The organism is Providencia sp. PROV252, assembly GCF_033676005.1.
GTDB lineage: Bacteria > Pseudomonadota > Gammaproteobacteria > Enterobacterales > Enterobacteriaceae > Providencia > Providencia vermicola.
The window spans coordinates 2,648,393-2,706,063 of the sequence record NZ_CP096294.1; the positions used below are offsets into that span (position 1 = coordinate 2,648,393).

Genomic DNA, 57,671 nt, shown 5'->3' on the forward strand with positions numbered 1-57,671 from the left:
TGATACACTTTCATCCAATACAAACGACCACGGCTTGAGAAACACAAAATGGTATCGTGAGTATTCGCGACTAATAAGCGCTCAATAAAATCTTCATCTTTCGTTCTTGCAGCTGATTTACCTTTACCACCACGACGCTGTGCTTCGTAATCAGACAATGGCTGATATTTCACATAACCTTGGTGAGACAAAGTAACAACGACATCTTCTTGATTGATAAGATCTTCGATGTTGATGTCAGCGGTGTTTTCGGTAATTTCAGTGCGGCGCGGATCATTGTAAGTATCGCGAATAATTTCTAATTCTTCGCGGATCACTTCCATTAAACGCTCAGGGCTTCTTAAGATAAACAGTAGTGCCTCAATTTGCACTAACAGCTCACGGTACTCTTCCAGTAATTTCTCGTGCTCAAGACCCGTTAATTTTTGCAGACGTAAATCAAGAATCGCTTGTGCTTGTTGTTCAGTCAGGAAGTATTGACCATCATGAACACCAAATTGCTCTTCAAGCCACTCTGGACGCGCTGCATCATCACCTGCACGTTCAAGCATAGCGGCCACATTGCCTAAATCCCAAGAGCGTGCAATCAGCCCCGCTTTTGCTTCAGCTGGCGTTGGTGCTTTACGGATTAACTCAATAATTGGGTCAATGTTAGCTAATGCAATAGCCAATGCTTCAAGGATATGTGCGCGATCACGCGCTTTGCGCAATTCGAAGATCGTACGGCGTGTCACCACTTCACGGCGGTGGCGAACGAAGGCAGCGATGATATCTTTCAGGTTTAGAATTTTTGGTTGGCCTTGGTGTAAAGCCACCATATTAATACCGAAAGACACTTGTAATTGAGTCAATGAATACAAGTTGTTCAGAACAACTTCACCCACTGCATCGCGTTTTATTTCAATCACAATACGCATACCGTCTTTGTCCGACTCGTCACGTAATGCGCTGATACCTTCAACACGTTTTTCTTTGACTAATTCAGCGATTTTTTCAATCAGGCGTGCTTTATTCACCTGATAAGGAATTTCGCTAACAATAATGGTTTCGCGGCCATTTTTTTCGTCAACCTCAACTTCGGCACTGGCACGGATATACACCTTACCACGACCCGTTTTATAAGCGTCGATAATACCGCGACGACCATTAATAATGGCCGCAGTTGGGAAGTCTGGCCCTGGAATATGTTCCATTAAGCCTTCAATACTAATATCTTCGTCTTCTATATAGGCAAGACAACCATTAATTACTTCGCCTAAGTTGTGAGGCGGAATATTGGTTGCCATTCCGACAGCAATACCTGACGACCCATTAACCAGTAGGTTAGGGATTCTCGTTGGCATGACTTCAGGAATTTGCTCTGTACCATCATAGTTTGGAACGAAATCTACGGTTTCTTTTTCAAGATCCGCCAGTAACTCATGGGCAATTTTCGCCATACGGATTTCCGTATAACGCATTGCGGCTGCGGAGTCCCCGTCAACCGAACCAAAGTTCCCCTGACCATCTACCAGCATGTAACGCATAGAGAAAGGCTGAGCAAGACGAACAATTGTCTCGTAAACAGCGATATCACCATGTGGATGGTATTTACCGATAACGTCCCCGACTATACGGGCAGATTTTTTATAGGGTTTATTCCAATCATTTCCCAATACATTCATCGCAAAGAGGACTCTACGGTGTACTGGCTTCAGTCCATCTCGAACATCTGGAAGTGCACGGCCGACAATAACGGACATTGCATAATCCAAATACGAGCTTTTCAGCTCTTCTTCGATATTGACTGGGGTGATTTCTCTGGCAATCTCGCTCATGGAACCACTGTCCCTCATAACTTCGGATTCAAAGAGTAGAACTATACCACAATTCGCCAATTTAATAAAAATAAGAGACGGGTATTTGTCTTTCAAGCTATGTATAATAGCGGAAAATTAAGTTTGTGTGTCCGAAACTTGTGGGATTATTCATTAATAACTGCCTTAAGTGCATTATTGTCTAGATTATGACCATCAATGATTGACGGACACCTATCACTGCGCCTAATTCGTCTCATCATAAAAGGCAATATGCAGTCATAGGGTTAAAATAGGAGTTTTATCAATGAGCGATACCCAAGCACCGACATACTTAAATGTCGATAAACAAGAAATCGAAAAATTTGAGTCTATTGCATCCCGTTGGTGGGATTTAGAAGGGGAATTTGCCCCGTTACACCGTATTAACCCATTGCGTCTTGGTTATATTATGCAACGTGTAGATGGCATTTTCGGTAAAAAAATTCTTGATGTCGGTTGTGGCGGCGGTATTTTATCTGAAAGTATGGCGCGTGAAGGTGCGGATGTTACAGGACTTGATATGGGCGCAGATCCGTTAATGGTCGCTCGCTTACATTCTCTCGAATCGGGTATTCCCGTTGAATATGTTCAAGAAACCGTTGAACAGCATGCCGATAAACATCCACAAGCTTATGACATTGTCACTTGCATGGAAATGTTAGAACATGTTCCTGACCCACAATCTGTCGTGAGAGCTTGCGCTAAATTGGTTAAACCTGGTGGTCATGTTATTTTTTCAACCATCAACCGCAACAAAAAAGCGTGGCTGATGGCAGTCGTTGCCGCCGAATACGTTATGAAGATGGTTCCAAAAGGCACCCATGATGTGAATAAGTTTATTCGCCCTTCTGAACTCATCGGTTGGATTGACGGAACACAGTTAAAAGATAAGCATATCACGGGGTTACACTACAACCCTATCACTGACAAGTTCTGGCTGGGGCCAAATGTAGATGTGAATTATATGCTTCATACAATTAGTGAGTAGCTAACTAATCACGAAAAGAATAAATCGCAATCAGTACGTTTAAGAAATCAGCAAACGGTCTACGTTTACAAAATTTATTTTAGTCATCATGTCGGAAGCCTTTTTTTTATTAGTCCCTTTTACCATGCAGCTTACCGACATGATCATTTTTCTTATCCAACCAGTTATCCACAAGATCCCTCGAATTTGTTCACTTGATAAAATCGCATATTAACATTATCTTGTTATTGTCTACTCAACAAACTACTACATATAGTAGTGAAGCTAAACTAAACAGCACTAGACTCATGGTATTCAACCATGAGCTTTTTTATGTTTGTGGCACACTATTTGTAGTTCAACCAAGGTGTACTTACTCATGAACCAGAGTCTGTTAGTCACAAAACGTGACGGACATAAAGAACGCATTGATCTCGATAAAATCCACAAGGTAATCACCTGGGCTGCGGAAGGCCTAAGTAACGTATCTGTTTCACAGGTGGAGTTACGTTCTCAGATTCAGTTTTATGATGGGATCAGAACATCTGATATTCACGAAACGATGATCAAAGCAGCTGCCGATTTGATTACTGGTGAAACACCAGACTATCAATACCTTGCTGCACGTCTAGCTATCTTTAACTTGCGTAAAAAAGCCTATGGCCAGTTTGAGCCGCCTGCACTCTATACGCACGTAAAACGCCTTGTTGAAATGGGCAAGTATGATAAGCATTTGCTGGAAGACTACACGCAAGCAGAGTTCGAGCAAATGGACGGTTTTATTGACCATTGGCGTGATATGAATTTCTCCTATGCAGCCGTTAAACAGCTCGAAGGAAAATATTTAGTTCAAAACCGTGTAACGGGTGAAATCTACGAAAGCGCACAGTTTTTATATATTTTAGTGGCGGCGTGTTTATTCTCCCATTACCCAAAAGAAACGCGTTTAGACTACATTCGTCGTTTCTATGATGCGGTTTCAACATTTAAAATTTCTTTGCCAACGCCAATCATGGCGGGGGTACGCACACCAACTCGTCAGTTCAGCTCTTGTGTCCTGATTGAGTGCGGTGACAGCCTTGATTCCATCAATGCGACATCAAGTGCAATTGTTAAATACGTTTCTCAACGCGCTGGAATTGGCGTAAATGCGGGCCGAATTCGCGCATTAGGTAGCCCAATACGCGGCGGTGAAGCATTCCACACAGGTTGTATCCCATTCTACAAACACTTCCAGACAGCGGTTAAATCATGCTCTCAAGGCGGTGTGCGTGGTGGTGCAGCAACATTATTCTACCCAATTTGGCATCTTGAAGTTGAAAGCCTGTTAGTCCTGAAAAATAACCGTGGTGTTGAAGGTAACCGTGTTCGTCATATGGATTACGGTGTGCAATTGAATAAATTAATGTACGAACGTTTAATTAAAAACCAAGACATTACCTTATTCAGCCCTTCTGATGTACCAGGTCTGTACGATGCATTCTTTGCTGACCAAGATGAATTCGAACGTTTGTATGTTCAATATGAACAAGATGAAACTATTCGTAAGTCCAGCGTAAAAGCCGTCGAATTGTTCTCATTAATGATGCAGGAACGTGCATCAACAGGCCGTATCTATATTCAAAACGTTGACCACTGTAATACACATAGTCCGTTTGACCCACAGGTTGCTCCCGTTCGTCAATCTAACCTATGTTTAGAAATTGCACTGCCAACTAAGCCGTTGAATAACATCAACGATGAAGAAGGCGAAATTGCATTATGTACGCTGTCTGCATTTAACTTAGGTGCAATTGATAGCCTTGATGAATTAGAAGAGTTAGCCATCTTAGCGGTGCGTGCTTTAGATGCCCTACTCGACTACCAAGACTACCCAATTATTGCGGCAAAACAAGGCTCTATGGGTCGCCGTACATTAGGTATTGGTGTGATTAACTATGCCTATTACTTAGCGAAACACGGTGTACGTTACTCCGACGGTAGCGCAAATAATTTAACGCACAAAACTTTTGAAGCTATTCAATATTATCTGTTAAAAGCATCAAACGATTTGGCGAAAGAACAAGGTGCATGCCCGTGGTTCAATGAAACGACCTATTCGCAAGGTGTATTACCTATCGACACCTATAAAAAAGAGCTCGATAAGTTAACCAATGAACCACTGCATTATGATTGGGAAGCACTGCGTAAAGATATTCAGACTTATGGCCTGCGTAACTCAACGCTGTCTGCTTTGATGCCTTCAGAGACATCTTCGCAAATTTCTAATGCAACCAATGGTATTGAGCCACCACGTGGCTACATCAGTATTAAAGCGTCGAAAGACGGTATCTTGCGCCAAGTGGTGCCAGATTATGAAAACTTGAAAGGGGCTTATGAACTGTTGTGGCAAATGCCATCTATCAGCGGCTACCTACAACTCGTTGGTATTATGCAGAAGTTTATCGACCAGTCGATTTCTGCTAACACAAACTATGACCCTACTCGTTTCGAGAGTGGTAAAGTACCAATGAATCAATTACTAAAAGATTTATTGCTCGCCTATAAGTTTGGTGTAAAAACACTTTACTACCATAACACCCGCGATGGTGCGGAAGATGTTCAGGGCGATCTGGAAGAAGTTGTTGAGTCAGCGGATTCCGATTGCGAAGGCGGCGCGTGTAAAATTTAATAGGAATTGTTATGTCACATACATATACAACGTTTTCACAGAAGAAAAATGACCAAATGCAGGAGCCGATGTTTTTCGGCCAACCTGTTAATGTGGCACGCTATGATCAGCAAAAATACCCGATTTTCGAAAAGCTGATTGAAAAACAGTTATCGTTTTTCTGGCGTCCTGAAGAAGTGGATGTATCACGCGACCGTATTGACTACAATGCGCTGCCAGATCACGAAAAACACATTTTTATCAGTAATTTGAAATACCAAACGCTGCTTGACTCTATTCAGGGTCGCAGCCCTAATGTGGCATTACTGCCGCTGATTTCAATTCCTGAGTTGGAAACATGGGTAGAAACGTGGGCGTTCTCTGAAACTATTCACTCACGTTCATACACGCATATTATTCGTAATATTGTGAATGACCCAGCGATTATTTTTGACGATATCGTTGAAAATGAAGAAATTTTAAAACGTGCGAAAGATATTTCGGGTTTTTACGATGACCTCATCGAAATGACCAACTACTATCACATGTTTGGTGAAGGCACGCATACTTGTAATGGCAAACAAATAACCGTTTCATTACGTCAGCTTAAGAAGCAGCTGTACCTGTGCTTAATGAGTGTTAACGCACTGGAAGCTATCCGCTTTTATGTGAGCTTTGCCTGTTCATTTGCGTTCGCAGAACGTGAACTCATGGAAGGCAACGCAAAAATCATCAAACTGATTGCACGTGATGAAGCGCTGCACTTAACAGGTACCCAACATATGTTGAACTTGTTACGTTCAGGCCAAGATGACCCTGAAATGGCAGAAATTGCAGCAGAGTGCGAACAAGAATGTTATGACTTGTTTGTGCAGGCAGCAGAGCAAGAAAAAGAGTGGGCCGATTACCTGTTCAGTGAAGGTTCAATGATTGGTCTGAATAAAGATATTCTGTGCCAATATGTTGAGTACATCACCAATATCCGTATGCAAGCTGTTGGTCTGAAGCTGCCTTTTGAGGCACGTTCTAACCCAATTCCATGGATCAATGCATGGCTGGTGTCAGATAACGTTCAAGTGGCACCACAAGAAGTTGAAGTGAGTTCTTACTTAGTTGGTCAAATTGACTCTGAAGTCAATACTGACGACCTGAGTGACTTCGAACTGTAATTATGGCTAGCCACAAAATCACCCTGCGACTCACGCAGGGTGTTCAAGTCCCCTACCATACAGAAGTTCATTCTTGCTTATTGGAAGCGCTAGAAGATAGCCGAGTACCTGTCGAGTATCAATGCCGTGAAGGTTACTGTGGCTCATGCCGTGTAACATTGTTGCGAGGAAAAGTAGGCTATAAGCGTAAGCCTCTAGCCTTTGTACAAGAAGGTGAAATTTTACCTTGTTGTTGCCATCCGCTTTCTGATATCGAGATTGGTTAGCATTATCAGCGATTGCACAGCTCTTCTATGCAATCGCTTTTAATCTATTTGTTCTTTATTAATTCGCCCTCGCTATTATAAATAGCCATAAAGCGCTGCAAATACCCAACCAAACACACAGGATACACCAACCCCTATTAACCCAGGTAAGATAAAGCTATGGTTGATGACGAATTTACCGATACGCGTCGTTCCTGAACGGTCGAATTGAATCGCCGCAAGGTCGCTTGGGTAAGTTGGTAAAATATAGTAACCATAACACGCGGGTGCTGATGCAATAATATACGCGGGGTCAACACCAATACCTAACGCGATAGGCACAACCGCGGCCAATGCCGCTGCTTGAGAATTAACAAACTTAGATACCAGTAGTAAGATGACCGCATACGCCCATGGGAAGTCTTTCACTAAAGACCCCAGTGTACTTTTAATTTCATCCATATGGGCGCCGAACATGGTTTCTGCCATCCACGCAATACCATACACCGCCACAATCGCAATCATCCCCGAGCGGAATACTTCATTTTTCGAAATTTGCCCTGGATTGGTTTTACAGATAATGATGATGAGCGCACCCGCCAGCAACATAAACATCTGAATAACTAAAACCATCGATAACGGCTTGCCATTGACTAACGGCCTTAACTCAGAAAATGCGCCGAGTAATGCCACAACCACAATTGATGCTAAGAAAATCCACATCGCGACCCAGTTGATTTTCGGTAATTTTTTATCCAGCAATGTCACACTGCCACCATACACGTAATCATGGTTTTCAGGGACCGAAATAAATTCTTGGAATACAGGGTCTTTATCGAGATCTTTCCCTCTGAACCAACTAAAAATACCGATGGCTAAGATACCAATTAAGGTTGAAGGAATAGTAATTGCCAGTAAATCAAGGAATTCAAGAGACTTGCCATTAATAGTCACACCGTTAAGCATGGCAACTAGGGACACAACTGCAACAGAAACAGGGCTGGCGATGATCCCCATTTGTGCGCCAATACTACTTGCTGCCATTGGTCTTTCAGGACGGATATTATTTTTAATCGCCGCATCGTAGATGATAGGTAAAATAGTGTACACCACATGCCCTGTACCACACAAAATGGTTAAGATACAAGTCACAAAAGGTGCCACAATAGAGATGTACTTTGGATTTTTCCGTAGTAATCGTTCTGCAATTTGTAGCATAACATCCAAACCACCTGATGCTTGTAACGTAGCTGATGCGGCAACAACAGCAATAATTACAAGCATAACATCAACAGGTGGTTTTCCTGGTGGTAATCCAAAACCAAATACTAAGATAACAAGACCTACCCCACCAAGAAGCCCTAATGCCATTCCCCCCTTTTTTGCCCCATAAAACAAGCAAACAAGGATAATGGCGAGTTGAATCATAAAGTCCATAGTTCCATCCTTTTATATGTATTTGCCTCCTATTATTGAGATGATTTTCAAGCATTAATTTGATTTATGATAATTTTAAAACCAATATAGTTTTATTTTTGTTGTGTTTATTTTGACCGCATCACACTATTTATCTTAAGTAACTGCGATACTAGCCAGTTCAAACAATAATTATGTAAAATCAATAAATTACATAACATTTCTTAACAAATAAGCCAAAATTAATTTACCTTTAGGTATCTTTATTCATCATTTTTCCTTTAGCTAACTAACCTTGATATTGGTCGGTTATTTATTATTATTTTGCCTCCAATTAGTGTACAAATAAATTTACACCAACTGTAATTTACATTTGACACAATTCGCACAATCGCATAATCTGCATCACTTATTAATTATTCAGATTCAATTAGAGGAACTTGTGAAGAATCGTACTCTTGGCAGTGTGTTAATCGTTGCAGGAACAACAATAGGTGCAGGGATGTTGGCAATGCCACTTGCCGCTGCAGGCGTCGGTTTTACAGGCATCGTCTGTTTGCTTGTTGGGTTATGGATGTTAATGAGCTATACCTCATTATTATTAGTCGAGGTCTACCAACATAACCCTGCAAATATGGGGTTAGGTACCGTAGCAAAAAAATACCTTGGTCCAGCAGGACAAATCGTCACGGGTTTAAGCATGTTGCTACTGATGTATGCGCTAACAACCGCTTATATTGGTGGGGCTGGCGTATTGATTTCTGACAGTCTTTCATCTTGGTGGGGGATTACCATCAGTACCGAAGCGGCCATTATCGCCTTCACAATTATTGGTGGAGCTGTTGTATGTATTGGTACCCATTCGGTTGATTTTATTAACCGAATTTTATTTACCGCCAAAACAATTTTCTTAATCATCATGTTAGTTGTTATGATGCCACATGCTGAAGCGGTGAACTTAAGCACTATGCCTATTGAAAAAGGTTTAATTCTCGCCGCTGTTCCCGTTATATTCACCTCATTTGGCTTCCACGGTAGTGTTCCTAGCTTAGTTAACTATATGAATGGTGATGTGCGTAAACTGCGTATGATTTTCATTACAGGTAGCGCAATTCCATTGGTTGCATATATCCTTTGGCAGGTAGCAACACTTGGCTCAATCCCCTCAACAACATTTTTAGGTATTTTAGCACAAGAGTCTGGCTTAAATGGCTTGCTAACTGCCATTCGTGATGTGGTAGCAACACCACGGGTCAATATTGCTGTTAGCCTATTTATGGACTTAGCACTTGCGACTTCTTTCTTAGGTGTTGCTTTAGGATTATTTGACTACCTTGCTGACTTATTTAAACGCAGTAATAGCTTATTTGGTCGTATTCAAACGGGCTTATTAACCTTCGCTCCGCCATTACTTGCGGCACTGTTCTTTAGTAGCTTCGTGCAAGCCTTAACATACGCAGCTGTGGCATTATCTGTCCTTGCTTTAATTATCCCCGCCCTGCTCACTATGCGTGTTCGCAAGGTAGAAGATAAAGGTGAATACCAAGTTAAAGGTGGCATGTCTGTTTTAGCGATAGTATTACTCTGTGGTATTACTGTTATTGCTATTCAGTTCTCGATTGTTGCGGGTTTTCTACCTAACGTCGGCTAATAAATTGGTAAATTAAGCCGTAATTTGGATAACTTCAAATTGCGGTTTTTCTTTTATTTGTCATTCCCCTATTTCCAATAGCTTCCCTTCACTCTTTTATAGATCATATCAATCACGACGCCTCGAATATTGGCATTTAATATTTCAGTTCTCATTAAATGCTTATTATTGAAATTTATTTCTTTAATTACGTCATATACCGTAAATAATACTGAAAAGACAACCAAGCTACCTTGATTTACTGTTAACCAGAGGTTAATAAGGAAACTAGTTGTATGAAAGGAAAAAGCGTTTCTGCCGCTCATGATGCTGCGTTTAAGGGGTTCATGACAAACATTGATAGTGCTCGTGACTTTTTTGAAATTCATTTGCCCGAACATATAAAATCACTATGTGATTTTAATTCATTAGCACTGACTAACTCATCTTTTATTGATAAGCAGCTGCGCTCTCGTTTATCCGATGTTTTGTATTCAGTTCAAACTATACACAGACAAGGGTACCTTTACCTATTGGTTGAACACCAATCTACACCTGATAAATTAATGGCGTGGCGCTTAATACATTATGCTTTTTTAGCGATGAATCAGCATATGCAACAAGGAAATACAGTATTACCCCTTGTTGTACCCGTACTTTTTTATCATGGTAATCGCTCCCCCTATCCACATTCTTTATTATGGACTGATTGTTTTCCCTTTGCTGAGATTGCGAACCAGCTATATACACAACCTTTTCCTTTAGTGGATATCACCGTCATCGATGACAACGAATTAGTCAACCACCGAAAAGTTGCTGTGATGGAATTAGCCATGAAACATAAGTATTTACGTGATGAGTTTCAGCAGGTTCTTCCACTCTTGGCGCAAGCGCTCAATAGGCACTATAATAGCGATAACGATGTGGTGACCATCCTCAACTATCTGTTTATTGCGTTAGACTCAACTAACTTTGAAGAAATCGTTCAAATTTTAGAGGAACAAACGGAACAACATAAGGAAACGATCATGAATATTGCACAACGCCTACAAAATAAAGGCCGCCAAGAAGGTATTCAGCAAGGAAGAGAAGAAGGTATTCAGCAAGGAAGAGAGGAAGGTATCGCTGAAGCCAAGATCACCATGGCAATCCAGTTGCTAAAAAATGGTGTTAGCCCTGAAATCATCATGAAAAGTACAGGGCTAAGTCATGATGTTTTGGCTTCATTACAATAACGCAATGAAAATCAACATGAATATCTAAGAAATCATAAAAAAAAGATAATAATTTGATTTAAAAGTATTTAATTGCAGCAAAATCAAGACCTATGCCCCTAGATGCAAATTACACAAGCAACTAAGGGCAATATAAACTAGGTTACAACGCTAGAATGAAAGACCAGCCCCTAAATAAAGACCATCTGCAATTTTTTCATTCGACTTGTTGTGTGAGCCTTTCATTTCAATTATACGATAGCCCGCATCAATAGATAACGGTTTAAATACCGTATAACGTGCGCCCGCTTTTGCTTCAACATAAGACTTGCTACCTGAAGTTAATGACTCTGGTGCACCATAGGCTTCACCATAAATATTCAGTGAAGGTAGAGCCTGCCAGTTTAAACCACCCCCCACAGCTAATGCTGCACCACTGCTGTTATTATCAGGGGATAAATATAAACCTTTACCGCCAACATAAGCAGAAAAAGGCCCAATAGGGAGACCAAATGTAGCGCCTAAACTGCCCATTTGACCATCATGGTCACTACGTGCCCAAGAACCATTAAACGCGAGGCCTGCATTTTGATTGCCTAAACCCGCTGATAATTCAGTATAGTGTTTGCCAGCTTGTGCGCTCACAGAAACAGCTTGAGCAGAATTCATAAAAAATGGGGACATCGCCGCCACTAATAACACCACTTTGCGCATTATTTTATCCTCTTTAAATTATTACCTACGGATATTACGCGATTTACACACGTTTCTCAGCCTTAATTACTCAGATTTACGCAACCTATTCAGCCAAAAGATAATTTCATCGCACCTAAGTCAGATTTAAATTTTAAATCTGTATTTTAAAAATCCAGCTTATCTCACATTCAATCACAGTAATTGGTTATATTAATTAGATAATCATATCAATAATTACTATACTGAATCACAAGTTTATTGTAGTGGTATTTTTGTTTTATTACAAAATAATAACTTTTTAGTTAGGTTTATGTAGTCATTAAATTCAAAATCAGGAGCATTGTGATGAAGAAAAAAGGCCTTACGACTGCCTCTGGCGCACCCGTCGCCAATAATAATAATGTCATGACCGCAGGTAAACGCGGCCCAATGTTGTTACAAGATGTCTGGTTCTTAGAAAAATTAGCCCATTTTGACCGCGAAGTGATCCCTGAAAGACGTATGCACGCCAAAGGATCTGGTGCATTTGGTACATTTACCGTCACCCACGATATTACGCCTTATACCCGCGCTAAAATTTTCTCTGAAGTAGGCAAAAAAACAGAAATGTTTGCCCGTTTTTCAACAGTAGCTGGCGAGCGTGGTGCTGCTGATGCAGAGCGTGATATTCGTGGTTTTGCACTCAAGTTTTACACTGAAGAAGGCAACTGGGACATGGTGGGTAACAACACACCTGTGTTCTACTTTCGGGACCCATTAAAATTCCCTGATTTAAACCACGTCGTAAAACGCGATCCTCGCTCCAACTTACGAACAATGGAACATAAATGGGCATTTTTCTCCCAATTACCCGAGTCTTTACACCAATTAACGATCGATGCTAGTGACCGTGGTATTCCACAAAGCTACCGCCATATGCACGGTTTTGGTAGCCACACTTACAGCTTTATCAATGCCAATAATGAACGTTTCTGGGTGAAATTCCACTTCCGCTGCCAACAAGGCATCGAAAACCTTTCCGATGAACAGGCTGAACAACTCGTGGGGAAAGATAGAGAAAGTTCACAGCGCGATTTATTTGAATCGATTGAAAAAGGGGATTTCCCTCGCTGGAATTTGCAAGTACAAATAATGCCTGAAAAAGAAGCTTCAAAGGTTCCTTATAACCCATTTGACCTGACTAAGGTTTGGCCACACAAAGACTATCCATTAATTGATGTAGGATATTTTGAACTAAACCGTAATCCAGATAATTACTTTGCTGATGTTGAGCAAGCTGCATTTAGCCCTGCTAACGTAGTGCCTGGTATTGGTTTCTCACCAGACAGAATGCTTCAAGGGCGTCTCTTCTCTTACGGTGATGCTCATCGTTACCGTCTTGGTGTTAACCATCATCAAATTCCTGTGAATGCGCCACGTTGCCCATTCCATAATTATCACCGTGATGGTGCAATGCGTGTTGATGGTAATAGCGGAAATCATGTTACCTATGAGCCAAACGAAGCGGGTTTATTCCAAGAACAACCTGATTTTAGTGAACCACCATTATCTATTGAAGGTGCCGCTGACCACTGGGATCATCGTGAAGACCAAGACTATTTCAGCCAACCACGCGCATTATATGAATTATTAGATGATGCCGAACACCAACGTATGTTTAAACGTATTGCTGGTGAGCTAATTGATGCCACAGAAGCCACGCAAGTGCGCCAAATTGCGTTATTCAAACAAGTTCACCCAGAATACGGTGCAGGTGTTGAGAAAGCGTTGAATGAATTAAAGAAATAAAAATATACCACGACGGGTAATCTGCCCGTCGTATTTCGTTCCCTACCTCCCTTCTGTATTTACATTCATTAATTCAAGCGATCTACTCTCCCTACTTTAAATTTAGGTTAAGTAAAGACAAAGTGAATTGGTATTTGGATGTATTAAGAAATAACTATGCAAATTTTGAAGGGCGCGCTAAACGTAAAAAGTATTGGATGTTTACATTATTCAACCCGATTATCTTTTTGGTATTGATTATATTAATCAGTATTTCAATGGATAGCTATACAGGTGAAATTGGCAGTATCGGCTATATAGCTTAGGGATTATTGTACCAAGTATCTCGGTCACCATTAAACACTTGCACGATATAGACAAATCAGGCTGGTGGTATCTTATCTCATTTGTTCCTTTCGGTGGGATTGTCTTATTTGTTTTTAGCATTCTTGGTGGTACTCCGAGTAATAATCGATTTGGTCCAGATCCAAAGGCCTAATTTTTTACTTATCAAGCCGATTCCTCGGCTTGATACTCTCAGTACAAGCAATATTGCCTACCCACAAACATTTTTATTCAGCTCATCGACCTTGAGCTAAAACCCAGCTTTTCACTTGCTGGCGAGACACTTTAATTCCCCCACTCTTTAAGCTAGGCTCTAACTGATAAAAGCGTTTCGGGTATTGATAGGGAGCAAGTTTGTCTTTTAACCAAACGGATAATTCACTGAGTGGTAAATCTGAGTCGCACTCCACCACGGCAACAGGGCGTTGACCAAATTCGGTATCATCAATGGGAATAATAAAACTTTGCGATACATTAGGGTGAGAATTAATGACTGCTTCAATATCTTCGGGTTGAACGCACTCCCCACCACTAATAAAGAGATTATCGAGGCGACCGAGTATTTGATACTCACCATCAATAAATGCGCCTTTATCATTCGTTTTAAACCAGCCATCAATACAATTTAAAGGCTTAATTTTACCGTCAAACCAATAGCCTAGAGCCTGACTCGTTGACTTAACTTGAACTTCATCAGCAACAACACGAATTTGTTTCCCTTTTAACGGTAGGCCTACACCACGTTTACCATCTGCACGCTTAGCACACACTGTCGAGGCCATTTCAGTCATACCATAGCCGCTCCAACATGCGATACCTCGACTTTCAGCTAAATCTGTTAATGCAACAGGAATAGAGGCTCCCCCTAACAACACTTCTTTAAGGGACAGTTGGCTGTCAAACTCACCATTAAGTAAACGCCATAATTGTGTTGGCACCAATGAAGCGTGAGTCACTCCTTGCAAAGCATCTATTAGTGGCGTACTTTTTAATGCGAGCGTTCCCCCTTTAAGCAGCCAACGCCAAACAATCCCTTGCCCAGAAACATGAAAAAGCGGTAGGGAAAGTAACCAACAATCACCCTGTTGGTAGTCCATCGCATTAACGACACCATCTGCGCTACTGAGGTGCGCCTCAACGCTATGAACCGCCGCTTTAGGTAAGCCAGTTGATCCAGAGGTTAATATTAGTGTGGCTGGTTGTGTCACATGAATCTGAAAATTAACTGGCTGAAACTCATCATCACCAATAAAGTGGTGATACAGCTGATAGTCAAGATTTCGGTAATTTGAAAGTGTCTCAATATCATCAGTAAAATCAATCACGAAACTGATATCAAGATGGGGTAATAATTCCCTCAGCGTCCGTTCAGGTATCTTAGGGTTAAGAAGAAGAACACGCGCACCACAGGCAATCAGCGCCAGTTGGCTAAGTAATAACTCAACCGAGTTTTTACCCCGAAGAGCCACACATTGACCGTTCGTCACACCTTGCATTGAAAAATAGGTGACAAGATCTTTAACCTGTTGATTAAGTGAGTCCCAGGTTAGGCTCTCACAATCTGACTGTAAAGCAATTGAATTGGGTTGAAGATTGGCCCAATGCTGCCAAGGCCAATCTCTAAACTGCGTTAACTCTGCCATACAATGGTTAAGTCTTCTAACTGCTGTAATGGAATATCGCACTGCGGCCAAGGGCGGATTAACTGTGATTGAATTAAAGAAACCGTATCAAGGCCAGGGATAGTATTAGGTGTTAACCAATGCGCAACGCGAGCTAGCTGAGTTAAGCCAAAACTGCTTTCAATGGACGAGCTAATCACTGCTTGTAAGCCAAGGCGATGAGCATCTTCAACTAAAGAACGGCAATAGGCTAAGCTACCCGTAAGTGTTGGTTTAATCACAATTGCCGCAACACCCGCTTGAGCTTCCACCTTGAACCCCTCTTCTCGCACACTTTCATCCCATGCAATGTTAATGCCCGTATCAGCAGCAAATTGCAGAGACTCTTCACGCGTTTTACACGGCTCTTCTAAGAATGCGATACGATCACGATAGTCAGGGTTAACATATTTAGCAAACCCGTCCGCTTTCGTTCGTGTCCAACTGCGATTTGCATCAAGGCGTAGTTTGAGCTCAGGCACCGCTTCTAGCAACAAATTTGCTACCATGCCATCACGCACGGCCTCATATAAGCCCACTTTAACTTTCGCAACTTTTTCGCCTTCCATCGCATCAAGGCTTAAAATTAAGTCATCAGGATCACCACTACACAGTGGTGCTTTGCGATAGTCTGCGTCTTGGGGTAATTCGCCAGTTAGCTCAGCCACAGCACAACTACATCCAAATGCCACGGAAGGAAGTGGACTATCAGAAATTTTGCCGTCTTTCACCCATTCATTCAGGCGAACAATGGTTTCAGCGGTCGCTTCTTCCAAAGTTTCTTGACTGAATTCAGGTAGAGGTGAAATTTCCCCCCAACCTTCGTTATCCCCATCTTGCAAGCACACCAAAAGCCCATCACGTGTTTTGAGGCGTTGATAACGAAGGATAACACCTGCCTCCATAGGCAGGCTGAACGAATAAATTTTGGCTTTACGCATTACGGGTTACGCTTATATTTAGAGAAGTCAGGCGCACGTTTTTCGTTGAAGGCATTACGGCCTTCTTGACCTTCATCAGTCATATAGAACAGCATCGTCGCATTACCCGCCAATTCTTGCAGGCCTGCTTGGCCATCACAGTCCGCATTTAATGCTGCTTTCAAGCAACGCAGTGCCATTGGGCTATTCTCTAACATTTCACGACACCAGCGAACGGTTTCTTTTTCTAATTCTGCGTAAGGAACGACGGTATTAACCAGCCCCATATCTAATGCTTCTTTTGCATCATATTGACGGCATAAGAACCAGATTTCACGCGCTTTTTTCTGCCCTACAATACGCGCCATGTAAGATGCACCCCAACCGCCGTCAAAAGAACCTACTTTTGGCCCTGTTTGACCAAAAATCGCGTTATCCGCCGCAATCGTTAAATCACACATCATATGTAAAACATGACCTCCACCAATGGCAAAACCAGCAACCATTGCAACGACAGGTTTTGGACAGGTGCGAATTTGGCGTTGAAAATCTAAAACGTTTAAGTGATGAGTACCACTTTCATCACGGTATCCACCGTAATCACCGCGAATTTTTTGGTCACCGCCAGCGCAAAAAGCTTTTTCACCTTCACCCGTTAAAATAATAGTACCAATGTGGTCATCATAACGTGCGTCAGATAAGGCTTGGATCATCTCTTTAACCGTTTGAGGACGAAACGCATTGCGCACTTGCGGGCGATTAATCGTAATTTTCGCGATCCCTTCGGGGGATTTATGATACAGAATATCGTCAAACCCTTCGGAGCAATCTTGCCATTCAATAGGTGCGTACAGTTTTTCTTCGCTTGGATAAATCATTCTCAAATTCCTTTAACCACAGTGTGATAAAAAATGGTGAAGTGCAGTTGCATAGCCCACAGGATTTTCTCGATGAGCATTATGCCCTGCATTTTCAATCAGCGTTAATGGCAATGTGTATTGTTGCGAAACGCTTCGAAACTTTTGATCTCGCTCTCCACAAAAATAGTGGTACGGGCAAGATAATTGATGCAAATTTGGCACTAAAAACGGCTGCTGAGATAACGATGTACTCTCAAGCATGTCCGCAATACCTTGCGGATTATTTTCTTGACGCAATTCAATCAGTTTATTTCTCTGTTCTGGTGATAAATCCGCAAAAACAGCTTGTTGGTACCAATCATTTAGTACCTTTTTTATGGACTCTGTGCGAAAACGTTGTGCCCATGCTTTATCATTCTTTTCACGGTCGCGTCTCGCCTGCATGTCATCCAACCCAACATTTCCGCCCTCTATAACCAACCCTAATAAACCTTTTGGCTGGTAAAAGCAGGCAAAATGCATAGCAAGGCGAGCTCCCAATGAATAACCTATCAAGTAATATTCATCAACATAATGATATTGCAGAAGTGCATTTAATTGCTCATCGAAGTGTTCGAAACCTTGACACGTCTCTTTCTGCGAAGCACCGTGTCCAGGCAAATTAATGGCTAGTGATCGGTAATCATTAAACTGTCTAATCACAGGAAGCCAATCATCTGCACTCCCCAGCAACCCATGAAGCCAAATGAGCCAAGGACCTGATTTTTCTGGATTGTACTGTGTAGCTGTTAGCATTATAGCTCCGAGACGACGCTGAGTAGCTGTTGTAACGTTCGAGCACCCTCATCACTGTCCACAACCAACTCCACAACCAATGTACCATACTGATTATGCCAAAATTGCTGGACAGTATTCTTTAAGCTTTCCCAATCTGTCGGGGCACAATACTGCAAGCCAAACATTTTTGCTGCAGGTTCAAAGCTGACATTCTGCGGCATACAATAATAATTTTGTCTCGCGTCAGCTGGGGTTGGCAGCATAGAGAATATTTGGCCGCCATTGTTATTGACAATAACCAAAATGGTCGGCGCTGAAGGTTTTCGTAATAACGCGAGGCTATTTAAGTCATATAAAGCTGATAGATCCCCCACAATACCTAAGGTCGGTCTCGCCGTTGCACGCTGAACACCTGCCAATGTAGAAATTAATCCATCAATACCACTAGCTCCTCGATTGCTATAAACGGGATAGCTAACAGGTAGTTGTGCGAATGAATCAATTAAGCGTACGATTAAACTATTACCCACAAATAATTGTCCACGCGGAGGAAGTAGTTCTGGGAGTTGATGTGCAACTGCGGCTTCAGAAAATTGACCTGAAAGTTGTTTTTCAACACAATTTTGAGTTTTCTCAGCAAGGCTCAATAATGCTTCACACCATAAGCTGCGCGGCTGAGCGGGATGGTTATCAAGCCAGCCCTTAATCGAACAAGTCAACTTGCGGCCCCTGTGATTCGCAGGGTCTAAACGTTGTGGTATTGAGTCCACAATCCAGTACTCTTTCGGTTGGCAATTCGCTTGCCATTGCAACAAACGTTTACCTGTAATACTTGAGCCAAACTGCACCACTAATTCAGCACTCTGCAATATAGCTTGAGCACTCGGGTTTTGTAACCATAAATCACTGCAAGGATAGGGCTGCCCCGTTTGAGATAACACATCACCAAGAACGGGCCAGCCCAACTCTTGAGCCCACAGGGCAACTAATTCGCCTTCAGTAGCATTCATTCGCCCTGCGATGACAACACCCTTTTTCTGACGCCAAAAGTACCAATCCGCCACGAGTGCAACCGTATGTGTTAACGGCTCACTTAACCATGGGTGATTTGAGTTCCACCAATCACCTAATGTTTGCTGCCATTCATACTCCCCCTCATTTTCGCCATAGAGGGGTTCAGCAAATGGGCAGTTAATATGAAAAGCACCATGATGGAGTTGGTTCATGCCGTTATCAACAGCAGTCACCAGCCATTTAGCGGAAATATCTCTCGTTGGACGAGGCAGCATCAATGACTGAGTCGGATGCGAAGCAAATATATGGGTTTGGCGAATAGCTTGATTTGCACCACAATCAATCAGTTCAGGAGGACGGTCAGCTGTCAAAAAAATAACGTTTTCACCCGTTAACCCAGCTTCTATCAATGAAGGATACAAATTAGCCACCGCAGTACCTGAAGTCACTATCACGCCGACAGGCTCACCGCTTGCCTTAGCCAGTCCGAGCGCAAGATGACCTAAGCCACGCTCATCAAAATGCGTATGGCAATGCAATTTTGGATTGTTACTTGCCGCTAACGTTAAAGGCGTCGAACGGGAGCCTGGCGCGATACAAATGTGTTTCATACCATGACGGCTAAGTGCTTCAATGATCACTTCAGCCCAACGGATATTAAATGCAGAATTCGACATAATATGCTCAGCAAATTATTAATTATCAATCAGTTTAGACTGATAGAAAAAAGTTTCTTGATCTCAGAACAATTTTTGATGAACTAATTGAAAATAAAAAGGAATAACCTTTTTTATTCTAAGGTTTTTAGCCATTACCAAACAACGATTTTAAACCCGCTGCTTTATTTTCAATTTCTTCCCACTCTTGTTCAGGAGCTGAATCTCTCACTATGCCAGCGCCTGAGTATAATGAAACTTGCGAACCATTAATTTGCGCACAGCGCAAAGAAACGGCAAACTCGCTTTTATTTAAGCTAATAAATCCGCCTGTTCCCGCATACCAGCCACGAGAAAAAGGTTCATTCTTTGCAAGAAATTGCCTTGCTGCCTGTCGTGGTAAGCCACATACAGCGGCTGTTGGCTGAAGTCGTTGCAAACAATCGCTGTCTGAAGGCTCAATCAGCGTTGCCACGATAGAACGATATAAATGTTGAATTTTTCTCAAGCGGATCACTTTCGCCGATGAAACATCTACTCCCGTAACAGCCCCTTGCAATTGTTGGCAAATATCATCCACGACAACTAAATTCTCGTGTTGATTTTTTTTGTCTTCCATTAACCATTTTGCTTGTTCCGCCGCAATGTTATCATCAGGATCATTCGCCACTGTACCAGCTAGAGCCTCTGAATTAAGCTGTGTCCCCTGCCTCAGATATAAACGTTCTGGCGTCGAAGAAATAAAGCCCGAATGTTTGTCAAACGCCATCATAAAATGGTAACAATAGTGGTTAACTTGTTGACTGGCAGATAAAAGCTCCGCGACTGAAATCGCATTTGATAGTGTGAGTTGGGTCTCCCGCGCCATAACCACTTTTTCCATCTTACCTGCTTTCATATCGCTAATGGCGCAATTTAATAAACGGCACCATTCATCATGGCAAGGAATATGTTTTTGCTCAGTAATCGACGCAGAAAGCGTTAGTGAGACATCTGGTGCCGCTGTCAGTTGCGAAAGAAATAAAATTGCAGCCTGAATGTCATCTTTTCCATCAATATTCAAGTTCACATTAATTGTTGAGCGCAGCCGATGAATCTCTAAACGCGGGAGAAAACAATATGTTGCTTGCTGTTTTTCTTCATCTGTGAGGCCATCCCCCACTGCATTCCAACCATTTAAGCCCCACAAACGCACATCAGGTATCTGTGGATTTTGGGATAAGAAATATTCGGCATCCTCAATAGAGCAAAAGGATTTAACACGTCCCAACGCACTGCATTCCTCTGCACCTGTACGTTGATACCAATAAAATTGCGGGTAACAAGCTTGCGAAGATAACCATGCTAAACCAGGAAAAATGGTTTGCTCGTCAAGTTGCCAAACAAGTCGTACGTATTCTTTGTTTCCCAGTGCCAATGTAGACAAGTGTTCCAGAATTTCAGCTATTACATTATCAATTTTTTTATTTATCACTTTAGATCCCTACTGCCACAGCACATAGATTTACACCAATTATTATATAGCGCAATGTAATGCATTAATACATTGATTAATTATTGTATCTATAACTAGTCTCCCACAAGCACGCCTTTACTTATTCACAAAGACCAGCCAAAGCTGAGATTCGGTGCTCTGCTTGCATCTAGTATAGTTTATTCTAACAATTATATAATGACATATTCATTTAATTAATTGATATTTTGTGGCTTTATCACTGTTCTTGGGATTACATTACCGATTTATTGGCCAATCAACTGCTTTACATCATCGATGCCAAGGATTAAATGGGGAGCGGACATTAATTCGTATAAAATATACTCGATTCTATTTATCGTATTTCATTATGAAACATATCATTAATATCAATTGAACACGGAAAGTACAATACCTTATCTTATGGTACGATACTTTCTCCCTATCCTCTTTCCATATAAGATTATTTTTATAAAATTAATCTTTCTATTAATTAAGCTAATTTTATAAATACAAATTTTTACTATTGTGATACGCACATTGAGTTATTTTTTAGCGATGATTTTCATTTTTTAGTATCAACCCCCGTCATCACTTTCTAGTAGGTTATTCAATATAAAGCGCTCACCTTATGCTTTACCAATGATTAATTTCCATTGAATAGAACTAATTCAGACACCTACTGTACATACGTCTCCAAACAATGAATCAAGTTAAAAATTCATTACTCATTAACTTAATAAATCTGGAATTCATAATGTATATTCAAGAAAACTATGACCGAATTATTGAAAAAGAAAATATAGGAAATGCAACATTAGCATTGTTAACTAACCAAGATACGCTTTCTGCGCGTTCCGCAGGTATATTTACCTTAGATGATTTAGTCAATATTCATAAACATGTTCGTTTCGCACTTTCTCTTCCTTTACGAGAAATAGATATTTTGAAATGGTTTGGTATCAATGATTCAACAGAACTACCAATTAACCATCATGATTTAACAAGTGCAATTATTGATATTCGAAATCATGCAAATAGTTGGGATAATGTAGAACAACAAGTTAAAGAACAATCTGTTAATTTATCACTGACAAGTCGCAATATTACACAAACAGGAAATCAGATAATTGAATATATTAACCACATGCCTATTTTGCAAAGAATATCCGATAGTTTAGATGATTTAACCACAAATGACTTAGATAAAATAACCTATCAAAATGATGACCAACAAATTGCTACTGAGCTTGTTAGTATTTTAAATATAATTAAAAATGACATTAAGCAGCAATCAATAAAGACAATAAAAATTAAAAATACAGTATCAGATTTTAGAGCTTACATTACAGGTGGATACCTCTCAAATTTTGAGCATGTTGAATCACTTCTATTTAATATAAAAGGTATTTATCAGCAACTCGAACCGACCAATCAAGATAGCTCCGAATCATTTTTGAAAGAACTGATTGAATTTAAAAAGCAAGATATTATACAACTAGAACAAGAATATTCTCACTTTATTAAATTATGTTTTACTGGATTAGCTGGCGGAATTATTGGCCTAGTCATTACCAGCAGCATTTTTGGACCTAAAGCCGATTTGATAAGAACCAGAAAAAATGAACTACTGAAAGAAATTGCCGAAATAAACACCAAGATAAACAATGAAAAATTAATTCAAAAAACAATTTTCGATATCCAACTTAACTTACATAAACTTGAGGGACTATTTAAAGATGCTAGATTAGCTATTGACCACCTTGACTATATGTGGCTAGTTATTTTAACAGAAATAAAACAATCAATTGATATTTTTCAGCGAATAAACAATGCAGATAAACTCATTCGATTTATTGCCCAGTTCAAGAAAATTATTATGTCTTGGAGTTCAATTCAAGATTACTCAGTTCATTTAATTACATTATTTGATGAGCTACAAAAAAAATAACACATCATCTCAATAAAAGGCATTAATATGCATGACAACCTTGATTTACCAATGTTACCCCCTATTGATATTTATCAGTTAAGATGTATTTCAAATAATATCGTTGCATTTAATAAAAGCATCATGAGTTATGATTATATTATTTACGGACGAATTCAAAAAATCGCAATTAAAACAGAGCGTCTCAATGAGTTGATCCGGAATTCGATTCCAATATTACGCATCAAAATTAATTATATAATAGACAATGAGTTAAATAACCCCCAAAGCTCAACAACCAGCGAAGATAACTATTCAGATATTAAAAAACAACTTCTAACCGCCAATTTTATTGATGATTTAATGGATGCAAAGTTAGAATTAGAAAAACTTATTTCAAAAATACGCTACGCAAATGAATCACTACTGATCTTTCACCTTAACGAACCTAATAAGTTAAAACTAACCCAGTACACTAGCCAAAAAGAAATCCTTTTGACATCCAAGCACAGTATGCAAGCTAAAATAAATGATTTACACAAGAATTATTCTATTATTATGGCTGCTGAAGATATTGTTTTGCGAGCAAAGCTAACTGATTTTTTTGATAAGTATTTTAAAGGGAAAGAGTTAATTGACGCTCTAAACATCCCCCCAAATAAAAAAGATATTTTAAAATCAGCAATTAGTTATATTAGAAACCTGCTAACAATGGTAGATGATGGCCTTGAATTTGCTAAATTAGTTGATGTTAGATTGTACTTAAATGACCAAATTATTGAGCACAAAGAAGAACTTAATACCATTGATACAAATATTTTTAGACTCACACAACTAATGTCTCTTTCCAATGAAGTTACTGCCATCGATTTACATAAACAAACCATTATCCACCAAGTTGGATTACTCAAAAATTACTGGGAGTCATGGTGTCAATATATTAGTGAAAAGATATCAGAACAACCCCTTAACTTAGTACAAATCAATACGGCAAGCCAAATGCTGATGACTTATTTGAATGATGTGGAATATCAATACCAACGCCAGCTACCCGATTAAAAAAAAACCGGTTACTTTGCAGTAACCGGCTTCATATTACTTAGACTGTATTCATTAACCAACGATTGCTACAGCTAATGCTGAAATATCAATAAGCGGTTGTGGCCAAACACCGAAGACAATGGCTGCAATTGCACAGACAGCTGCAAAAACCGTACCCAGAGTTGCTTTTTCAGGGCCAGTATAACGTTCAGCATGTTCTGCATCACGACTGTACAGGCTTGCCATAAAGCGCAGGTAATAGTACAAACCGATTGCACTACCGACCACAACAGCACCTGTTAACCACCACAGTTCGGCATTTACCGCTGAAACAATCACATAGAATTTACCGATAAACCCTAATGTAATAGGAATACCTGCTAAGGATAACAGTGCGACTGTCATCACAGTTGCAAGCACAGGCTTGTGCCAGAACAACCCACGAAATGCGCTGAAATCGTCTTGATCATCACCACGATAAGGGCTAGAAACGATACTGATCACGCCAAATGCGCCCAAACTTGCAAACAAGTAACCGACTAAATAAATTGCAATCGTTACTTGTGAAGCAACAGGGTCAATACGCAGGGCAACCAGTGCCACTAAAAGATAACCCATATGGGAGATAGAGGAGTAACCCAGTAAACGTTTTGCGCTTTTTTGTGTGATAGCCAGTAAGTTACCAAACAGAATAGACGCAATTGCAATCACTGAAATAACAATTGTCAGTGTGTCGCTACTGGTAATTGGCGCTTCCATAAAGATACGCACTAGCACGGCAAAGATAGCAATTTTACTGCCCGTTGCTAGGAAAGCTGAAACTGGTGCTGGCGCGCCTTGGTAAACGTCTGGTGTCCACAATTGGAATGGAAACAGTGACAGTTTAAAACCAAAGCCAACAATCAGCATACCGAAACCAATCATCACTAATGGTGCGTGAATTTGGCTATCAGAAAGGCTTTGACCAACCGCAGCAAAACTTAAGCTGCCAGATTCTGCGTACAGCAACGCAATACCAAATAACAGGAACGAAGAGGCTGCTGCAGATAACAGCATGTACTTAATCCCTGCTTCCAGTGTACGTTTACGTTCGAAGGTATACGCCACTAAACCAAACAGCGGCAATGAAATCAGCTCGATACCGATAAACATTGATGCCATATGATTTGACATGGATAACAGCACACCACCTGCGACGGCAATTGCGACTAACAGATGGAATTCATCTCTGTTATCACCAAAGCCTTCTAACCAGTGGTAAGCGAAGATACTGGTGCCGATACCTGCGATCAGGACAAGCGCACTATAGAACAGCGCAAAGCCATCAACACGGATAAGCGAAGTCACATCCATTAGGTAGCCATCGGCTACCCAAATGAGTGAAAGCAACGCAATGATAAAACCCGATACTGTCAGCGCGGCACTAGTCAGGTGATCGCGTCGCCACGCAATGGACAGCATCACAACCACCGCCGTCAACCCGACGATCATCAGTGGTAGTATTGCGATCAGTTCTTGAGGAGTTATTGTCATGGCGAATTACAGCCCTAATGTTGTTAGTGAAGCAGAATACAGGTTATGCAATGTTTCCATTGAACCAACTGATGTATCTAAAATTGGTTGTGGATAGAAACCGATAATAACCAGTAAAGCAGCCAGAGCCAGTAGCACACCGAATTCACGCGCCGTTAACCCTTTCATTTCTTTTTCTGATTTTGGTGTACCGTAGTAAGTCTGCTGCATCATCCACAGTGAGTAGATAGAAGCAAACACCACACCAAATACCATAATGCAGGTCACTAATGTGAATTGGCTGAAGCTACCGAATAGGATCATGAATTCGCCAATGAAGTTACCTGTACCTGGCATTCCTAACGTTGCCGCAGCAAAGAACAGGGACATTCCTGGTAACCATTTAATGCGTTTCCACAATCCACCCATCATGCGCATATCACGCGTTTGCGTACGCTCATACAGTTGGCCACTGATGATAATCAGCGCTGCACCTGACAGACCGTTGGTGATCATTTGGATTACAGCACCTTGGTACGCCAACACTGAGCTTGCATAAATCGCCACGGTCACAAACCCCATATGGGATAAGCTACTGTATGCCGCCAGACGTTTAATGTCGGTTTGTTTGAACGCTAACCATGCACCATAGAAGATACTGACCACACCCAGAGTCATTGCCACTGGCGTGAACTGGATAGACGCTTCTGGGAACAGAGGCAAAGTAAAACGTAACAGACCATACGCAGCGGTTTTTAGCATAATACCCGAGATATCTACCGAACCTGCGGTTGGTGATTGTTCTTGGGTATCCGCCATCCAACCATGGAATGGTACCAGAGGCATTTTAACAGCGAAGGCAATAAAGAAGCCTAACATCAACATGAATGCGACGCTGCTAGACATTTGCGTGCCTAATAACTGGTCGTAATCAAATGTTAAGGTACCCGTTGAGTTGAAGTGTGCCAGTGCCAATCCAATGATGGACACTAACATAATCAAACCACTTGCCTGCGTATAGATAAAGAACTTGGTCGCGGCTTTAATGTGTTGTCTGTTCTCTGACCCTTTGTGTCCCCAGTTTGCAATCAGGAAGTACATTGGGATCAGCATCATCTCCCAGAAGAAGAAGAACAAGAACAGGTCAACCGCCGTGAAAATCCCCATCACCCCTGTGATAATCCACAAAAGGTTAAAGTGATACGCACCTTGGTTCTTTTGGTTTTCACTCCATGAGCTCAGAATCGAGAACGCCCCCATGATAGCCGTCAAAACGACCATCAACAGTGATAAACCGTCAATCGCTAAGTGAATGTTGATTCCCAGTGCAGGGATCCACGACATGAAAAACTCGGATTGCCATAGTGGAACGCCTTGTGGGTTAGCCAGAGAGTAGCTCCCTTGTAACCACAATTGCACGGAAATAATAAGTGTTAATCCCATCGTCGCCAGCGCAATCCAACGTGGAGCGCGGTGACTGAACCGGTCAGCCTGCCAACTTAGCAGGCCACCGATGAAGGGAATAAGTATTAGCCAGGGTAGTAGCATGGCGCAATGTGTCCCTTAATTAAACCAAAAGCAGCAGAGCAAGAATCAGCACTGCACCCAGCCCCAATGAGGCAACATACCAACGGATCTGGCCGTTTTCACTCACTGCAAGTCCTTTATTTGCCCAACGTGAAAGATGTGCAGGAATATTCATCAGTGAGTTAATCGGATCGCTTTCCAGTAGCCATGCAATACCTTTAAACGGTTTCACAAAGACTACATCATACAGCCAGTCGAATCCCCATGCTTGGTACCACCAAGCACTGAAGAAGCGGCCAACCGCCGTTTTCGCGATAGCATCAACAATGGAACGTCTGAATAGATAGAGGAATACCGCAATTAACAGACCTGCGATAGCAAACCCGCCAGAGATAGCTTCGAGTAAGACTTTACCGTCTTCACTGCCTGTCGCTTCTGCTGGGAATACCCCTTCTAATGGCTGGTGAATTAATGCACCAACAAACGTTGCAAGGATAGCCAGAATGCCAAGTGGCAATGTGTGAGTGATGCCTTTAACCTTGTGCGCTTTGATTTTTGCTTCACCATGAAACACGATGAAAATCATACGGAAGGTATAAATTGCAGTCATTAATGCACCGAGGATACCTGCCCACAGCAACACAGTCTGTCCATCAAGCTTAGCTCCCCACAAAATCGCATCTTTACTGTAGAAACCTGCGGTAAACAGTGGCAATGCTGCCAGTGCGCTTCCGCCGATTAACATCACAGCATAAATGAATGGAATTTGCTTACGCAACCCACCCATTTTGAAGATGTTTTGCTCGTGGTGGCAAGCGAGGATCACCGAACCTGCTGACAGGAACAACAATGCTTTGAAGAAAGCGTGCGTCATCAGGTGGAAAATCGCCGCATCCCAAGCTTGAACACCCAGAGCCAAGAACATATAACCAATTTGGCTCATGGTTGAATAAGCGAGGACACGTTTGATATCCGTTTGGACCACTGCTGCAAAACCTGCCAGTACGAGTGTTACCGCACCCACAACGCCGACTAAGTGTAATACTTCAGGCGCTAACAGGAACAGAACATGGGTACGTGCGATTAAGTAGACACCCGCAGTTACCATGGTTGCGGCGTGGATCAGTGCAGAAACTGGTGTTGGGCCCGCCATCGCATCAGCTAACCATGTTTGTAATGGTAGCTGTGCAGATTTACCAACTGCGCCACCTAATAACATCAAGGTTGCCCAGTTGATAGCACTTGAGCCTTCAGCAAATTTCTGAGGTGCTAACACCGCCATTTCGCTGAAATTCAGTGTGCCCAGTTCATTCCACAGAATAAACATACCGATAGCAAGGAACACGTCACCGATGCGCGTCACAAAGAACGCTTTCATCGCGGCTTTGCCGTTGTCTGGATTAGTGTAATAAAAACCAATCAACAAGTAACTGCACAGCCCTACCCCTTCCCAACCGAGATACATCAGCATCATGTTATCGGCGAGGACTAAAACCACCATGCTCGCGATAAACAGGTTGGTGTAAGCGAAGAAACGTGAGTAACCTTCCTCGCCACGCATATACCAAGAGGCATACACGTGAATAAGGAAGCCCACACCCGTTACCACACCTAACATAGTCAGTGACAGACCATCTAACATCAGGGTGAATGGGATATTAAAGGTACCGACAGACATCCAAGTCCAAAGTGGCTGAATAAACACACCAGCGTCGGGTTGAGCTAAAAATTCGTTACCAGCATAGAATGCGACGAGGGCAGCTAAGCCGACCGACCCCGCACCAATAATGGCCGAAACGTTTTCTGACCAGCGTCCACGGGAGAAGGCTAACAACACCGACCCCAGTAAAGGCAACAGAATAGTTAAATAGAGTAGGTTCATCCGCGCATCTCACTGACTTTATCAATATTCAGGTTCTGACGATGACGATGGAGTTGCAGTAACAACGCCAATCCAATACTCGCCTCCGCTGCAGCCAGTGCGATTGCCAAGATATACATAATCTGGCCGTCTGGTTGCCCCCAAAAACTCCCTGCAACGACAAATGCCAGTGCAGTTGAGTTAATCATGATTTCCAGTCCGATCAACATGAAAAGCAAGTTGCGGCGGATAACAAGGCAGCTAAGCCCCATCACAAATAGAATTGCCGCTAAAATCAGACCATGTTCTAGAGGTATCATTTTTGCTCCTCCGCAATGCTAACAAGGTCAGCACCGTTTTCTTTGCGGTCACGTCCAACATGGAATGCGACGACGATACCTGCCAATAACAGCAGTGAAGCAAGTTCAACAGCCAGAACATATGGCCCGAACAAGCTGATACCGACTTCTTTCGCCCCAATCACCGTGCCATCAATGCCCTTCTCGTAAGATAAAGAAGTGATGCCGTAAACCAGGATAGCCAGTAACACTGCGGATAAACCCGCTGGACCAATCCAGTTTTTCGGCGTTAGCCAAGCCCGCTCTTGCTCTTGCACAGAGCGGCCTAGGTTCAGCATCATGACGACGAACACAAACAAGACCATAATGGCACCTGCGTAAACGATGATTTCCAGCGCACCCGCGAAATACGCGCCGAGTGAGAAGAACACCATTGACAGTGCCAGCAGAGAAACAACCAGATACAACAGTGCATGCACCGGGTTGGTATTCGTTATCACCCTCAAAGTTGCAAGTATTGCAACCAGACCGGCGATATAAAATGTAAATTCCATGAATATCGCTCCTTATGGCAACAGGTCTTTGACGTTAATCGGTTTCGCTTCGTTATCCGCTTCACCTTTGTCTTTACCTGCAATCGCCATACCCGATTTACGGTAAAAGTTATAATCAGGATATTTACCTGGACCTGAAATCAATAGGTCATTTTTCTCGTAAACCAGATCCTGACGTCGCCAGTCGGCCATTTCAAAGTCAGGTGTTAATTGGATTGCCGTCGTTGGGCAAGCCTCTTCACACAGACCACAGAAAATGCAACGCGAAAAGTTAACGCGGAAAAATTCCGGATACCAGCGTCCATTTTCGTGCTCCGCTTTTTGCAGTGAGATACATCCCACTGGGCAAGCAACAGCACATAAGTTACACGCAACACAACGCTCTTCACCGTCTGGATCGCGGGTTAACACGATACGACCACGGTAACGGGGTGGCAGATAAACCGGCTCTTCTGGATACATTTGCGTTTCGCGTTTATCGAACGCATGTAGGCCGACCATCCAAATACTACGTACTTGGGTGGCGAAACCGACCAATAACTCTTTCAATGTCATGGTTCAATCACCCCTTACTGAGCGTTGTATAAAATCACTGCTGCAGTACCCAGCAGATTAAGCAGCGTCAATGGCAGACAAATTTTCCAGCCGAAAGACATCACTTGGTCATAACGTGGACGCGGTAAAGAGGCACGGATCAGGATGAACATCATCATGAAGAAGCCAGTTTTGATAGCAAACCACAAGAATGACGGCAGGAACGGGCCATGCCAGCCACCAAAGAACAGCGTCACAATCAGGGCAGAAACCGTTACGATACCGATATACTCACCAACGAAGAACAGACCGAACTTCATCCCTGAGTATTCAACGTGGTAACCATCCGCAATCTCTTGTTCTGCTTCTGGTTGGTCAAACGGGTGACGGTGACATACCGCAACGCCCGCAATCGCAAAAGTCAAAAAACCAAAGAATTGAGGAATAATGTTCCACATGCCTTCTTGGGAGTTCACAATATCAATCAGGTTGAATGAACCCGCTTGTGCGACTACGCCCATTAAAGATAAGCCTAAGAACACTTCGTAACTGACGGTTTGTGCCGAAGCACGCATCGCCCCTAATAATGAATATTTGTTGTTACTTGACCAACCTGCGAACAGAACCGCATACACCGCTAAACCAGCCATCATCAGGAAGAATAAAATCCCAATGTTTAAGTCTGCTACGTGCCAAGTCGGGCTGACAGGTACGATGGCGAATGCAAGGAACAGTGAACAAAATGCGATAACTGGCGCTAGCGTAAAGATTTTCTTGTCCGCGAACTGTGGGATCCAGTCTTCTTTAAACAGCATTTTGAACATGTCGGCGATTAACTGGCCCATCCCAAACGGGCCAACGCGGTTTGGGCCATAACGATTCTGGAACAGACCGAGAATACGGCGCTCTCCCAGACTCATGTAAGCCCCACAAGTCACAACAACCAATAAAATGACGACAGATTTGAGGATGGAAATTAATACTTCCATCACTTCAGGAGAAATCCAATCCATCATGCTCCCCTCCGCAGATTATTGACTGACACGCCAGCCATTGAAGGTGCGATACCTGGCATCCCTAATGGTAAGCCAATTTGACCTGTCGACAGGTTGTTGCTGATGCGTACAGTCAAGTTAAATCCTTGACCTGCATGGCTAAACTCAGCTTTTGTCCCTGCTGCCAAACCAAGTGCCGCAGCATCTTGCGTGCTCAGCATGATATAAGGCTCTGGCATGCGCTGTTGAATCACCTCTGAACGCTGTGACATTTCATCACTACCGAACAGATGGTAATACGGCGCGACTACCCACTGCGCATCCGCTGCTTGGTAAGCTGCTGGAATATCAGTGAAATAAGCCAATTTACTTTCTGTTGAATTGAACAGGCGCACACCAGGGTCACCAAATAATAAATGGCCACCGACTTCCGCTTGGAATTTATTCCACGCTTGAGGTGAGTTCCAACCTGGCGCCCATGCAAATGGAATTTGCTGGCGTGGTGCGGTTGGGCTGTTGTTCCCTTCCATTGAGAAAGCAAATGGAGAGTCAATATCTTGCGGTTGGCGTGGTTCATGCACAGATTGGTTCGCCAGCATTGCTGTACGACCACTGTAACGATGCGGCTCACGCGCTAATTTTTGTCCGCGGATACGGAATGAGGCTTTCGGTGCTGAATCCACAATACCCGCAAATTGCGGTAATGCAGCCACACAGTCAGCAATCACATGGTCAAGTTGCGACCAATCTGCATCACGTTCTTGCGCTTCTGTTTGCAGCGAGTGCATCCAGCGCCAGCTTTCGTTCATCACGATAGTTTTGTCGTAATAAGTTGGGTCGAAAACTTGGAAGAAACGTTGTGCGCGACCTTCTTGGTTAATCAACGTACCGTCTGCTTCTGCGAAACTCGCCGCTGGCAGAACAAGCGTTGCTTTATCCATGATGTCAGTTTGCTGGTGATCAGCAACAATCAGGTGGCTCAATTTCGCTAATGCGCTATTGACTGCATCCACACTGCTGTGACGGTAAAGGTCATTTTCGATAACGATAGCCACATCCGCTTCGTTCGCTTCAATGCGAGCTAATGCGCTGTCTAATGGCTGTGCGTTCATCATCGCTAAACCGAAGCTGTTCGCATGAGAGGCTAAGTAAGATAAGCCCACTTGTGCGCCTTTCGCTTTCAGTGCAAATGCCACGTTCGCTGCCGCTTGGATCATCGCATCGCTCGCGCTGTGGCTACCGCTGATAATCAGTGGTTTTTTCGCGCTTGAAAGGGCTTGTGCGATGGTTTCCACTTTCGCTTTAAGGTCCGCTGGCAAGTCGTTAACCGCAGGCGCCTCACCGTTAATCATATTGGCGATAGCAAAACCGAAACGCGCTTGGTCAGCAACTGGTGCACGGTAATTAAAAGCCGCAACGTCGTCTAAGCGGGTATCATCAACGTTGGTGATAAACAGCGGATATTTCGCATGTTGACCAATGTTCATGATTGCCGCGATTTGCCAATCAGCCACTTTCTGTGCGGCGGCCATTTCACGTGCTTTACCTTTCACCGCTTGACGAACAGAAAGTGCCATACGTGCACCTGTCTGAGTTAAATCTTCACCCAGAACCAGTACCGCATCGTAACCTTCAACTTCACGCAGCGTTGGGGTATAGATACCACCATTTTGCAGAATATTTTGCATCAGCGCTAAACGGCTTTGCTCACCTGTGGAGATACCAGAATAGAAGTTTTCTGCACCCACTAATGCACGTAATGCGTAGTTGCTCTCAATGCTTGCACGTGGAGAGCCAATACCAATCACTTTTTTCGCTTGATTGATAATTTGTGCACCGCTTTGCATTGCTTCAATAGCAGAGATAACCTGTTTAACACCATCTTTGTTCAAGACAGCCTGACGTGGACGGTCTTTGCGGTTAACGTAACCGTAACCAAAGCGACCGCGGTCACACAAGAAATAGTGGTTAACAGAACCATTATAACGGTTTTCGATACGGCGAATTTCACCATAACGTTCACCTGGGCTAGTATTACAACCGATACTGCACTGTTGGCAGATACCTGGTGCAAATTGCATATCCCATTTACGGTTATAGCGCTCAGAGTGGGTTTTGTCAGTAAATACCCCTGTCGGGCAGACTTCGACTAAGTTGCCAGAAAATTCACTTTCCAGCGTGCCGTCTTCTGTACGACCGAAGTACACGTAGTTGTGAGCTCCATAAACCCCTAAATCCGTGCCATCTGCGTAATCTTTATAGTAACGAACACAACGGTAACACGCGATACAGCGGTTCATTTCATGACTAATGAAAGGCCCCAGATCTTGGTTAATGTGTGTGCGTTTCGTAAAACGATATTTACGCATGTTATGGCCAGTCATCACCGTCATATCTTGCAGGTGGCAGTTACCGCCCTCTTCACAGACTGGACAGTCATGTGGGTGGTTGGTCATCAGCCATTCTACAACACTTTCACGGAATTGCTTGGCTTCTTCATCATCAATAGAGATGAAGGTGCCTTCCGTTGCCGGTGTCATACAAGACATTACTAGGCGACCGCGGGTATCATCCGCGTTCTGATACTGCTTAACCGCACACTGGCGGCAAGCGCCAACGCTTCCCAGCGCTGGATGCCAGCAAAAATAAGGAATATCTAGCCCGAGAGAAAGACAGGCTTGTAACAGGTTTTCAGACCCGTTAACGTCATATTCTTTGCCGTCTACATATATTGTAGCCATAGTCAGCATGCTTCCCAAAGGCCCGCATAAAGCAGGCGTTAATCAAAAATACGTTCTTCGTGAAAAATCTCGTTCGCGGTTGCTCAATCGCGAAACGATTACCAGCGCTGCTTCAGCAGGTTTGGCTGAATACCTGCAATCTGCACTAAATTGCGCAGATCTTTTTGCGAGATACCCGCTTCGAATTCATCACGGAAATATTTGATAGCACTTTGCAGCGGTTCAACTGCACCTGGTGCGTGAGCACAGAAGGTTTTACCTGGGCCTAAGAAACGGCAAAGTTGCTCTAATGTTTCAATATCGCCTGGTTGACCTTCGCCTTTTTCCAGTGCTTGTAAAATTTTCACACTCCACGGCAATCCATCACGACAAGGTGTACACCAACCGCAAGATTCACGCGCAAAGAAGGTTTCTAAGTTACGCACTAACGAAACCATGTTGATTTCATGATCAACTGCCATCGCCAATGCAGTCCCTAAACGGCTGCCTGCTTTAGCAATATTTTCGAAATCCATCGGTAAATCGAGGTGGTCATTGGTCAGGAAGTCTGTCCCTGCCCCACCTGGCTGCCATGCTTTTAATTTCAAGCCATCGCGCATCCCACCCGCGTAGTCTTCAAGCACTTCACGCGCTGTGGTACCAAACGGTAATTCCCACAGACCTGGGTTTTTCACACGGCCAGAGAAGCCCATCAGTTTTGTGCCGGCATCTTTACTCTTACCTGCGCTTAAATCGATATACCACTGGTCACCGTGCTCTAAAATTGCAGGCACGTTACAGATAGTTTCGACGTTATTTACGCAAGTCGGTTTACCCCAAGCACCTGATGTTGCAGGGAATGGTGGTTTAGAACGTGGATTTGCACGGCGACCTTCTAAGGAGTTAATCAACGCAGTTTCTTCACCGCAGATATAACGCCCAGCACCCGTGTGCACAAACAGTTCGAAATCGAATCCAGAACCGAGGATATTTTTACCTAATAGACCCGCTGCTTTGGCTTCTTCGATGGCCCGGCGCAGGTTTTGTGCGGCTTCAACGTATTCACCACGCAGGAAGATATAACCACGATAGGCTTTCAGTGCATAAGCCCCTGTTATCATCCCCTCAACTAACAGGTGAGGCAGTTGTTCCATCAATAGACGGTCTTTATAAGTACCTGGTTCCATTTCATCCGCATTACATAAGAAGTAACGCAGTTTCATGTTTTCGTCTTTTGGCATCAGGCTCCATTTCAGACCTGTTGAGAAGCCCGCGCCACCACGCCCTTTCAGGCCTGCGTCTTTCACGAGATTCACAACTTCATCTGGCGCCATGCCTTTAAGCGCACGCTCAAGACCTTTGTATCCGTTTTTACTACGGTACTCATCTAACCAAACAGGCTGATTGTCATCACGCAAACGCCATGTTAGAGGATGAGTTTCGGCAGTACGGATCACTGGATTAACAGAATTTGTCATGGATACTGCTCCAGTAATTTTTGAATATTTTCAGGCTGTACGTAGCTGTGAGTGTCTTCATCGATCATCATCGTTGGACCTTTGTCACAGTTACCTAAGCAACAGGTTGGCAGCAACGTAAAGCGGCCATCAGCTGTTGTTTGACCTGGGCGAATATTCAGCTGTTTAATGATCTCAGCTTCTAAGCCCTGATAACCTGTAATATGGCAAACAACACTGTCGCAATAGCGAATAATGTGGCGACCTACTGGCTGACGGAAGATTTGGCTATAGAATGTGGCCACCCCTTCAACGTCACTGGCTGGAATGCCTAAGACGTCAGCAATCGCATGGATAGCCCCATCTTCAACCCAACCGCGGTTTTTTTGCACAATTTTTAGTGCTTCAATTGAGGCAGCACGCGCATCTTCGTAGTGGTGTTTCTCACCTTCAATCTCTGCACGCTCTTTCTCTGTTAAGACAAAGCCATGATTGACTTGCGGTTCAAACACATTCACGACATTGAGCTCGTTGTGCTTCTCATTTTCGTTATGTTCATTATGCATGGTTAGCGATCCACATCCGACATTACAAAATCGATACTACCCAGATAGACGATTAAGTCCGAAACTAAACTACCTCTGATCACCGAAGGAATTTGCTGTAAGTGCTCATAACTCGGAGTACGAATACGTGTGCGGTAGCTCATCGTGCTGCCATCACTGGTCAGGTAGTAGCTGTTAATACCCTTCGTGGCTTCAACCATCTGGAATGATTCATTCGCAGGCATCACAGGGCCCCAAGACACTTGCAAGAAGTGGTTGATCAGGGTTTCAATGTGCTGCAACGTACGCTCTTTTGGTGGCGGTGTCGTCAATGGATGGTCGGCTTTGAATGGGCCTTCTGGCATATTCTTGTAGCATTGCTCAAGAATACGGATACTCTGGCGCATCTCTTCCACTTTGATCATCACACGGTCATAACAGTCACCGTTGTGTGCGATAGGAATATCGAATTCAAAGTTTTCGTAGCCTGAATATGGACGCCATTTACGCACGTCGAAATCAACGCCTGTTGCACGTAAACCTGCACCTGTTACCCCCCAAGCTAGAGCCTCTTCTTTGTTGTACATTGCTGTACCAATTGAACGGCCTTTTAAGATGGAGTTTTTCAGTGCTGACGTGACATAAGATTCTAAACGTTTTGGCAGCCAGTCGAGTAACTCACGCAGCAGTTTTTCCCAACCACGCGGTAAATCGTGTGCAACACCACCGATACGGAACCATGCTGGGTGCATACGGAAACCCGTGATCGCTTCAATCACGTTATACACTTTTTGGCGGTCAGTAAACGCAAAGAATACAGGCGTCATTGCACCGACGTCTTGGATATACGTACTGATATACAGCAAGTGGCTGTTGATACGGAATAGCTCAGACAGCATGACACGAATGGTCTTCACGCGATCAGGCACTTCGATGCCAGCCAGTTTTTCAACGGCTAACACGTATGGCATTTCATTCACACAACCGCCGAGATACTCGATGCGGTCAGTGTATGGAATGTAGCTGTGCCATGACTGGCGTTCACCCATTTTCTCAGCACCACGATGGTGGTAGCCGATATCTGGCACACAGTCGATAATTTCTTCACCATCAAGTTGCAGTACGATACGGAACGCACCGTGTGATGATGGGTGGTTAGGCCCTAAGTTCAGGAACATGAAATCTTCGTTTTCATTTCCACGCGCCATGCCCCACTCTTCTGGTTTGAAAGTCAATGCTTCCATTTCCAGATCTTGTTTCTGTTTCGTCAGAACAAAGGGGTCGAACTCAGTTGCACGCGCAGGGTAATCCTTACGCAGTGGGTGACCTTCCCAGTTTGGTGACATCAGCAAGCGACGCAGATTTGGGTGACCTTGAAAGGTGATCCCAAACATATCCCACACTTCACGCTCATGCCAACTCGCATTCGGGAACAGTGAAACCACAGAAGGCACGTTTAAGTCTTTCTCATTGAGAGCGACTTTTAACATGATATCGCGGTTACGGTCGATGGAGATGATGTGGTAGAAAACACTAAAGTCTGCCTCTGGCAGACCTTGACGGTGAATTCGTTGACGTTCATCTACCCCGTGTAAGTCAAATAACATGACATACGGTTTCGGTAATTTTTTCAGGAAATCGACAACTTCCAGTAATTGTTCACGACGAACCCATATCACTGGCATACCAGTGCGGGTTGCTTGAACAGAAAAGGCATCCGGCCCAAATTGATTGCGCAGTTCCAGAAGCACAGGGTCATTTAAATGATCCTGCGTCTGCCATCCTGGCTGGGTACTACTCGCTTGCGCTATCTGATCTGTCATCATTCTTCACCATAACGCTTGATCAGGTTTATTATTTCGCAACAACATTGCTCTGTTACGCTGTATGGCTTTAAGCCTTAAATTTCGTCTGGTGTACGCAGGTTAGTCACTGCGATACGTTCACCATGCTTTCTTTCTCTTTCTGATTGCATATTGGCACGGTAAACCCCTTGGTCTCCAACGACCCAAGAGAGCGGACGACGCTCTTTACCGATAGATTCTTGCAACAGAAGCAGAGCCTGCATATAGGCTTCTGGGCGTGGTGGACAACCTGGGATATACACATCTACAGGGATAAATTTATCGACGCCTTGTACCACAGAATAAATGTCATACATGCCACCAGAGTTGGCACATGAACCCATGGAAATAACCCATTTTGGTTCGAGCATTTGGTCATACAGACGTTGAATAACAGGCGCCATTTTTGTGAAACAGGTTCCCGCAACAACCATGAAGTCGGCTTGACGAGGTGAAGCACGAAGTACTTCCGCACCAAAACGGGCTACGTCATGAACAGCCGTGAACGAAGTCACCATTTCTACATAGCAACATGAAAGACCAAAGTTATATGGCCATAGAGAGTTTTTGCGCCCCCAGTTAACCACATCATGAAGTGCATGAGAAAGTTTCCCCATGTACACACTGTTTTCAACTTGCTGCTCCAGAGGATCTGTTACGATTTCCTGGGTTTGCAGTGGGTAACGGTCGTTCTCACCGTTCGGATCTATGCGGGTGAGCGTATAATCCATTGTATAATGCCTCGCTTTTTACTGCGGATGACGATTGCTGATTTTAATAACTTCACTAGGATGCTTCACTTTTCCGCGGGAACGGACTGGAGTCCAATCCAATGCTCCTACGCGAACCAGATAAAACAATCCCGCCAACAATACCAAAATAAAGATCGCGGCTTCGATGAAACCAACCCAACCCGCTTCGCGGATGGCAACTGACCATGCAAATAAGAACATGGCTTCAACATCGAAGATAACGAAGAACATGGCGACTAAGTAGAACTTAGCAGACATACGAAGACGTGCACTACCGACCGAATCAAGACCTGACTCGTAAGGAACATGTTTTGTTCTGGCTTTGGCGCGGCTACCTAAGAAGTGACCTGCGACCAACATGAAAGCACAAAGACCGATAGTGCCGATAAGGAATATCGCAAACGCCCAGTTATGGGCTAACGCTAGGATTGATGTAGACATACTCGTTGCTTACTCATTACTTATGGTGCGTAAACTGCTCTTTTTTACAACACGGCAGTATTGCACCACAATTGCCCAGTTAATCGAGAAGAAAGACCAAAAATCATCACCAAACATAAATCAGTCTGATGACTGCGTTTGGTTTGTCCTCTCTCATTACAATTTACTTTACCCAAATTAGGTAAAATAACCCGTATTTGTTACAAAAATCTCACATACAAAAAACATTAAAATAACAAAAAGTACTCATGATCTGCTAAAACGTGTCAGTGTAATGAAACACAAGTAAACACTCAAACTAGTTTAACTGATTATTCGTTTTTACTACACTATTATCGCAGGAAAAACCTGTCTTAACAGATGAAAAATTGCGCTTTTTATTTGATCTAACGCACAGATTTATTGAAAAAGTACTCAATTTGTTTACATGACGTTCAATTTTACTTTAAGAACATGTAACGCTTTTTTACTCAACAGTTTCACTAACCCGCTGACAATCCAGTGCTATTTTATCAATTCAGCAAAAAAAGATTGTTAATAGCGTAACAAGTTGTTAACTAAAAAATGAAATTCAGGTTCTGCCAACTACATCACAATTATTTCATGGTCTTCAACATTTAACCATACTTATTAAGTGGTTAATTGCAGGTTTTGTGTACTGAAATCGATAAAAAAATGATAAATTTGAACTTGATAACGATTTCTCAAAACCATCGCTCAATATTTATACCTTGTTTTAAAATGATTTCTTATACTCTCTCCCCAATATTGAAAATTTAACACATCAGTATTAAATAATCGTTTCAGTTACGAAGCATCTTACTCTGTAGATAGATGCATCCAAAAAAGAATGGCATTTCCCCTAGCTTATCATGGTTATACTTTCCCCTAGTAAATATCACTTTAGTCGATATATTTCTTTGAATTGAGCCGCTCATTGCATTTGCGTAAAATAATTAGATTGCAAATATTTTATCCACACTTTTTTTTATACAAATTTTTGATATAAAAAAAACGGCATTCCTAAAAAATAGGAATTACCGTTTTATTCGTTGTATACTCGCGTATATTAACAGTCAGTTAATATCACCTGAAACGATTAATTATTCATTTCGCTCCCATCAGCAAGTTCACTTGCCGATGCAGCAACATAAGGAATTTTTTTGTTTTCAATGGCGCTAAAGACGGTCAAAACAAAATCTTTCTGCTCATCTGCATTCTTATATAGCCAATATTGAATATCAGGCAAACGCGGCAAACCATCTGTTTCATTTAAAATACGTAAATCCGCATTTTGCATTTCCATTGGGCGTGCAGTCACCCCGACTTCCGCTGTTACTGCAGCACGTACTGCAGGTAGCGACGCGGCTTCATAGGCGATGTGCCATGGTAATCCTGCGTCATCCAATGCTTGCGTGCAAAGTTTGCGGTATGGGTTAGTTTCATCCATTACAACTAATGGGATCGGCTCGTTATGACGTAATTGGAAATCAGGCGAGCTATGCCATAGCACTGGCACGGTTCTTAATGCCGTTTTTGGGTGATGGCTAATACGCGCTGTTGTTAATGCTAAATCGATTTCATGGTTATCCAGCATTGATTCAATAAATTGAGCACGCTTAATGCGAACTTCAACCGCAATGCGTGGGTACACAGAAGCGATACGATTTAGCAAAAATGGCAAAAGGATATCAACAGTGTCATCAGATGCACCGATACGTAATTCGCCTTCAGCATCGTTATAGGTTAATGATGCTGTTGCATCATCATTAGCACGCAAGATTTGTCGTGCATAACCCAGTAATTGTAAACCATGTGCTGTGAGGAGTTTATTACGCCCATGACGAGCGAAAAGCTCACGGCCAACAAGTTGCTCTAAACGCTGCATCTGCTGGCTTACCGCAGATTGCGTTCTACACACTGCTGCAGCCGCAGCTGCGAATGTATTTAGATCAGCGACTGCAACAAACGTACGCAGCAAGTCCAGATCTAAGTTCATGATGGGACGATTGGAATTTATCATCGTTCATTCTCTTATATAATATTTATGTTACCTGGTGTTCTGCTCTCCTCCATGAGAATCAGCGATATAATTTAATACTACTCATCTAGTGCATCTCTAATCCTTAGATTTGCAATGACTACTCATTATTTTATCTAGTTATAACCAACCCGTTATTAACGAATAACATCAATGCTGGTATAAACAGGGTACTGCCAATCAATCAAAAATAGTGTTAACAAAAAGTGTATTCTCTTACAGAATCTGATTAAAGAAACGCTTTATAAAGTACCGCTAAATAGTAACATATTTAATGTAATCGCAATTATTTTAATGTAAGCACATTATAAAATTCATTTCACTATTTTTTTACGCTCTTAAATTTCAATGCGTTATGTATTTTAAGTATATGTTTAATTAAAAATTATTGAGCAAAACAATCAATATTACTAACAAAAACGGTCAAAAAAATATAAAAAAAGGGCAATATGCAGTGAAATTTATGACTAAACTAACGAATCTAGGCTTAATATTACATTTTGATACAATTTTTTAGTTCAACTGTTATTTTTCCTTTTTTTTTATATTTACACACCAAAAGACACGATATTATCGAGATATAAATCCAACATAAGTGTGTTAATTGAAATATTAAACCAACATAAAAAAGATAATAAGATGTCAAACATCACATTTATACTTTAACCAACCTTTTACACCAAAAATAACCTTGCATCTTCAAAAGCTTCTGAGGGAGGAGTACAGTAAGACAATAAAGCCGGCCCCCCTACCAATGCAATCCCGTTAGGGTAATGAGAGAACAATGAATAATCTAACTAAATCCAGCAAGCTCGATAATGTCTGCTATGACATCCGTGGGCCCGTATTAAAAGAAGCAAAACGCTTAGAAGAGGAAGGTAATAAAGTCCTCAAGCTGAACATTGGTAACCCGGCACCGTTTGGCTTTGAAGCACCTGATGAAATTCTTGTGGATGTTTTACGCAATTTACCAAGTTCCCAAGGCTATTGTGACTCCAAAGGGCTCTATTCTGCTCGTAAAGCCATCGTCCAACATTACCAAGCTCGTGGTATTCACGAAATGACAGTAGAAGATGTTTACATCGGCAACGGTGTATCTGAACTTATTGTCCAAGCGATGCAAGCACTGCTTAATAATGGCGATGAAATGTTAGTCCCAGCCCCTGACTACCCACTTTGGACTGCAGCGGTTTCGCTTTCTGGCGGGAAAGCGGTGCACTATATGTGTGATGAGCAACAAGGCTGGATGCCAGATATTGAGGACATTCGTAGCAAAATCACTCCAAGAACTCGTGGTATTGTGGTCATTAATCCCAATAACCCAACAGGTGCTGTATATAGCAAAGATTTGCTATTAGAGATTGTTGAACTGGCTCGTCAACACAATCTAATTATCTATGCTGATGAAATTTATGATAAAATTCTTTATGATGATGCAGTTCATCACTCTATTGCGGCATTAGCACCTGACTTATTAACAATTACATTCAATGGGCTATCAAAAACCTATCGTGTTGCAGGTTTCCGACAAGGTTGGATGGTACTTAATGGCCCGAAAAAACATGCAAAAAGCTATATTGAAGGCTTAGAAATGCTAGCCTCAATGCGTTTATGTGCCAATGTGCCGATGCAACATGCCATTCAAACTGCACTGGGTGGTTACCAAAGTATTAGTGAATTTATTCAACCAGGTGGGCGTTTATATGAGCAGCGTAACCGTGCGTGGGAACTCATTAACCAAATTCCAGGTGTATCTTGTGTGAAGCCACAAGGCGCACTGTATATGTTCCCCAAAATTGATATTAAGCGTTTTAATATCCATGATGACCAAAAAATGATCCTTGACTTGCTGTTGCAAGAAAAAGTGTTATTAGTCCAAGGTACAGCATTTAACTGGCCAGAACCCGATCATTTTAGGATCGTGACCTTACCTTATGCTGACGATCTTGAAATGGCAATTAATAAATTTGGCCGCTTCCTTGAAGGCTATCGTCAATAACATCTTATTTAGATTATCTATTATTAATAAAGCCTCCAAATTCGGAGGCTTTATTAATTCAAAGTGTAATCATCATTAAATGAATGTGTTATTTTGATTATCAAATAATGGAAATAATATATATCGCAACCAGGAAAAAGCCTAAAAGTATGAAAGGAAAGTATTTCATAATATTCCTTGAAGATTTACTTAGTGAATCTCCATTATAAATATTAATATAGGCAAATCAAATTAAAATATACACAACTAAATAGTTTATCTAAGATATCTCACAGATTGACCATCAAACATAGAATGGCGTTTTACACGTCTTAATTTTTCGGAGCAACTTACTGACTCAGAAAAAGAAATGTACGCCGTTTTCGTATCACCATTAACGCCTATAACTGCAACGTCTTTGTCCGAAGCAGTAATGGAACATGAGAAATAGCCATCAGTCTCATAAACCTCATCATCAATAGTGATTACAATCACTTTCCACATATTTTTAAATGGAAACAAGTTGGTTTAATAATAAAAGTGAAAAACATTTTCTTCTTTTTCACCATGGCTTATATTATTAACAGCCCCTCCGTTTTTTCTATATTATCTGCACTGTGCATAACTATAATCGACTTGATTTTGTTACCCCAATAGTTTTCTATAGAAACAAAACCTTTTTGCCCGCGTTCGTTATTAGCCATATTAACCCCTTTATTATCTAATATCACCTTCATCAAAATTAGATAATAAGTCATCGATTTTTTAATTAAACATTATTTTTCAATAGAGCTAATTATCGTTATTTTGATTTACTTTAAATAATAACTTGGCATAAATACATATCCCTCCGAGCCTATACGCGTTATAATTTACCCATTGTATAGCACTGTTTATGAGGACTTATGAGCTACTTTTTTGCACACCTTGCTAGAATGAAACTAATTCACCGTTGGCCACTCATGCGTAATGTCCGAACGGAAAATGTCTCCGAACACAGCTTACAAGTTGCGATGGTTGCTCATGCACTTGCCATCATTAAGAATAAAAAATTTGGGGGTAATGTTGATGCATCTCGTATTGCTTTACTTGCCATGTACCACGATGCAAGTGAAGTTATTACTGGAGATTTGCCTACGCCTATCAAATACCATAATCAACAAATTGCCTATGAATACAAAAAAATAGAAAAATTTGCCCAACAAAAGCTGTTGGATATGCTACCTGATGAGCTTCAAGATGACTTCAGGGAGTTAATTATTGAAGACTTACAATCTGAAGAAGAACATTTTATTGTTAAGCAAGCAGATTCCCTGTGTGCTTATTTAAAATGTTTGGAAGAGTTGTCTGCGGGAAATAGCGAATTTAAATTGGCCAAAAAGCGCCTTGAAAAAATGCTAGCAGAAAGAAAAAGCCCTGAAATGGATTATTTTATGGAAAAATTTGTTCCAGGTTTTACGCTTTCGTTAGATGAAATTAGCAATTAATATATAAGTAGTATGTTATATCTACTTATATATCTGTTAATTTACCAATCTAAAAACTGTAGGCTAGATCTAACTTCACCTTATAAAATAGCTTAACCAACTTTGTTTAACTTTACACTACAACCTATCATTGTAGAGAATGCAACATACAATGTTTTTGCATCCCCATTAACGCCTAATATTACAAACTCAGAATCATCAATGGAGATAGTACAACGTAAAGGCTCTTTAGTTTCATAAACCGCCCCACTCTTAGTTACAAGTTTTATTGACCAAAAATCATATGAATCTATTGTAGCTCGCTCAAATAATATGGTAAATATTCTTTTCAGTTCAGTCCTATCTGGAATGTCATAAACTGTCTTTGAGGTATTTAATTTTTTGGTTACATCAAAATAACCAGAAACAAAGTGAGTTAATTCAACACTTGATAACTCTTCCCCCCAATAGTTTTCAAAATCACAGTAACCGTAAGTAAAACGCTCATCTCCCCACGATTCATTTTGACTCATTTCATTATCCTATAATTGATATGTAGTGAGTTGAAGAGAATATCAGTAGAGAATTCACTTTTAAAAGATATTAAATATTATAAATTTATTATTTTTAATATCAAAAGGGCTCTATTATATTTAGAGCCCTTTATTGAAGTTATTTTTATATTGACTTAAAACGGAAATAGTATTGGAATAACCGCAATACTGATAAACATCACAATAATCGTAAACGGTACACCAATTTTTAAGAAGTCAGAAAACTTATATCCCCCAGGGCCAAGCACTAAGGTATTAACGGGTGATGAAACGGGAGTCATAAATGCAGCAGATGCTGCGATACCAATTACCATTGCAAATGGTAAAGGGGATACCTCCATTTGCCGTGCAGCAGCAATCGCAATAGGGGCCATAAGGACTGCCGTGGCAGTATTAGAGATAAACAACCCAATAGTGGCACACAGAATAAATAAACACAGTAACATCACATGTGGGCCTAACCCCCCTGCGACCTTCATTAGGCCATCAACCGCAAGGGCAATACCGCCCGTTTCTTGCAAAGCAATAGCAAACGGCATCATACCGACGATTAAAATAATACTTGGCCAGTGAATAGATTTGTACGCGCTTTCCATGTCAATACAGCGGAATTTACCCATCAGTAAACAAGCTATCAAAGCTGCAATAAAATTTGGGATCTCATTGGTTACCATCATGGCAACCATCAGTGCGAGACAAAACAAGGCATGTGGTGCTTGTGACGCAGCTGGCGCAACGGCTTCAACCTCAGCAGCCAAATTTAGCACAATAAAATTACGTGGTTTTGTCGATAAGATACGAATGAGTTTCCAATCACCGATCACCAACAAAATATCACCAAGGCGTAGAGGCTCATCCACTAACTTGCCATCTAATGCCTTACCATCACGGCGAATACCCACCACGTTCAAGCCGTATCGTGTACGAAACTTAATGTCTCGTAAACTTTTTCCCAGTAACTCAGAGTCTGGGTTCATAGAAACTTCCGCCATCCCCACATCACGGGACTGGTCAGAGAAATAGTCTCCACGTAAAATCATTGGCTCAAGCAATTGTTCACTGCAAAACAGGCGTAAATCGTCATCACTTACAGAAATATCGACCAATAAAACATCTCGTTCACGTAGTTCTGTTCCGCCCGTTGCGCTGACCATCACACGGCGAAATTTCCGCCAGCGCTCAATACCCACCACGTTAGCTTCATAACGTGAACGTAAATGGAGTTCATCAAGGGTATGGCCAATCAACGGTGAACCTTTACGGATAGCTAAGCGGCGTGCACGGCCTGTCAGCTTATAATCACGAATTAAATCACGGAAGGTACGGCGGTAGCGTTCAGGAAGTTTATCAGGCTCATTACTGCCCAACCAGCGACGTGTTAACCACATATAGGCAATACCTGCCAGCAAAATAAGAATACCAATAGGGGTAATTGAGAAAAATTGAAAGCCTTTGATGCCTTCGCGTACTAACTCACTATTTACGACCATGTTAGGTGGCGTCGCGACTAGGGTCATCATGCCACTGATTAGCCCTGCAAAGCCTAGTGGCATCATTAATCTACCTGGCGATGTTTTCATTCTCGCAGCAACACTCAACACGACAGGAATAAAAATGGCAACAACACCTGTCGAGCTCATAAAGGCACCGAGCCCAGCGACTGTCAGCATCAAAAACACTAACATTTTGCTCTCGCTACTTCCTGCAACGCGAACAAGCCAATCCCCCATTTGATATGCGATCCCTGTACGAACGAGACCATCACCAATAACGAACAATGCCGCTATCAATAACACGTTCGGATCAGCAAAGCCTGATGTCGCTTGTTCTAATGTTAAGGTGTCGCTGAGCACAAACGCAACAATCACCAGTAATGCCACCACATCCATGCGGATTTTATTCGTGGTAAAAAGAACGACCGCTATCAGTAGGAGGGTTAATACCCACAGCAATTCTCCGTTCAAAATATCCCCTTTCGACGAAAAAAAACATTGCTAAAGATTTTCTTTAGTTAACCACGTTTTACGGAGAATTTCTTTGATTAGATCACGATTAAGGTAACTTTGACACTAAAAGTTCATAATCCCCATTAATGTCTGGTCCCATAACAGAAATTTGCTCTAACGAACTGACAATTACATCAATTTCATTACGACGCGGTAAGCTTTCTGGAGCATGGACTGCGACCACTTGGCAACCAGCACTAAGTGCGGAATGAATGCCTGCTTGGGCATCTTCGAAGGCAATGCAGGATTTTTCAGGCAATGAAAGTGCTTTAGCCCCTAACATAAACGGTTCTGGATCAGGCTTACCTTTGGACACTTTTTCAAATGTTACCCAATGTTTTGGCTCAGGCAGTCCCGCCGCTTGTTGGCGGCCATGAGCAATTGGCACTGTCCCCGATGTGACAATTGCCCACGGAGCTCCAATTTCATTTAAACGTGACAGCAAGGCAATCGCACCAGGTAGGGCCACAACGCCCTCCACATCTTCACTTTCCATTTTTTCTAACCAGCGAAAATACCCCATAATTTCTTCATCACTCGCCTCGGGTAAAAAGTGACGCAAACTAGTTAACGCGGGTTTTCCATGGATAAAATTAATGACTTCGGCCGAGTCTACACCAATTCGTTCGCCAAACTTACACCAACAGCGCTCAACCACTGCCAAGGAATCTGCCAATGTGCCATCTAAATCAAATAGAAACCCTTTTGCCTTTAATTTCACGTCTACCCCTTTATTTGCTATTCACATAATAATTGAATCGATTCTGGTCCATTAGTTAACGCTAAATGGGCACATACACGCAACCTCAATATTAAAAATAATTAAGAATTGATACTAAGGCTTAGATTTGAATGCGTGTGAGAAGTAAAAATCATGAGAAAAGAATGAAATTTGGCGTTCTAAATTATCCGCGTTGTCGCTAAGCGATAAAGTGAAGTATGACGAGATTGCTCTAAGGAGTTTGTGCTGTAGCTAGGCGGCAAGCGTGCTAATCCCTAGGAGCATACATGAGTATGTGACTAGGGTTAGTGTGTGAAGTCAACACCGCTACAGCCCAAAATACGACGAGCAAATATGCTCTAAATTATTCGCGTTGTCGCTAGGCAACCAGAGAGGATATCTCGGGGAGCATACAAAAGTATGTGACCCGAGTAGCCGGACGCAGTCAACACCGCTACAGCCCAAAATACGACGAGCAAATATGCTCTAAATTATTCGCGTTGTCGCTAGGCGACCAGAGAGGATATCTCGGGGAGCATACACTAGTATGTGACCCGAGTAGCCGAACGCAGTCAACACCGCTACAGCCCAAAATACGACGAGCAAATATGCTCTAAATTATTCGCGTTGTCGCTAGGCGACCAGAGAGGATATCTCGGGGAGCATACAAAAGTATGTGACCCGAGTAGCCGAACGCAGTCAACACCGCTACAGCCCAAAATACGACGAGCAAATATGCTCTAAATTATTCGCGTTGTCGCTAGGCGACCAGAGAGGATATCTCGGGGAGCATACAAAAGTATGTGACCCGAGTAGCCGAACGCAGTCAACACCGCTACAGCCCAAAATACGACGAGCAAATACGCTCTAAATTATTCGCGTTGTCGCTAGGCGACCAGAGAGGATATCTCGGGGAGCATACAAAAGTATGTGACCCGAGTAGCCGAACGCAGTCAACAACGCGACAGCGCGAAGAATGACGAGCATTAGGCGTTTAAGATCTGGGAAATCTCCACCGCTGATAGATGATACTGCCTTGGACACGCATGCCAAATCGACAACATTCGCACATATTTCTCCCACATTGGCGTTTGTGAGTTGAACCCATGAGTTCCGCTATCAAAATGGGTATAACGCCCTTCTGTGTTCACCATAAAACGCACATAGCTTAAATAGCGTGCTTCTGTTGCTGCATCAAAACCTAAAAATTGGACTCGGCGACCATCAATATCTTGTTTTTCAGGCAAATTACTGTAGGAAACTTGCAGTGCATGGTACATCTCCATAATTTCAATCACTGTGCGACACGTTTCTTCGCTTAAATGGCCGAAATCTCTGTCTAGCTCACGCATCTGTAACCCAAAACCGCGTTCAATAATCGTTTGCAGGCGGCGATAACGTTCCGCGTTATCTGGGTCTAACATTGTCATCATTTTGTATTGATTTGATAAAATCAGGCGTTGGGCATTCGTCATTTCCATCACAGCTCTCCTACAGAAAAGTATGGCTTATCTTCGCACTCAACCCACATCTAAGACAGTGAAAACATCGCTTTTATTGATCTAAACACGCTTTTTGTATTACTTATTGTTAAATCTAGCTTTTAACAATAACTGTACAGCCATTTTTTGCTAAACATCTTCCATAAAAGAGCGATCTAATTGGTTAAATGCACGCTTAAGAAGGTCAGCCAACGCCATATAATCAGGCTGTTGTTCAACAGGTGCCATTGCTATTCCAGCCGCCGTAAATTTATCACGGATCTCATAAAACCAGCTCAGCAAGCCAGATGGCAATGGTGTAGACGCACGTTTCCCTAACCACCACAACCCTTGCATTGGTAAACTGCAAGCAAATAATGCGGTTGCGATGGCGGGGCCAAGCTGCCCACCTAAAGCGATTTGCCAGGCGAGCGTGAAAATAGCAATGGGTGGCATAAAGCGAATACCAAAACGTACCGCTTTATTAATTCTGATTTCAGGGAAGATAGGTGACAGTTTTTTTTCCATAGGAAAAATTTTCAGATAGCGATTGCCTAATCTGAAACGTTTAAAAAAACCTGGAGGTGTATTTTGCAATGTACTCATGAATCGTTTCCTATGCACTTCTAAAACTGACTAGCTGCCGTTAAGCTTACGCCATTGTGAACAAGAACGCACACTTAAGTTAAACAAATTATTTTATTCAATTTACCTTAAGATAAGCGACTTTCATTAAAATCAGCTATTCTAATAAATACCTAACTTCGTGCTATAACTACACTTTATACGACACTTATGATTTTAATCAATCAAACGACCTATTTTTAAAAAAAACGTATAAAATATAAAATATTTTTAGTAGAATCTGCCACATTTAGAATTGCTGTTGAATTTGTTACTTTATCGCTTTATCCATCTTTTTAATAAAAAGATAGACAACAGTTATATATTGGGGTTTTGGTCGTTATTTCAACACCAGATGCGAAGTTTTCTTTTATATTGCACTTTGCACAAAAGAGTAACGATAGCTTTATAAAACCCTTGAAGATTACCAAGATCTTTAACTTTTTCGCCTTTAACATGATATCAATCATGATGTTTCAGGTCATAAATACGCTAGGCTCTAACACGCCATATTTTTATATCTGAGTCTTTTTCATGTTTTTTAAAGGCTTCACAACAACAATTAACGATAGGTATTTCCATGTCAAGTAAGCTGGTACTGGTTCTAAACTGCGGTAGCTCCTCACTGAAATTCGCCATCATCGATCCAACTAACGGTGACGAGTTTTTATCCGGTTTAGCTGAGTGTTTCAATCTCCCTGAAGCCCGTATTAAATGGAAAATGGATGGTGCTAAAAAGGAAGCTCCTTTAGGTGCTGGTGCGGCGCATAGCGAAGCATTGAATTTCATTGTTAACACCATTCTTGCTGAAAAACCTGAGTTGTCAGCGCAAATTACATCGATCGGTCACCGTATTGTTCACGGCGGCGAGAAATTCACCTCTTCTGTTTTAATCACTGACGACGTGATTGAAGGTATTGAAGCGGCAATCCCATTTGCTCCACTGCATAACCCTGCTCACCTAATTGGTATTGAAGAGGCAAGAAAATCATTCCCTCATCTGATCAACAAAAACGTGGCTGTATTTGACACCGCGTTCCATCAGACAATGCCACAAGAAGCCTATCTGTATGCCCTGCCATACGAATTGTATTCTGAACATAGCATCCGCCGTTACGGCGCACACGGCACAAGCCATTTCTATGTTTCTCGTGAAGCGGCGAAAAAACTCAACAAACCTGTTGAAGAATTAAACGTTATCACTTGCCATTTAGGCAACGGCGGTTCTGTCACTGCGATTGTTAACGGTCAATGTGTTGATACCTCTATGGGCTTAACCCCATTAGAAGGCTTAGTCATGGGAACACGTAGTGGTGATATCGACCCTGCCATCATTTTCCATTTACATGACGCTTTAGGCATGAGTGTTGATCAAATCAACAAAATGCTGACTAAAGAATCTGGCTTATTAGGCTTAACTGGTGTAACAAGCGATTGTCGCTATGTTGAAGACAACTATGGCACAAAAGAAGATGCAACCCGTGCAATGGACGTTTTCTGCCACCGTTTAGCGAAATACGTTGGTGCATACAGTGCACTGATGGAAGGCCGTCTTGATGCTATCATCTTCACAGGTGGTATTGGTGAAAACTCCGCACAAGTTCGTGAAATTACCCTGAAGAAACTGGCTATCCTTGGTTTCGAATATGACCACGAACGTAACTTAGCGGCACGCTTCGGCAAAGAAGGTTTAATCACTACCGATAACAGCCGTCCAGCGCTGGTTATCGCAACCAATGAAGAGTTGGTTATCGCTCAAGATACTGCGCGTTTAACCGCATAAGAAACTTCTACCGCCAGCAAATGCTGGCGGTATCGTTTTGTCATTAGAGTAACCGAAATAAAGAGGTTCCCGTGTCACGTACAATTATGTTAATACCTACCGGCACCAGCGTTGGCTTAACAAGCGTTAGCCTAGGTGTCGTTCGCTCAATGGAACAAAAAGGTGTTCAATTAAGCGTTTTCAAACCTATCGCACAGCCCCGCATCTCTGGCAATAAAGACCAAACTACTGAAGTTCTGCGCTCCCATTCAAGTATTACGACCATTGTTGAACCACTGACCATGGAATACGTTGAATCACTGCTGACATCATCTAAAAAAGACGTATTAATGGAAGAGATCGTGGCTCGTTACCATGATCATACTAAAAATGCGGAAGTGATTTTAATTGAAGGCTTAGTGCCAACGCGTAAACACTCTTTTGCTCAGTCATTAAACTATGAGATAGCCAAAACGTTAGGCGCTGAAATTGTTTTTGTTACTGCGACGGGCAACAGCTCAATCACTCAAATGCAAGAGCGTTTAGAGCTGGTTCGTAACGAATTTGGTGGTCAACGTAATAAAAATATTATCGGTGTTATCATTAATAAAGTGAATGCACCCGTTGATGAACAAGGCCGCACTCGCCCTGACCTATCTGAAATCTTTGATGATTCAACCAAAGCAACCGTTGCAAATCTCGATCCTAAGCAACTTTCTGCGCTAAATCTGCCTGTGCTCGCGTCTATTCCATGGAACTTCGATTTAATCGCCACGCGTGCAATCGACATGGCAAAACACTTAGGTGCGGAGATTGTTAACGAAGGTGAAATCAAAACTCGCCGCGTTAAATCTGTCACATTTTGTGCGCGTAGCATCCCGCACATGCTTGAGCACTTCCGTCCAGGCTCACTGTTAGTGACCTCTGCTGACCGCCCTGACGTACTGGTTTCAGCATCTTTAGCGGCAATGAACGGTGTTGAAATTGGTGCGGTTCTGTTAACGGGTGGCTACAACATCGATGCCCCTATTCGTCAACTGTGCGAACAAGCATTCGAAACTGGCTTACCTGTCTTCATGGTGAAAAGCAACACATGGCAGACCTCCCTAAATCTACAAAGCTTCAGCTTAGAAGTACCTGCGGATGACCATGAACGTATCGAAAAAATTCAAAACTACGTGGCTCGCCATATTAGTAGCGACTGGATTGAATCTTTAGTAGCTGACTCTGAACGTCCAAACCGTTTGTCACCACCAGCGTTCCGCTACCAATTAACCGAATTAGCACGCAAAGCGGGCAAACGTATCGTTCTGCCTGAAGGTGATGAACCTCGTACGGTTAAAGCAGCGTCTATCTGTGCTGAACGCGGTATCGCAACGTGTGTTCTGTTAGGCAACCCTGACGATATCCGCCGTGTTGCTGCTGCACAGGGTATTGAATTAGGTACGGGTATTGAAATCGTTGACCCAGTTAAGGTTCGTGAAGAATACGTTGCACGCCTTGTTGAGCTGCGTAAGAGCAAAGGCATGACCGAAGTTGTTGCTCGTGAACAACTTGAAGATAACGTGGTTCTCGGTACATTGATGCTCGAAAAAGGCGAAGTAGATGGCTTAGTTTCAGGTGCAGTGCATACCACCGCCAATACTATCCGTCCACCGCTTCAGTTGATCAAAACTGCGCCAGGTAGCTCACTGGTTTCATCGGTGTTCTTTATGTTGTTACCTGAGCAAGTCTTTGTTTATGGTGACTGTGCAATCAACCCAGATCCAACCGCTGAGCAATTATCTGAAATCGCTATCCAATCTGCGGATTCTGCAAAAGCGTTTGGTATCGACCCGCGTGTTGCAATGATCTCTTACTCAACAGGTGATTCAGGCGCAGGTAGTGATGTTGAAAAAGTGCGTGAAGCAACCCGTTTAGCGCAAGAAAAACGCCCTGACCTGATGATTGATGGTCCATTGCAGTATGATGCAGCGGTAATGGCTGACGTGGCGAAATCGAAAGCGCCTAACTCCCCTGTTGCAGGTAAAGCAACGGTGTTTATCTTCCCTGATCTGAACACGGGTAACACCACCTATAAAGCGGTACAACGTTCGGCTGACCTCGTATCAATCGGCCCAATGCTGCAAGGTATGCGTAAACCAGTCAATGACTTGTCTCGTGGGGCATTAGTTGATGATATCGTTTATACCGTTGCGTTAACCGCTATCCAAGCAGTACAAAACGAAAACGCATAGTTAATCAATTATTGCGATGAATGCCAGCCAGTGTCACTGACTGGCATTTTTTATTATATTAATAAACTAACAATAATCTCTCTTAGCCAATTCAACGCGTTATCTGCATCACTTCGTTCATGCCAAATCATTTGAAAATCAAGAGGCGAAATAGCAATCGGCGGTTCAAATATCACACAGTGTTCATCTATTTTCTGTGAAAAAATCTTTTGAGCGATAGTTAAGATGAGATCTGTACCTACAATAAGTTGTGGAGCAACTTGCCAATAAGGTACTGTTATAGCGACACGCCTATGCTGATTTAAGCGTTTTAATTGCAAATCCACCTCGTTTGTATCAAACGGTTTCATACTCACTGCAACATGCGGATAAGATAACCATTCGTTCAGCTCCATCATTCCATTTGGGCAAATTGATTTATCTGCCACACTCACCATTTTATCTTGGAAAACAGACTGTGCACGTAGTGTATTATCTAGCGCATTAAACACGCCAAATGCTAAATCTAAACTCCCTTCTAGCAACTTGTTTTGCATTTCTTCTCGGCTACAATGCCAAATTTTCAAATCCACATCAGGTGCATGTAATCGCAGATAATGCGTAAGCGGTTGTGCAATTATTGCCGCACCATAATCTGACAGCGCAATATTAAACCGTCGATGGCACAAAGCAGGCTGAAAGTCTTGCTGAGTAATCAAGTAGTCCAACTGTTCCAATGCCTGTGCTAATGGCCCATATAATGATTCCGCTTTACTGGTTAATTGATACTGCCCCTGCCGGCGCACCAAAAGTGGGTCTTGAAATAATTCACGAAGCTGATTCAAAGTATGACTAACTGCGGGCTGGCTTTTATATAAAGCCTCCGCAGCACGGCTAACATGACGTTCTCGCAATAGTACCAATAAGGTAACTAATTGATTCACATCTAATCTTCTTAAGTTATTCATCTGGCGAATATCACCTTATAAAAATGTTCATTTCCTAATCAGTTCCCCGCTCATTAAGCTTATCTTAAATCAATCATATTCCCCTGTTAACTTTGAGGTTTATATGTCTACACTTTCATTATCTGGAATTATTTTAGCTTTAGCTGCTCTATTTGCAGGGGTTGTCGTCCCGATTCAAGCTGCAAGTAACGCCGTATTAGCCCGCCATTTGGGGCATCCGCTTTGGGCGAGTGCCATTTCACTGATTATCAGTATTATCGTTCTTATTCCACTATTATTTGTTTTTAAAGTGCCAAAACCCAATTTTAGCGTTGAACTATTCAGCCAACCTATTTGGATCTGGTTTGGTGGGATAGCCGGTATGATTTACCTCACTTCGGCATTGATTTTAGTTCCTAAGATTGGCAGTACGACCTTCTTTGTTATGGTAATTGCAGGGCAATTAATCATTTCGGCTTTGATAGAGCACTTCGGCTGGTTTGGTATGCCACAAAATCCAATACCGTTCGGTAAAATATTCGGCATAGGTTTGGTCATTGCTGGCGTATTGTGTGTTCAGCTGTCTCGTAAATAATTGGCATAAAAATACCCGCATAAAGCGGGTATTTATTTTAGGTTGGTGTCGTAATATTACTTTTTATGGGTAAATAACGACACCACCACCGCAACAATAATATTCAGAATAAATGCAGCAATACCGATATTCATAAAACTCAGTTGTTCCCCTAACCAAGGGAACAATTGTGCTAACGAAATTTTCTCGATATAGGTTACCGCGAGAAATAAAACCCCCGCTGAAATCCCACAGATAGCTCCCGCTGGCGTCATTGGGTTTTGCTGTTTAAAACTCATCAATAACGCAGGGAAAAATTGCGCCACAATATTTACACCGAGCAGCATAATTGCCACTAACGTGTCATTGCTATGAAAAATAAAGTACAAACTTACTAATGCCACTAATGGCACCATATAGCGCGCATAGACACCAGACTGACGCTTTTCTTCACTTGCACCCACCGCTTTTTGTACCACGCCCGCCAACATATTGGAGGTCGTTAGTAGTAGCATCGAACCTGGCACTAAGGCAGTTAACATCCCTGCTGCACCGATAAAACCAACAACAACAGGTGAAAACGTCTCTTTCGATATTTCAAATAGTGATAAATCCACTGCTGAACCTTCAAGGTGTGGAATTTGCAATATCGCCGCATAACCAACAAAAAAGGCAAAAAGCATAATTAAGCTATACGCTGGAATTAAAATACTATTTCGCTTAAGTGATTTTTCATCCTTAGCGGTAAATACCGCCGCCATATAGTGAGGCCAGCAAAAATAGGCCACGACAGATAGGAATATTGTGGAAATATACCAAGGAATATTCAGCCCTGTTTTTGGGAAGGTTAAGAAGCTCGGCATGGCGGTATCAATGGCTTTAAACATATCACCAAAGCTGCCGTAATAATGCAACGGAATATAAATCCCAATAAACACCACAACAATTAAGATCATTAAATCTTTTAGTGCGGATGTCCAAGCTGACCCATGTATACCTGAAATCATCACAAACAGCGTAACAGCAATAATACCAATCCAAATCGCCATATCTGCAGGGATCGCACCATAAGACGCTTGTGAAACAATAATACCAAGACCTTTCAATTGGAGCACAAATAATGGCACCATTGCCGCAATAGAAATTAGGCTAATTAACAACCCAAGCCCTTGGCTATTATATTTCTTGGTAAATAATTCAGAGATAGTCCTAACATCGTTATCTTTTGCAAAGCGCCAGACCCGCGGATGCACCCAATATAAAAATATCCCCATAAACGCATTTACAGCCAAGGTGTAGAGGATTGCGGGGCCTTTACCATATGCCCAACCACTTCCCCCCAGAAACGTAAAGGTGGTGTAGATTTCCCCTGCACTCAGTAAGAAAACGAGCAGTGCCCCGTAGCTTCGCCCCCCCACAGACCATCCTTCATGATCCATGGTTTTTCCCTTTTTCGCTCTAATCGCCAAATAAATGCTGAAAAGGAAAAATACCGTAATAATAATTAATGCGGAACTCATGACGTTTCCTTAAGATTTTTATTGTCTAACACATTAATTAATAACATGATAAGTGCTGTCACGATCACCCATGCCACAATCCAAAACATCAAAAAAGGTAACCCCATTACAAAGGGCTCAACCTCATTGGCATAATAAATTCCAACGGTTAATGCCAATACAGGGAAAATAACGAGGTAGTGATACCATCTCATAAAGAATCCTTATTTTTATTATTCGAAAGAAATCAATTCACGAGGTAAATAACTTAACATTTCAACACCCTCTTCTGTAATCAGTAACATGTCTTCAATCATAATTCCACCAACACCAATACCGTAGTAAGGTGTTTCCAAACTCATGACCATCCCCGCGCGGAATACTTCGGTGGTTGCAGCACTGACAAAAGGCGCTTCTTCTAAACCAACAAACACGCCATCACCATGCCCTAAATGGCCACGATTATAGTGCGGTAAACCTGATGAGCGAAT

49 protein-coding genes (2 of these 49 running past the window's edge) are annotated in these 57,671 nt (G+C 42.2%); 16 read left to right on the plus strand and 33 right to left on the minus strand.

All coding sequences use genetic code 11. The features are described 5' to 3' along the window. Positions 1 to 1,817, minus strand: the 5' portion of a protein-coding gene (gene gyrA / locus M1F05_RS12265) for a DNA topoisomerase (ATP-hydrolyzing) subunit A (protein WP_318825850.1). The gene continues 784 nt to the left of window position 1, outside the view; the window shows 1,817 of its 2,601 coding nt (coding positions 1-1,817); the start codon lies at positions 1,815 to 1,817; its stop codon lies off the left edge, out of view. Between the two features lie 286 nt (positions 1,818 to 2,103). Here gyrA and ubiG point away from each other — a divergent pair, with 286 nt between their 5' ends. The 4 genes from ubiG (at position 2,104) to yfaE (ending at position 6,890) form a co-directional block, all read left to right on the plus strand. Further along, positions 2,104 to 2,826, plus strand: coding sequence for a bifunctional 2-polyprenyl-6-hydroxyphenol methylase/3-demethylubiquinol 3-O-methyltransferase UbiG (gene ubiG, locus M1F05_RS12270; protein ID WP_206082325.1), 723 nt, complete (start codon positions 2,104 to 2,106; stop codon positions 2,824 to 2,826). A gap of 358 nt (positions 2,827 to 3,184) precedes the next feature. Beyond that, positions 3,185 to 5,476, plus strand: coding sequence for a class 1a ribonucleoside-diphosphate reductase subunit alpha (gene nrdA / locus M1F05_RS12275; RefSeq protein WP_206082326.1), 2,292 nt, complete (start codon positions 3,185 to 3,187; stop codon positions 5,474 to 5,476). Positions 5,477 to 5,487: 11 nt separating this feature from the next. Next, complete coding sequence (gene nrdB, locus M1F05_RS12280; RefSeq protein ID WP_206082327.1) at positions 5,488 to 6,624, plus strand: class Ia ribonucleoside-diphosphate reductase subunit beta; 1,137 nt, start codon at positions 5,488 to 5,490, stop codon at positions 6,622 to 6,624. 2 nt (positions 6,625 to 6,626) lie between these two features. Beyond that, on the plus strand, positions 6,627 to 6,890 hold the full coding sequence (gene yfaE, locus M1F05_RS12285) for a class I ribonucleotide reductase maintenance protein YfaE (RefSeq protein ID WP_206082328.1): 264 nt from the start codon (positions 6,627 to 6,629) through the stop codon (positions 6,888 to 6,890). A gap of 75 nt (positions 6,891 to 6,965) precedes the next feature. On the opposite strand, the gene M1F05_RS12290 is transcribed toward yfaE, so the two are convergent. After that, positions 6,966 to 8,306 carry an anaerobic C4-dicarboxylate transporter gene (locus M1F05_RS12290; protein ID WP_206082329.1) on the minus strand — a complete coding sequence of 447 codons (1,341 nt, stop codon included), beginning with the start codon at positions 8,304 to 8,306 and terminating at the stop codon, positions 6,966 to 6,968. A gap of 481 nt (positions 8,307 to 8,787) precedes the next feature. On the opposite strand from M1F05_RS12290, the gene tyrP reads away from it, so the two are divergent. Beyond that, on the plus strand, positions 8,788 to 9,936 hold the full coding sequence (tyrP, locus tag M1F05_RS12295; RefSeq protein ID WP_241016770.1) for a tyrosine transporter TyrP: 1,149 nt from the start codon (positions 8,788 to 8,790) through the stop codon (positions 9,934 to 9,936). Positions 9,937 to 10,211: 275 nt separating this feature from the next. Continuing rightward, positions 10,212 to 11,150, plus strand: coding sequence for an Rpn family recombination-promoting nuclease/putative transposase (locus M1F05_RS12300; RefSeq protein WP_206082331.1), 939 nt, complete (start codon positions 10,212 to 10,214; stop codon positions 11,148 to 11,150). 150 nt (positions 11,151 to 11,300) lie between these two features. On the opposite strand, the gene M1F05_RS12305 is transcribed toward M1F05_RS12300, so the two are convergent. Next, the gene (locus M1F05_RS12305; RefSeq protein WP_206082332.1) at positions 11,301 to 11,843 is read right to left on the minus strand and encodes a YfaZ family outer membrane protein; all 543 of its coding nucleotides are present in this window, start codon (positions 11,841 to 11,843) and stop codon (positions 11,301 to 11,303) included. A 327-nt stretch (positions 11,844 to 12,170) separates the two neighbouring features. Between M1F05_RS12305 and M1F05_RS12310 the strand changes: the two genes are divergently transcribed. The 3 genes from M1F05_RS12310 (at position 12,171) to M1F05_RS12320 (ending at position 14,091) form a co-directional block, all read left to right on the plus strand. Beyond that, positions 12,171 to 13,613 (plus strand): catalase, encoded by a 1,443-nt coding sequence (locus M1F05_RS12310; protein WP_206082333.1) that lies wholly within the window; start codon positions 12,171 to 12,173, stop codon positions 13,611 to 13,613. 197 nt (positions 13,614 to 13,810) lie between these two features. Then, positions 13,811 to 13,918: a hypothetical protein gene (locus M1F05_RS12315; RefSeq protein WP_272574094.1), complete on the plus strand. Its 108-nt coding sequence runs from the start codon at positions 13,811 to 13,813 to the stop codon at positions 13,916 to 13,918. Between the two features lie 38 nt (positions 13,919 to 13,956). Then, complete coding sequence (locus M1F05_RS12320; RefSeq protein WP_272539637.1) at positions 13,957 to 14,091, plus strand: DUF805 domain-containing protein; 135 nt, start codon at positions 13,957 to 13,959, stop codon at positions 14,089 to 14,091. Positions 14,092 to 14,173: 82 nt separating this feature from the next. On the opposite strand, the gene menE is transcribed toward M1F05_RS12320, so the two are convergent. The 6 genes from menE to M1F05_RS12350 all read right to left on the minus strand — a co-directional run bounded on the left by menE (position 14,174) and on the right by M1F05_RS12350 (position 21,299). Next, complete coding sequence (gene menE / locus M1F05_RS12325) at positions 14,174 to 15,580, minus strand: o-succinylbenzoate--CoA ligase (RefSeq protein WP_206082334.1); 1,407 nt, start codon at positions 15,578 to 15,580, stop codon at positions 14,174 to 14,176. Further along, entirely contained in the window at positions 15,568 to 16,539 is a 972-nt protein-coding gene (menC, locus tag M1F05_RS12330) for an o-succinylbenzoate synthase (protein ID WP_206082335.1), read from the minus strand. The genes menE and menC overlap by 13 nt, the downstream gene beginning before the upstream one ends. Then, positions 16,539 to 17,396, minus strand: a complete 858-nt coding sequence (gene menB / locus M1F05_RS12335) for a 1,4-dihydroxy-2-naphthoyl-CoA synthase (RefSeq protein WP_206082336.1) — start codon at positions 17,394 to 17,396, stop codon at positions 16,539 to 16,541. The genes menC and menB overlap by 1 nt, the downstream gene beginning before the upstream one ends. 12 nt (positions 17,397 to 17,408) lie before the next feature. Beyond that, a complete protein-coding gene (gene menH / locus M1F05_RS12340) occupies positions 17,409 to 18,173 on the minus strand; it encodes a 2-succinyl-6-hydroxy-2,4-cyclohexadiene-1-carboxylate synthase (RefSeq protein ID WP_206082337.1) in 765 nt (254 codons plus the stop codon). Continuing rightward, positions 18,173 to 19,846: a 2-succinyl-5-enolpyruvyl-6-hydroxy-3-cyclohexene-1-carboxylic-acid synthase gene (gene menD, locus M1F05_RS12345; RefSeq protein WP_206082338.1), complete on the minus strand. Its 1,674-nt coding sequence runs from the start codon at positions 19,844 to 19,846 to the stop codon at positions 18,173 to 18,175. Before menD ends, menH begins: the two co-directional genes overlap by 1 nt. Positions 19,847 to 19,973: 127 nt before the next feature. Beyond that, a complete protein-coding gene (locus tag M1F05_RS12350; protein WP_206082339.1) occupies positions 19,974 to 21,299 on the minus strand; it encodes an isochorismate synthase in 1,326 nt (441 codons plus the stop codon). Between the two features lie 757 nt (positions 21,300 to 22,056). Between M1F05_RS12350 and M1F05_RS12355 the strand changes: the two genes are divergently transcribed. Together M1F05_RS12355 and M1F05_RS12360 are read left to right on the plus strand one after the other, a co-directional pair. Then, the gene (locus M1F05_RS12355) at positions 22,057 to 23,250 is read left to right on the plus strand and encodes an alpha-xenorhabdolysin family binary toxin subunit A (protein ID WP_206082340.1); all 1,194 of its coding nucleotides are present in this window, start codon (positions 22,057 to 22,059) and stop codon (positions 23,248 to 23,250) included. Positions 23,251 to 23,277: 27 nt separating this feature from the next. Next, positions 23,278 to 24,288 (plus strand): alpha-xenorhabdolysin family binary toxin subunit B, encoded by a 1,011-nt coding sequence (locus tag M1F05_RS12360; protein ID WP_206082341.1) that lies wholly within the window; start codon positions 23,278 to 23,280, stop codon positions 24,286 to 24,288. Between the two features lie 54 nt (positions 24,289 to 24,342). Here the strand turns inward: M1F05_RS12360 and nuoN are convergent, their stop codons facing one another. The 14 genes from nuoN to M1F05_RS12430 form a co-directional block, all read right to left on the minus strand. After that, a complete protein-coding gene (gene nuoN / locus M1F05_RS12365) occupies positions 24,343 to 25,803 on the minus strand; it encodes an NADH-quinone oxidoreductase subunit NuoN (RefSeq protein WP_206082342.1) in 1,461 nt (486 codons plus the stop codon). 6 nt (positions 25,804 to 25,809) lie between these two features. Then, on the minus strand, positions 25,810 to 27,330 hold the full coding sequence (gene nuoM / locus M1F05_RS12370; RefSeq protein WP_206082343.1) for an NADH-quinone oxidoreductase subunit M: 1,521 nt from the start codon (positions 27,328 to 27,330) through the stop codon (positions 25,810 to 25,812). 19 nt (positions 27,331 to 27,349) lie between these two features. Beyond that, complete coding sequence (gene nuoL / locus M1F05_RS12375; protein ID WP_206082344.1) at positions 27,350 to 29,191, minus strand: NADH-quinone oxidoreductase subunit L; 1,842 nt, start codon at positions 29,189 to 29,191, stop codon at positions 27,350 to 27,352. Continuing rightward, complete coding sequence (nuoK, locus tag M1F05_RS12380) at positions 29,188 to 29,490, minus strand: NADH-quinone oxidoreductase subunit NuoK (protein ID WP_004912233.1); 303 nt, start codon at positions 29,488 to 29,490, stop codon at positions 29,188 to 29,190. Before nuoK ends, nuoL begins: the two co-directional genes overlap by 4 nt. Next, on the minus strand, positions 29,487 to 30,023 hold the full coding sequence (gene nuoJ, locus M1F05_RS12385) for an NADH-quinone oxidoreductase subunit J (protein ID WP_206082345.1): 537 nt from the start codon (positions 30,021 to 30,023) through the stop codon (positions 29,487 to 29,489). Before nuoJ ends, nuoK begins: the two co-directional genes overlap by 4 nt. A 12-nt stretch (positions 30,024 to 30,035) precedes the next feature. Continuing rightward, positions 30,036 to 30,578, minus strand: coding sequence for an NADH-quinone oxidoreductase subunit NuoI (gene nuoI / locus M1F05_RS12390; protein ID WP_318825851.1), 543 nt, complete (start codon positions 30,576 to 30,578; stop codon positions 30,036 to 30,038). 14 nt (positions 30,579 to 30,592) lie between these two features. Continuing rightward, positions 30,593 to 31,570 carry an NADH-quinone oxidoreductase subunit NuoH gene (gene nuoH, locus M1F05_RS12395; protein WP_206082346.1) on the minus strand — a complete coding sequence of 326 codons (978 nt, stop codon included), beginning with the start codon at positions 31,568 to 31,570 and terminating at the stop codon, positions 30,593 to 30,595. Further along, positions 31,570 to 34,302 carry an NADH-quinone oxidoreductase subunit NuoG gene (gene nuoG / locus M1F05_RS12400; RefSeq protein ID WP_206082347.1) on the minus strand — a complete coding sequence of 911 codons (2,733 nt, stop codon included), beginning with the start codon at positions 34,300 to 34,302 and terminating at the stop codon, positions 31,570 to 31,572. The genes nuoH and nuoG overlap by 1 nt, the downstream gene beginning before the upstream one ends. An 89-nt stretch (positions 34,303 to 34,391) precedes the next feature. Beyond that, entirely contained in the window at positions 34,392 to 35,750 is a 1,359-nt protein-coding gene (gene nuoF, locus M1F05_RS12405) for an NADH-quinone oxidoreductase subunit NuoF (protein ID WP_206082348.1), read from the minus strand. Further along, complete coding sequence (gene nuoE, locus M1F05_RS12410; RefSeq protein ID WP_206082349.1) at positions 35,747 to 36,295, minus strand: NADH-quinone oxidoreductase subunit NuoE; 549 nt, start codon at positions 36,293 to 36,295, stop codon at positions 35,747 to 35,749. The genes nuoF and nuoE overlap by 4 nt, the downstream gene beginning before the upstream one ends. A 2-nt stretch (positions 36,296 to 36,297) precedes the next feature. Continuing rightward, positions 36,298 to 38,100, minus strand: coding sequence for an NADH-quinone oxidoreductase subunit C/D (nuoC, locus tag M1F05_RS12415; protein ID WP_371006958.1), 1,803 nt, complete (start codon positions 38,098 to 38,100; stop codon positions 36,298 to 36,300). A gap of 74 nt (positions 38,101 to 38,174) precedes the next feature. Then, positions 38,175 to 38,849, minus strand: a complete 675-nt coding sequence (locus M1F05_RS12420; RefSeq protein WP_004912254.1) for a NuoB/complex I 20 kDa subunit family protein — start codon at positions 38,847 to 38,849, stop codon at positions 38,175 to 38,177. Positions 38,850 to 38,867: 18 nt separating this feature from the next. Further along, positions 38,868 to 39,311, minus strand: a complete 444-nt coding sequence (locus tag M1F05_RS12425; RefSeq protein WP_206082351.1) for an NADH-quinone oxidoreductase subunit A — start codon at positions 39,309 to 39,311, stop codon at positions 38,868 to 38,870. A 1,099-nt stretch (positions 39,312 to 40,410) separates the two neighbouring features. Beyond that, complete coding sequence (locus M1F05_RS12430; RefSeq protein ID WP_206082352.1) at positions 40,411 to 41,334, minus strand: LysR family transcriptional regulator; 924 nt, start codon at positions 41,332 to 41,334, stop codon at positions 40,411 to 40,413. 802 nt (positions 41,335 to 42,136) lie between these two features. On the opposite strand from M1F05_RS12430, the gene M1F05_RS12435 reads away from it, so the two are divergent. After that, the gene (locus M1F05_RS12435) at positions 42,137 to 43,351 is read left to right on the plus strand and encodes a pyridoxal phosphate-dependent aminotransferase (RefSeq protein WP_206082353.1); all 1,215 of its coding nucleotides are present in this window, start codon (positions 42,137 to 42,139) and stop codon (positions 43,349 to 43,351) included. A 551-nt stretch (positions 43,352 to 43,902) separates the two neighbouring features. Here M1F05_RS12435 and M1F05_RS12440 read toward each other — a convergent pair. Continuing rightward, entirely contained in the window at positions 43,903 to 44,034 is a 132-nt protein-coding gene (locus M1F05_RS12440) for a hypothetical protein (protein ID WP_272516247.1), read from the minus strand. Positions 44,035 to 44,235: 201 nt separating this feature from the next. Between M1F05_RS12440 and yfbR the strand changes: the two genes are divergently transcribed. After that, positions 44,236 to 44,817, plus strand: a complete 582-nt coding sequence (gene yfbR / locus M1F05_RS12445; protein ID WP_206082354.1) for a 5'-deoxynucleotidase — start codon at positions 44,236 to 44,238, stop codon at positions 44,815 to 44,817. 92 nt (positions 44,818 to 44,909) lie between these two features. Here yfbR and M1F05_RS12450 read toward each other — a convergent pair whose 3' ends face one another. The 5 genes from M1F05_RS12450 to yfbV form a co-directional block, all read right to left on the minus strand. Beyond that, the gene (locus tag M1F05_RS12450) at positions 44,910 to 45,329 is read right to left on the minus strand and encodes a hypothetical protein (protein WP_206082355.1); all 420 of its coding nucleotides are present in this window, start codon (positions 45,327 to 45,329) and stop codon (positions 44,910 to 44,912) included. 155 nt (positions 45,330 to 45,484) lie between these two features. Continuing rightward, a complete protein-coding gene (locus M1F05_RS12455) occupies positions 45,485 to 47,314 on the minus strand; it encodes an SLC13 family permease (RefSeq protein ID WP_206082356.1) in 1,830 nt (609 codons plus the stop codon). An 88-nt stretch (positions 47,315 to 47,402) separates the two neighbouring features. Further along, entirely contained in the window at positions 47,403 to 48,077 is a 675-nt protein-coding gene (locus tag M1F05_RS12460) for a sugar phosphatase (protein WP_206082357.1), read from the minus strand. A gap of 986 nt (positions 48,078 to 49,063) precedes the next feature. Next, positions 49,064 to 49,558: a YfbU family protein gene (locus M1F05_RS12465; protein WP_206082358.1), complete on the minus strand. Its 495-nt coding sequence runs from the start codon at positions 49,556 to 49,558 to the stop codon at positions 49,064 to 49,066. A gap of 150 nt (positions 49,559 to 49,708) precedes the next feature. Further along, the gene (gene yfbV / locus M1F05_RS12470; protein ID WP_206082359.1) at positions 49,709 to 50,164 is read right to left on the minus strand and encodes a terminus macrodomain insulation protein YfbV; all 456 of its coding nucleotides are present in this window, start codon (positions 50,162 to 50,164) and stop codon (positions 49,709 to 49,711) included. Positions 50,165 to 50,762: 598 nt separating this feature from the next. On the opposite strand from yfbV, the gene ackA reads away from it, so the two are divergent. Next, positions 50,763 to 51,965, plus strand: a complete 1,203-nt coding sequence (gene ackA / locus M1F05_RS12475) for an acetate kinase (protein WP_206082360.1) — start codon at positions 50,763 to 50,765, stop codon at positions 51,963 to 51,965. 71 nt (positions 51,966 to 52,036) lie between these two features. Next, positions 52,037 to 54,181: a phosphate acetyltransferase gene (gene pta / locus M1F05_RS12480; protein WP_206082361.1), complete on the plus strand. Its 2,145-nt coding sequence runs from the start codon at positions 52,037 to 52,039 to the stop codon at positions 54,179 to 54,181. Positions 54,182 to 54,234: 53 nt separating this feature from the next. Here the strand turns inward: pta and M1F05_RS12485 are convergent, their stop codons facing one another. Continuing rightward, positions 54,235 to 55,128, minus strand: coding sequence for a LysR family transcriptional regulator (locus M1F05_RS12485; protein WP_206082362.1), 894 nt, complete (start codon positions 55,126 to 55,128; stop codon positions 54,235 to 54,237). A 103-nt stretch (positions 55,129 to 55,231) separates the two neighbouring features. Between M1F05_RS12485 and M1F05_RS12490 the strand changes: the two genes are divergently transcribed. Beyond that, positions 55,232 to 55,702, plus strand: coding sequence for a DMT family transporter (locus tag M1F05_RS12490; protein WP_206082363.1), 471 nt, complete (start codon positions 55,232 to 55,234; stop codon positions 55,700 to 55,702). A 56-nt stretch (positions 55,703 to 55,758) separates the two neighbouring features. Here M1F05_RS12490 and M1F05_RS12495 read toward each other — a convergent pair whose 3' ends face one another. The 3 genes in view from M1F05_RS12495 to M1F05_RS12505 are tightly spaced (at most 18 nt apart) and all read right to left on the minus strand, a layout consistent with a single transcriptional unit that may run on beyond the window. Beyond that, positions 55,759 to 57,201, minus strand: coding sequence for a sodium:solute symporter family protein (locus M1F05_RS12495; RefSeq protein WP_206082364.1), 1,443 nt, complete (start codon positions 57,199 to 57,201; stop codon positions 55,759 to 55,761). Continuing rightward, complete coding sequence (locus M1F05_RS12500) at positions 57,198 to 57,395, minus strand: DUF3311 domain-containing protein (protein WP_206082365.1); 198 nt, start codon at positions 57,393 to 57,395, stop codon at positions 57,198 to 57,200. The genes M1F05_RS12495 and M1F05_RS12500 overlap by 4 nt, the downstream gene beginning before the upstream one ends. Positions 57,396 to 57,413: 18 nt before the next feature. Further along, a protein-coding gene (locus M1F05_RS12505; RefSeq protein WP_206082366.1) for a M24 family metallopeptidase crosses the window boundary here: on the minus strand, positions 57,414 to 57,671 show its 3' end. Its footprint extends 978 nt past the window's final position; 258 of the gene's 1,236 nt are visible here — the last part of the coding sequence; its start codon lies off the right edge, out of view; it ends in the stop codon at positions 57,414 to 57,416.

Bases quoted from the DNA above. Each gene is read 5' to 3' on its own strand.
- nuoF (WP_206082348.1), bottom strand. From the start codon at position 35,750: ATGACAAATTCTGTTAATCCAGTGATCCGTACTGCCGAAACTCATCCT.
- M1F05_RS12305 (WP_206082332.1), bottom strand. From the start codon at position 11,843: ATGCGCAAAGTGGTGTTATTAGTGGCGGCGATGTCCCCATTTTTTATG.
- menH (WP_206082337.1), bottom strand. From the start codon at position 18,173: ATGCTAACAGCTACACAGTACAATCCAGAAAAATCAGGTCCTTGGCTC.
- M1F05_RS12450 (WP_206082355.1), bottom strand. From the start codon at position 45,329: ATGAGTCAAAATGAATCGTGGGGAGATGAGCGTTTTACTTACGGTTAC.
- nuoE (WP_206082349.1), bottom strand. From the start codon at position 36,295: ATGCATAATGAACATAACGAAAATGAGAAGCACAACGAGCTCAATGTC.
- menB (WP_206082336.1), bottom strand. From the start codon at position 17,396: ATGATTTATCCAAGCGAAGAAAAACTGTACGCACCTATTGAATGGCAA.
- nuoL (WP_206082344.1), bottom strand. From the start codon at position 29,191: ATGAACCTACTCTATTTAACTATTCTGTTGCCTTTACTGGGGTCGGTG.
- menD (WP_206082338.1), bottom strand. From the start codon at position 19,846: ATGTCGAATTCTGCATTTAATATCCGTTGGGCTGAAGTGATCATTGAA.
- nuoH (WP_206082346.1), bottom strand. From the start codon at position 31,570: ATGGATTGGATTTCTCCTGAAGTGATGGAAGTATTAATTTCCATCCTC.
- M1F05_RS12315 (WP_272574094.1), top strand. From the start codon at position 13,811: ATGTTTACATTATTCAACCCGATTATCTTTTTGGTATTGATTATATTA.
- yfbR (WP_206082354.1), top strand. From the start codon at position 44,236: ATGAGCTACTTTTTTGCACACCTTGCTAGAATGAAACTAATTCACCGT.
- yfbV (WP_206082359.1), bottom strand. From the start codon at position 50,164: ATGAGTACATTGCAAAATACACCTCCAGGTTTTTTTAAACGTTTCAGA.
- M1F05_RS12290 (WP_206082329.1), bottom strand. From the start codon at position 8,306: ATGGACTTTATGATTCAACTCGCCATTATCCTTGTTTGCTTGTTTTAT.
- M1F05_RS12355 (WP_206082340.1), top strand. From the start codon at position 22,057: ATGTATATTCAAGAAAACTATGACCGAATTATTGAAAAAGAAAATATA.
- M1F05_RS12500 (WP_206082365.1), bottom strand. From the start codon at position 57,395: ATGAGATGGTATCACTACCTCGTTATTTTCCCTGTATTGGCATTAACC.
- nuoN (WP_206082342.1), bottom strand. From the start codon at position 25,803: ATGACAATAACTCCTCAAGAACTGATCGCAATACTACCACTGATGATC.
- M1F05_RS12490 (WP_206082363.1), top strand. From the start codon at position 55,232: ATGTCTACACTTTCATTATCTGGAATTATTTTAGCTTTAGCTGCTCTA.
- M1F05_RS12360 (WP_206082341.1), top strand. From the start codon at position 23,278: ATGCATGACAACCTTGATTTACCAATGTTACCCCCTATTGATATTTAT.
- yfaE (WP_206082328.1), top strand. From the start codon at position 6,627: ATGGCTAGCCACAAAATCACCCTGCGACTCACGCAGGGTGTTCAAGTC.
- menC (WP_206082335.1), bottom strand. From the start codon at position 16,539: ATGCGTAAAGCCAAAATTTATTCGTTCAGCCTGCCTATGGAGGCAGGT.
- M1F05_RS12300 (WP_206082331.1), top strand. From the start codon at position 10,212: ATGAAAGGAAAAAGCGTTTCTGCCGCTCATGATGCTGCGTTTAAGGGG.
- nuoC (WP_371006958.1), bottom strand. From the start codon at position 38,100: ATGATGACAGATCAGATAGCGCAAGCGAGTAGTACCCAGCCAGGATGG.
- nuoJ (WP_206082345.1), bottom strand. From the start codon at position 30,023: ATGGAATTTACATTTTATATCGCCGGTCTGGTTGCAATACTTGCAACT.
- nrdB (WP_206082327.1), top strand. From the start codon at position 5,488: ATGTCACATACATATACAACGTTTTCACAGAAGAAAAATGACCAAATG.
- M1F05_RS12310 (WP_206082333.1), top strand. From the start codon at position 12,171: ATGAAGAAAAAAGGCCTTACGACTGCCTCTGGCGCACCCGTCGCCAAT.
- M1F05_RS12425 (WP_206082351.1), bottom strand. From the start codon at position 39,311: ATGTCTACATCAATCCTAGCGTTAGCCCATAACTGGGCGTTTGCGATA.
- ackA (WP_206082360.1), top strand. From the start codon at position 50,763: ATGTCAAGTAAGCTGGTACTGGTTCTAAACTGCGGTAGCTCCTCACTG.
- nuoG (WP_206082347.1), bottom strand. From the start codon at position 34,302: ATGCTGACTATGGCTACAATATATGTAGACGGCAAAGAATATGACGTT.
- M1F05_RS12465 (WP_206082358.1), bottom strand. From the start codon at position 49,558: ATGGAAATGACGAATGCCCAACGCCTGATTTTATCAAATCAATACAAA.
- ubiG (WP_206082325.1), top strand. From the start codon at position 2,104: ATGAGCGATACCCAAGCACCGACATACTTAAATGTCGATAAACAAGAA.
- nuoI (WP_318825851.1), bottom strand. From the start codon at position 30,578: ATGACATTGAAAGAGTTATTGGTCGGTTTCGCCACCCAAGTACGTAGT.
- nuoM (WP_206082343.1), bottom strand. From the start codon at position 27,330: ATGCTACTACCCTGGCTAATACTTATTCCCTTCATCGGTGGCCTGCTA.
- M1F05_RS12485 (WP_206082362.1), bottom strand. From the start codon at position 55,128: ATGAATAACTTAAGAAGATTAGATGTGAATCAATTAGTTACCTTATTG.
- M1F05_RS12435 (WP_206082353.1), top strand. From the start codon at position 42,137: ATGAATAATCTAACTAAATCCAGCAAGCTCGATAATGTCTGCTATGAC.
- M1F05_RS12495 (WP_206082364.1), bottom strand. From the start codon at position 57,201: ATGAGTTCCGCATTAATTATTATTACGGTATTTTTCCTTTTCAGCATT.
- menE (WP_206082334.1), bottom strand. From the start codon at position 15,580: ATGGCAGAGTTAACGCAGTTTAGAGATTGGCCTTGGCAGCATTGGGCC.
- nuoK (WP_004912233.1), bottom strand. From the start codon at position 29,490: ATGATACCTCTAGAACATGGTCTGATTTTAGCGGCAATTCTATTTGTG.
- M1F05_RS12420 (WP_004912254.1), bottom strand. From the start codon at position 38,849: ATGGATTATACGCTCACCCGCATAGATCCGAACGGTGAGAACGACCGT.
- nrdA (WP_206082326.1), top strand. From the start codon at position 3,185: ATGAACCAGAGTCTGTTAGTCACAAAACGTGACGGACATAAAGAACGC.
- M1F05_RS12430 (WP_206082352.1), bottom strand. From the start codon at position 41,334: ATGATAAATTCCAATCGTCCCATCATGAACTTAGATCTGGACTTGCTG.
- M1F05_RS12440 (WP_272516247.1), bottom strand. From the start codon at position 44,034: ATGGCTAATAACGAACGCGGGCAAAAAGGTTTTGTTTCTATAGAAAAC.
- tyrP (WP_241016770.1), top strand. From the start codon at position 8,788: ATGTTGGCAATGCCACTTGCCGCTGCAGGCGTCGGTTTTACAGGCATC.